The following is a 56,247-nucleotide window of genomic DNA, read 5'->3' as shown; positions in this document are numbered from 1 at the left end:
CGTTGTAGGCGGCCATCCCCGGCGCGGCGCCGAAGGCCGCCGCCGATGCGACGTTGATGATGCCGCCGTATCCCGCCTCGCGCAGCATCGGTGTGAACACGTGGCAGCCGTGGATCGGGCCCCACAGGTTGATGCCCAACACCCACGACCAGTCCTCCAACGGAATCTCGCCGATCGGTTGGCCGCCCGCGCCGACGCCTGCGTTGTTGATCACCAACGACGGCGGACCGTCGAACCACGTTTGCGCTTGCTTTGCAAGCGATTCCACGTCATCGATACGGGAGACATCGCAGTGCACCGCGATCGCGTCGCCACCGTTGGCGGCTATCTCGGCGGCCGTGCGCTGCGCGGCAGCATCATCGATGTCGCTGCAGACCACGCGTCCGCCGCGGCGGGCGAGCTCAACGGCGAACGCCGAGCCGATCCCGCTGCCCGCTCCGGTGACCACCGCCGCCGCCAGGTGGCTGCGCTTGTTGGACGTCCCAAAAATGCCCGGCACTCATCGAGTACAACAGCGAATGATGACATTTGTCAATGACAACATTTCGTGATGTCAACGCTCTTACCGCGGCGGATCGCCCCGCCAGCGAAAACTGTTGACGTACTTGCCCATGTCCAGCGCGAGCTGAAGGTTCGCGCCCGACGGCTTGCCGGAGCCGAAGTCGGGTCCGAACTCGCGGTAGGGGCCCGCCGCGGCGGCGATCAGCGCACGGTCGTTCTTCACCGCGACCATCACCACCAGCCGCATTCGGGTATAGCTGCCGGTGGCCGCTTGCGGCCAGGTGTCAGCCACCATCCCGAATCCCGGTTGATAGCCCACCATCGCATTGGGAATCTCGTAGACAGTCTGGGCGTCGGGATAGGTTTCATCGACCAGCTGCCGGGCGATGTCTTCCGGCGGCCGTCCATTCGCGGGCTGACTGAACAACTGCATGGTGCCGCCGTCGCCGCCGACAAACTCCGCCGTCACCCCGTCGGCGTCGGTGGTGATCTCATATGCCGTCCCCGGTGCCGGATACGAGACCGAGAAGGTGCCGTCGGGGGCGGTGAACGAGGGGTTGGTCGCCACCGGCTCACCCATCGGTGGACGGCCGCAGTCCGGCGGGCACACGTACCGTGCGGGTGGGTCACTCATTTCTGCCGACACCGCGACCAGCACCCCGGCCACCACCAAAACGCCGACAGCCCAGATCAATACCAGCCGGGCTGGCGACGTACGCCGCACCGGCGGCGCCGTGTATGTCCCCGGCGGAACCGCGTAGCCCGGCCACGTCGACGGCGCGGTCATGTGCCGTCGACTCTGCGCTGCGGCCGCGTCTGGCGACGAGCAGCACGTGATGACCGCGACGATGCGCGGGTGGCCACCCCACACGCCGGGCAGAACGCCATATCGGGCACGACGTGCCCGCAGTGCGGACACAGCAACGGCTCGTCGGCGTGTATCTCGTCATGCTCCTCGTGCAGGAGCGCCAGGTGCAATCCGACCCTCAGCATGAGCAAGGCGAACAGCGCGACGGCGAGATGTATTGCCAGCTGCAGCATCTGCGGCACCCGTGCCACGTCGACCAATCCGAGCCCGGCGTAGATCGCCAGCACCGCGAGCCCGAACAACGCCAGCGCGATGCGGACGTAGCCGGGGTGCTGGTGCGCCTTGCTCGGCGGCCGGCTGAACCACAGCGCCGCACCGATGAGGCCACCTGCTGCCGCTGCGGTCAATGGCACTGCGACGCCGCGGATTCCGGCTTCGACCATGATCCCGGCCATGGGGCGGGCGCGGTCCACCATCCCGGCACTGAGCTGCGGTGCCAGTCGGGCCAGCGTGGCGGCTGCGGTAAAGGTGAGCGCACCGAGTGCGCCGATGACAAAGCCGTCCAACGTTTCTCGATCCGGCGAGCGGAGCAGTCGCACCACCAAGGTGGGTACGAGCATGAGAATCAACCCGCCGATCGGCACGCCGAGCCCGTGCTGGAATAGGTGGACCTCGCTGATCTGGTCACCCAGCGGGATGTCGTAGGAGTCGGCGAAGTCGGTGCCGGTCAACAACACCCACCCGACGCCGAGCCCGACGCCCAGCGCTGCGGTGAGCGCCAACACCCGCCTCGGGAAGTCGCGGAACGCGTCGGACTCCTGCAGATAGATGAGAAACAACAGCGGCAGTCCGAGCGCGGCGGTGGCGATCAGCGCGGCGGGCAGTCGCAGCAGCGTGAAGACGCCCAGCGTCGCCAACAGCACGAGCAATCCGACCAGGAAGGTCGATCGGGAGCGCTGCGGCAGCTGCGGGAACAGCGAGCTGGTCACCGACAGCCGCAGCAGGTGCTCACCGGGAGCGGCGCCAAAGGCCCTGATCCGCAACCAGTCTGGGCCGTTTCCGCGTTGCGGCGTCAGGAACGCACCGCAGAGTCCACAGAACGTGCCCGCCGGGACATCGGTCTGGCACACCCTGCACTCCATGGTGGGCACGCCGTCGTTGCCGGTGCTCATTGCGCCGCCTTCTGCAGGACGAGCAGATTCCGGACGAGATTGTCGACGTTCGGTGTGCCCAGTCCGGTCACCGCGTCGTAGCCGGGCCCGGCGTTGCCAACCGCGTTCCCGCCGAGCGTCACATCGCGAAATCCCGGCAGCGGCGCGCCGGCGGCCATCCGGTACAGCAACGGGTTGATCGCCCCGAGGGGGCGTCCGCCGCGCTCGACCAGATATTGATTCATCACCGCCGTCAGCCCCGCCCAGATCGGTGCCGACTGCGAGGTGCCGCCACCGACCAGAATCTTTTGTCCGAACACGATTTTGACGCCGGTGAAGGGGTCGGCGACGGCCGACACATCGGGAGTCAACCGGCGGTCCTGCGATACGTCCCGCTGCCAGTCCGGCCGGTCGAACAGCGCCGACACCCCACCGCCGGTGCCCTGAGACAGCGGCACATCGAACCACGCCTGCTCCGCCAACCATCCACCGCCGGCGTCGGTGGACAGTGTGGTGCCGCCGACGCTCGTCATCTCGGGCAGCGAGGCGACGGAATCCAAGCCGATGTCGTCGCGTCCGGGCGGGGACGACCAGTCTTGTCCGCCTTTGCATTCCAGGCCGGCGAGGTCGCCGCTGGCGTTGAAGGCCGTGGTTCCATGCGACTGCGCGGTGGCCAACGCCGAACGCACCGGGGCCAGATCGGCGGCGGTCAGAAGCTTGTCGCAACCCCAGCCGATCGAAAAACTCCACACCGCGCCGGGGAACTGCCGATCGGCCGATTCCAGTAGCTGCCCGATCTTTTCGTACGCGCCGTCACCCTCCACCGTCGGCCGGGCATTGATCACCACCTTGCGGGCATCCGGCGCAATGGCATGTGCGACTTGGAGATCCATGATGGTCTCACCATGCGGTTCACCGGGCTGGCCGCCGACCAGGATCGGGGTGAAGGTGGGCAATCCGAAAGTGGTCGCGAACATGTCGAGGTCTTCCTGACGGTAGCCGTCGAACGCGAAGATCACGATCGTGGCACCCTTACCGGTGTAGCCCTCGGCCGCGAGCCGCTGCGCGTTGTAGGTCGTCAGCAAGGCATCAGGCGTCAACCCCTGGTCTGGGACGTCCAGCGGCAGGATCGACGGCCGCGCCATCCGGTGCGGCGTGTAGCCGAGGATTCGGCCGAGTTCGGTGACCTCGCTGCGCAATTGCTCGGGCACCGACGGCTGCAGCGGAGACGCGTAGAACACCTGACCGCGCCTGCCACGGTAGTCGTGGATGTCGACGTCCAACGCGTCGGCGACGGCGTCGGGCGCGCCCTCGACGATCGCCCATTCGTCGCTGGGCCGCCAGCGCACCGACATGGCGTGGTCGCGTGCCCAGTTGATCAGTCCGTCGGGTCGTGACGTGTTATGCAGGGCGACGGTGAGCTGAACCGGACCGCTGCGGGCAGGCCCGAGATCCGTTGAGGCGCCGAGCAATAACGCGTACGGACCGCCGATCACCGCCGAGGTGTGCGGCGTGACCCGAACGTCGGCGCCCAGCGCGAGGACGCCGACCGCGATGAGTGCCAGCAGCCGATGACGCGAGACGGCGCGCAAGCCGGCTCGGTGCTAGTGGTGTCCCGGAACGGCGGTGGGGGGCGGAGGCGCATGCACCGTCGGCGAGAACGGGTTGGGCCCGCCCGGATCGATGCGCGGAGCCTTCTCGGTGGGCTCGACCGGCGGTGGGGGCGGCGGCGTGGTCGTCGTCGTGGTCGTCGTCGTCGTGGTGGGCGTGGTTTCCTCGGGGGCTTGTTCGGCTTCACCGCACGCCGCGGTCAACGAAACCATCCCGATGATCGCGGCGCCGCCCGCCGTGAGGGCGAGCCGACGAGCTAAACGACTTGACGTCATGGTGCGTCCTTTACGTGTCCCCCGATGGTCAACAGGGGGAACTCTAACGTGGGGCACCCAGCGCCGCACCTCGCTTGACCGGTGTCGGTGGGCAGGTGTTTACTCAAGGCATCGAACATACATTCGAACACAGGGATGAAACCGGTGCTGCAGGAGGTGCTGTTGTGACAGCAGCGACGAACCTTGACCAGCGTCGGCTTGACCGTGCTGAACAGGTAGAACGCCTACGACGCAAGATAGCGGCAGTATCCGGAAAAGTCGGCGACGGACGCCGGGGTGCAGCGCCGTCCGTCGATCCGCTGCCCGACTCGGAATCTTTGCTGCCGCTGCCCGAATCGCTGGCCGAACTCCTTCCCGCCCCGTTGCCGCGCGGGACGGTCGCGGTGGTGTCGGGGGCCCGGTCCCTTCCGGTGAGCATGGTGGCGGCGGTGACGGCGGCGGGCGGGCACGCGGCCATCGTCGGCCAGCCCGACATGGGTCTGCTGGCGGCCGTGGAGATGGGTGCAGATCTGAGCAGGCTTGCCGTCATCCCCGATCCGGGCGCCGATCCGGTGGAGGTGGCCTCGGTGCTGATGGACGGAATGGATCTGGTGGTGCTCGGGCTGGCCGGACGTTCGGTGCCGCCGAGCCGGGCCCGCGTGGTGACGGCCCGGGCCCGGCAGAAGGGCTGCACGCTGCTGGTCACCGGCGGCGACTGGCAGGGCGCTTCGGCTCGGCTGGAGGCCAGGGTCTGCGGCTATGAGATCAGTGGTCCCGGTCGCCCTGGGCTTGGCCGCATCGGCCGGGTCCGGCTGGCCACCCGGGCGCGGGGACGCATCGTCGGTGCACACGCAGTAGGTGAGTAGGAGTGCCATCTCGACCGACGTCTCGCGTTCTGGCGATCTGGTGCATGGACTGGCCGGCGGTCGCCGCCGCGGCTGCGGCACGTCTGACGCCGACGGACCCGGTCGCGGTCACCTTGGCCAATCGGGTGATCGCCTGTTCGGCGTCGGCCCGGGCGGCCGGGGTGCGACGGGGTCTGCGCCGACGCGAGTCCCAGGCGCGCTGCCCGCAATTGCACGTGGTCACCGCCGATCCGGCCCGCGATGCTCGCCATTTCGAAGACGTGATCGCCGCGGTGGACGATCTGGTGCCGCGCGCCGAGGTCTTGCGGCCCGGCCTGCTGGCGATGCCGGTCCGCGGGGCCGCCCGCTACTTCGGATCCGAGCAGGCCGCCGCCGAACGGCTGGTCGACGCGGTGGCCGCGGCCGGGGCCGAATGCCAGGTCGGCATTGCCGATCAGCTGCCCACCGCCGTATTCGCCGCCCGCGCCGGCCGCATCGTCGAGCCCGGGGGAGATGCGCCGTTTCTGGCCGCGCTGTCCATCCGGCAATTGGCCACCGAGCCGAGTCTGGCCGCCCCTGGCCGCGAAGACTTGGCTGATCTGCTGTGGCGCATGGGAATTCGCAACATCGGCCAATTCGCCGCGCTGTCCCGTACCGACGTGGCGTCTCGCTTCGGGGCCGACGCCGTGGCGGCGCACCGGTTCGCGCGCGGGGAGCCCACCCGTGGACCGTCGGGTCGTGAGCCACCGACCGACCTCGACGCCGTGATGAACTGTGACCCGCCGATCGACCGGGTGGATGCGGCCGCGTTCGCGGGACGGTCGCTGGCCAGCACCCTGCACCGCGGGCTGGAGTCGGCCGGTATCGGATGCACGCGGCTGGCCATCCGGGCTGTCACCGCCAATGGCGAAGAGCTGGAACGGGTGTGGCGATGCGCCGAGCCGTTGACCGAGGACGCCACCGCGGACCGGGTGCGCTGGCAGCTGGACGGCTGGCTGAACCGGCGCAATCCGAACGACCGGCCCACCGCTGAAATCACTGTGCTGCGATTGCATCCGGTGGAGGTGGTCTCGGCCGGGGCGCTGCAGCTGCCGCTGTGGGGTGGGCTGGGTGACGAGGACCGGCTACGCGCCCGCCGCGCGCTGGTGCGGGTGCAGGGGCTGCTCGGGCCGGAGGCGGTGCAGGTGCCGGTGTTGTCCGGCGGACGCGGACCCGCAGAGCGCATCACCTTCACGCCGCTGGGCGACGACCCCGTGCCGCGGGCGGACCCGCGTCAACCGTGGCCGGGGCAACTGCCCGAGCCGTCGCCGACCGTCCTGCTTGACGATCCGGTCGAATTGCTTGACGCGCAGGGTAATCCGGTGCGGGTGACCAGCCGCGGCATGTTCTCCGCCGATCCCGCGCGGCTGGCCGCTCCGGGTCGCGACAAGCGACTGGCGTGGTGGACTGGTCCCTGGCCCGTCGACGAGCGGTGGTGGGATCCCGATGGGGCGAAGGGCCGCACCGCCCGCGCGCAGGTGCTGCTCGACGGCGATCCGGCGCAAGCGCTGCTGCTGTGCTATCGCCAGCGGCGGTGGTACCTCGAAGGGATCTACGAATGAGTCAGCCGGCGCGCGAACGCCCCCACCCGCACGATGAACCGGTCGAAGAACGCAGCAGGGTCGACGTCGACACCGATGAGCGCGTTGGGATTTCGTCCCCATCGACCGGACCAGTCGGCCACCGTCATACCGCGGGTGAGTGTCCCGGTCAGCTCGACGTCGACGGTCGTCGGCCGGCATTTCACCAGCTCGGGATCCAGCGCCACCGCGGCGGCCAGCGGATCATGCAGATGCGCGAGATAGCCATCGCCGCAGTCGAAGTGGAATTCGAAGTAGAACCGCATCGCGTCCTCGAGCACGCGAATCAACGGGTTGGCGGCCGCCGACCGGGTGCCCCGCTCGTCGCGCTCGCTCATCGGCGCAGTGGGGGAGCCGGCCGCCGCCGCCAGCTGACCCAGCAGCGTCGGCGTCATCGCGATGTTCTCGGTGAGGTTCAGCCCCAACACAATTGGCAGCTGCGCATTCGGTTCCGACCCCCACGCCGCGAACACTTCGGCGGCGGCTTCGGGGTCGACGCTGATGTTCCACTCGGCTACCGGTGTTGTATTGCCGCGATAGTCGAACGCGCCGCCCATGATCACCAGTCGCCGCAGCAGTCTGGGCAGTGCGGGTTCGGTGCGCAACGCCAGCGCCAGGTTGGTCAGCGGCCCGACTGCGATGCCGATCAGCTCGCCCGGATACGCATGCGCCGCCCGCACCCACGCCTCGGCGGCGTCGTACGCGGTCAGTTGCCCCTCGGTCGCGGGCAGCTGCGCGTAGCCCAGGCCCTCCGGCCCGTGCGTGTCCTCGGCGGTGCGCAGCGGCGCGGACAGCGGCGTCGCCGAACCCATCGACACCGGAACACCGGTGACCCCGCACAGCTCCAGCAGCCCCAGATTGTTACGGCAGACCTGTTGCACGCCAACATTTCCCGCCGTCGATGCGATACCCACCAGCTCGGCCTCGGGACTGGCCAGCAGGTACACCAACGCCATCGCGTCGTCGACGCCGGTATCGACGTCGGCGAAGACGGGCTCGGCGCTCACGCCGCCAACCCTACTGCTCCAGGAACCGCAGACCCACCAGGCCCACGACGATCAACGTGATGAACGTCGTGCGCCACAGCGTCAGCGCATCGTGGAACCACACCACGCCGGCGATTGCCACGCCCACCGCGCCGATACCCGCCCACACCGCGTAGGCGGTGCCGACCGGCAGATGCCGGACCACCACCGCGAGGAGCACGAAGCTGGCCACCGCGGCCACCACACAGACCAGGCTCGGCCACAGTTTGGTGAAGCCCTCCGACTGCTTGATCGCCAGCGCCCACACGATCTCCAGCAATCCGGCGAAAATCAGAAGGCCCCACCACATCCGTTGTCTCCCTCGCAGTTCAGGCGTTGTAGCCGCCGTCGATGGTGAGTGTGGTGCCAGTGACATACGCGGCCTCCTCCCCGGCGAGATAGGCCACCGCGGCCGCGATCTCGTCGGCGTGCGCGAACCGGCCGAGCGGGATGTTGGGCAAATCCGCAGCGGCGTCGGCCGAGTCGGCGGGATTCATCTCGGTGTCGGTGTTTCCCGGTTGCACGGCGTTGACGGTGATGCGTCGCGGCGCCAGGTCGCGGGCCAGCCCGCGCGTCAGCCCCGCGACCGCGGCCTTCGATGCCGAGTACAGCGTGATGCCCGGGTAGGGCGTGCGGTCGGCCAGGTTGCTGCCGATGGTGATGATGCGTCCGCCGTCGGGCAGCACGGCTGCGGCGGCCTGGCTGAACAGCAGCGGCGCGCGGACGTGCAGCGCCAGCGTCCGGTCGATGTCGTCGACACTGATCTCTTCCAGCGGTCCGTTGGGGAAGATGCCGGCGTTGTTCACCAGGATGTCCAGTCGCCCGAACTCGTCGACGACGCGCGCAACCGCCTCCCGCCCGGCGTCAGGGGCGGCGCTGTCCAGCGAAATCGCAAGGGCGCGAGCACCACTCGCCTTGATGGCGTCGACGACCTCGGCGGCTCGCGCGGCCGACGACGTGTAGGTGATTGCGACGTCTGCGCCCTCGGCGGCGAGTCGTCGCGCGATCGCGGCACCGATCCCACGGCTACCACCGGTGACGAGTGCCGCTTTTCCGGTCAACGACATGCTGCCCTCCCATCATTTTGTAACATTTACTACAAATATAGACTCGCAAGTATGCCCGAACCCCGTCAAGTGACCCCGCGCCGAGGCCGTCCACGCGCCTTCGACCGGGAAACCGCACTACAGGCGGCCATGGAGGTGTTCTGGGAGCGGGGTTTCGAGGGCACTCGCGTGAGCGATCTCACCGAGGCGATGGGTCTGAACGCGCCGAGCCTGTATGCGACCTTCGGGTCGAAGGAGGATCTGTTCCGCGAGGCAGTGGCCTACTACAACGCGCCGGACCGCTCACCGACCACGCTGGCGCTCGAGCGGCCCGGGTCGGTGCGCGACGCGGTGGACGCCATGCTGCGCGACAACGTGCGGGAATACGCCGATCCGGACACGCCGCCCGGTTGCCTCATCGTGCTGGCTGGGATCGCCTATTCGACTGAAACCCAGCCGCTGCGCGATTTGCTCAAAAAGTGCCGCGACGAAGACCGACAGCGGCTCCTCGGTCGCATCCGGGGCGCCATGAAATCCGGCGAGCTACCCGCGAACCTGGACGCGGACGCGCTTGCCGCATTCATGATGACCGTGTTGTACGGGTTGTCGATCCAGGCCCGCGACGGGGCGACACTGCAGCAGCTCGAGTCGACCGTCGACCTGGCGATGCGTACCTGGGACGACGTCGTTACCAGTGCACGCCGGGCACCAGACGCACCGCGCGCTTGACCGGTCGTGTGATCGGCCGCGTCACCGGCCGCAGCGCCCGCATCGTCTTGGCCGCCCGCGCCCGGCCGCTTGGGGCGACGCGGCGTGATGCGTTGCGGCTCGGGGGTTTCCTCGCCGCGCGCCGCCGGTGAATCGGGGAAGCCGAGATACAGCTGGTGCAGTATCCGCCGAGACAGCTTGGGCGTCATGTAATTACCGAATTCCCCCAGCGTGCCCATCGGCGTGTCGATCCGCGCGGGCTTCTCCACCAGACCGCGCACCACCATGGCCGCGGCGTGTTCGGCGCTGATCGGCGGCACGGGATTGAGCCGCCGCGACGGCACGATCATCGGCGTCTTCACCAGCGGCATATGGATATTGGTGAACGTGATGTGATCAGACAGCGTCTCGGTCGCCACCACTTCGGCGAATGCGTCCAGCGCGGCCTTGGAGGGCAGATACGAGCTGTACTTCGGGCTGCGCGCCTGCACGCCCGCGCTCGACACGTTGACCACGTGACCGAATCGTCGTTCCCGCCAATGAGGTAGCAGCGCCAGCACCATGCGCACCGCGCCGAAGTAGTTGACGGCCATCACCCGTTCGTAGTCGTGGAACCGGTCGGTCGAGTTGACCACGGAGCGGCGGATGGACCGGCCGGCGTTGTTGACCAGGTAATCGACGTGGCCGAACCGGCCGAGGATGTCCTTGACGGTGTGGTCGACGGACGCGGAATCGGTGACATCGCACGTGAATGCGTGGGCTTGGCCACCGGCGGCGCGGATCTCGGCGACGAGGTCGTCGAGCGCTTCGGCGTTGCGGGCCAACGCGAACACCGTCGCGCCGCGTTCGGCGACCGCGATCGCCGATGCCCGCCCAATGCCGCTAGAGGCCCCGGTGATGATGACGTGCCGCCCGACGAGCGGGCCGGCCGGGTCGTCGCGCCGAGCACGGTCCGGATCCAGGTGCTCCGCCCAGTATTTCCACAGCCGCGGCGCATACGACGAGAACTCCGGAACGGTTATCCCGGTGCCGCGCAACGCTTCTGCAGTGTTGTCGGCGGTGAAGGTGGGCATCAAGTCCGCGACATCGAGGATCTCGCCGGGAATGCCCAACTGCGTCGCCACCATGTTGCGCACCACCTTCGCGCGGCCTCGCGCCCGGGTGACCGGCGTCGCGACCGTCCGCGGCAGCGCACCCCGCAGCGGCGGCAGCCCGGCGGCTTGTGCAACGCCCCGGTAAATACCGCGCAGCCCAATGGTTTTCGGTGCCGTGAGGTGGAACGTCTGAAAGTCCCGGTCCTCGGTGTGCATCAGCGCCACCAGCGCATCCACGACGTAATCGACCGGCACGATGTTGGTGCGGCCGGAGTCGGGCAGCGCGATCGGCGTGAATCGGGGCAACCGCGCCATCTTCGCCAAGATCGGGAAGAAGTAGTACGGGCCGTCGGCCTTGTCCATCTCGCCGGTGCGCGAATCGCCGACCACCACCGCCGGCCGGTACACGCGGTAGCGCAGGCCCGCCGTCGTGCGCACCAGCAGTTCGGCCTCGAACTTGGTCTGGTGATACGGCGTGGGCAAATCCTGGCCGACGTCGAAATCGTCCTCGGTGTACTCACCGCGGTAGCTGCCGGCCACCGCGATCGACGACACATGATGCAACGTCGCATCCAGCCGCTTGGTCAACTCGATCACCGCCCGGGTGCCCTCGACGTTGGTGACCCGCTGCTCTTTGTCGCCGGCGGTGATGTCGTACACCGCCGCGCAGTGCACCACATGGTCGACGGCGCCCAGTTCGGCGATCGACTCATCGCTGAGGCCGAGGTCGGCCGCGGTCAGGTCGCCGACCAGCGGTTTCGCTCGGGAGCCCCAGTCCATCGCGAGGCGTTCGAACCGGGTCAGCGAGGTCCGGCGGACCAGCACCCACACTTCGGCGTCGTCGTCGCGTTCCAGAAGTTCCGATACCACTCGGCGGCCGATAAACCCGGTACCGCCGGTAACGACATAGCGCATGCGAGCCATGGTGGCCCCGCACGCCACAAAGGTCAACCGCATGTGACGTGCTCCACTGCGGAGCGGCTATGGTCCGTTTCAGACCGCTAGGAAGGAAGCGCCCATGCCGATCGACCCCAACGCCGTAGGCAAAACCACCGAGCCGCACCTTTTCGAATGGACCGACCGCGACACGCTGCTCTACGCGCTTGGCGTGGGCGCAGGCGTCGACGACCTTGCGTTCACCACCGAGAACAGCCACGGCATCGAACAACAGGTGCTGCCCACCTACGCCGTCATCGCGTGCTCGCCGTTCGCCGCGGCCGGGCTGATCGGCACGTTCAACTTCAGCATGCTTCTGCACGGATCGCAGGGTGTGCGGGTGTTGCGGCCGCTGCCGCCGGCCGGCAAGCTGCGCGTCGTCTCCGAGGTCGCCGACATCCAGGACAAGGGCCCGGGCAAGAACGCGATCGTGGTGCTCAAGGCCACCGGTAGCGATCCGGACAGCGGCGATGTCGTCGCCGAGACCTTGACGACGGCCGTCATCCGCGGCGAAGGCGGTTTCGGCGGTCAGCCCGGGCAGCGGCCCGCGGCGCCCGAAATCCCTGACCGTGAGCCCGATTTCCGTGTTGCCATGCCCACCCGCGAGGATCAGGCGCTGCTGTATCGGCTCTCCGGCGACCGCAATCCGCTGCACAGCGACCCATGGTTCGCCAAGGAACTGGCCGGTTTCCCCAAGCCGATCCTGCACGGGCTGTGCACATACGGCGTCGCGGGCCGGGCGTTGGTGCGCGAACTCGGTGGCGGCGACGCCACCAAGATCAAGGCCATCGACGCGCGGTTCACCTCGCCGGTGTTCCCGGGTGAAACGTTGACGACGTCGATCTGGCGCACCGGCGACGGGCAGGCGGTGTTCCGTACGGAGGCGTCGGCGCCCGACGGCTCGAACACGCGGCTGGTGCTCGAAGACGGAGCTGCGGAGTACACCGCGTAATTTGGCGAAGCGCCGATAAGTACGCCCGCAGGTTGACAGGATCGGCCCATGAAGTTGGTCGTTGGTTATCTGGCCACGCCCGGCGGTGCGGACGCGATGGCGCTCGCAGTGCGGTTCGCGCGCACCCTGGGCGCCGAGGTCGAGGCATGCATGGTGCTGCCGCCCGACCGAACGCTGCCGACACTGGTGTCGACCGGCGGATACGAGGAGGTCCTCGCCGAGCAGGCGAACAAATGGCTTGCCGACGTGCTGGCGTCGGTGCCCGATGATGTTGTCGCCCATGGCCATGTGAGTTTCGACGATTCGTTCGCCGAGGGACTGATCAAGGAGGCCGGCCGCCTCGAGGCCGAAGCCATTGTGGTGGGCGGATCGGGCGGCGGCATCGCGGGCCCGTTCTCGTTGGGTTCGGTGGTCAATGAGCTGCTGCACTCGGCACCGGTGCCGGTCGCGGTGGCGCCGCGGGGAACCCGCGACTCGAAGGTCGAACGCGTGCGCGAGGTGACGTGTGCGTTGGGGGAGCGCCAGGGTGCGGATCTGGTGCTGGATACCGCCGTACGGGCCAGCAAGGCGGCGGGCACACCGTTGCGGTTGGTCTCGTTGGTGGCGTTGGACCCGATGTACGGGGCGCTGCGCGGCGACGACGACGCCGTCCGCCAGCGTGCGCTGGCACATGCCCGGCAAACGCTGGAGACTGCGAAAACCGCTCTGCCGGAAGGATTTCCAGTGACGGCGACGGTCGTGGACGGGTCCACCGTCGAGGAGGCTGTCCAGAAGCTCGAGTGGCATGAGGGCGATGTGATCATGGTCGGCTCGAGCCGGCTGAGCATGCCCAAGCGGCTGTTCATCGGGTCGACGGCGGCCAAGATGCTGCGCGTGCTCGACGTGCCGATGGTCGTCGTCCCGCGGGATCAGCTGACGCCAGAAGACCTGCCGTGACGGCGATTCACTCTTCGTAGCTCCAGGCGCGGAGTTGTTCGGCGATCGCGTTCAGATCGGGCAGTGCACCGGTGGCGACGCGGATGATGAACTCGAAGCGGTCATCCTCCGGCGCGCGAATCCATTGGCCGTTGATGGCGAGGAACGTCCTGCAGGCGGTCCATGCGAGTCGCTTGTTTCCGTCCACCATCGCGTGATTTCGTGCCAGCGAGTGCATCAGCGCAGCGGCCTTGAGGTGGAGATCCTCGTACGCATCGCGGCCAAACACCGACGCCCGGGGCCGCGCCAGCGCTGATTCCAACAAACCGTAATCCGCGACCGCGGCGTCTGGGCCGACGGCCGCACGAGCGATGTCGATCAGGTCGTCGAGATCGAGATATTCGGTCAAGCGTCCTTCAACCGCCCAAGGACCGCGGCTTCCTCGCGCACGACGCGTTGCACCGCCGCGGCGACTTCCGCCTTGTGCGTCCGCCGTTCGATGTATTCATCGATCGCCGACAATGCGACGGCCTGCATCGACCGCCCCTCTGCGGCGGCCTGTCGGCGCAGCGCTTCGGTTTGTTCAGCGCTGGTGCGCAGCGTCATGCCCATGACCGCATGATACCGGATTGATACCACTATGCGCGTCGACGTGCCCGCAGAACGGCATCGTGCAGGGTGATCTGGCGGCCGTGCGGGTCTGTGGCCGACCGAGTTCTGGTCTCGGCCACGACGATGTCCCAGCTGTCGGGCTCGAGGCAGGCCGCAACATCGTCGGCGCTGAAGTACACCTCCGGCGACAGGCCGGAAATGGTGGTGTGGTCCAGCGGATGGTGGCCGACGATTAGCAACGTGCCGCCGCGTTTCACCGCGCTGGCCAGCCGGCGGAACAGGTCATCGCGAGGGCTCACGCCGTGCACGTAATGGCTTGAGACCAGGTCGAAATGCTCCTCGGGTGGCGTCCAGACGCTCAAATCCGCTTGGCGCCAGTCGATTCGGGCGGCGACGGCGTCGTCGAGCGCTTCCGCGTTCGCCTGCGCACGCCGAAGCGCGGCGTCGGCGAAATCGACCGCCGTCACCCGCCATCCGCGTGCGGCCAGCCAGAATGCGTCGGTTCCCTGGCCACATCCCGCGTCCAGCGCGTCGCCGGGCGTCAGCTCATCGACCTCGGATACCAGCTGGGGATTGGGCGGCCAGTCTTGCACCGCGCCGTGACCCTGGGCTTGGCGCCAGCGTTCCTCCCAGAACGTCTTGTCGAGTTCGATCATGGCGTCGTCTCCAGTCCATGGCGTCGGTCGCCGAGTACCAGTTCGCAGACCCGTGCTTCCGCCTGCGTCGAAAACGGGTCACGACGGGCGGCGACGGCCCGGCGGGTCTCCTCCGCGACGAGGTCGGCGTTGATGTGAGCGGCCGCGCTCGCTCCCGCGGCCGCGGCGCCACCGACTTGAGCGGCCAGATCTGTGACATTCCCCGCGACCCACACTCCCGGCGCCTCGGTACGACCTGTTGCGTCGCACGGGATGTACTGGCCGGCCGGATGTTCGGCGGGACGCAGGCCGAGCTCCGCCAGGAAGTCGGCGCGTGCCACCATTCGCGGCGAAACCGCCACTGCGGCAAGGGGTTTGACGGTCCCATCCCGCATCTGCACCCCGGTGAGGCGGTCGTCGACGATCTCCAGTGCGGCGACCTCACCGTCGATCACGGTGATGCCGCGGGCCGCCAGCTGCTCAGCGTCCTCGTCATCGGGCGGCGCCATGGTGTGGGTGAAATAGGTGACGTCGCTGCTCCACTGCCGAAACAGCAAGGCCTGGTGCACCGACAGCGGCCCGGTAGCGAGCACGCCGATCGCGCGGTCGCGGACCTCCCAGCCGTGGCAATACGGGCAATGAAGGACGTCGACTCCCCAGCGGGCCCGTAGGCCGGGGATGTCCGGCAGTTCGTCGACGAGGCCGGTGGTCACCAGCAGGCGACGGGCGTGCAGGGTTTGCGCGTCGCTCGTCTCGACCGCGAACCCGTCGTCCGCACGCGTCACGGTGGTGACCATGCCGGTGACGAGCCGGCCTCCGTACTCGCGGACCTCCGCCCGTCCGCGCTCCAGCAGCTCGACGGGTGTCATCCCGTCGCGCGCCAGCAGTCCGTGCACACCGGCGGCCGGGGCGTTACGTGGAGCGCCCGCATCGACCACGATCACCGACCGCCGCGCTCGTGCGAGCATTAACGCCCCGCTCAAACCCGCTGCGCCGCCGCCGATTACCGCGACGTCATAGTGGTTGTTCAGGTCTCTGGTCACGGTGTGAACCTCCTGCTTTCACCATCCGGGGTCATCGGTGGCTTGGCAAGATATATTGCTGATCTGGCAAGGAGGGGTCTTACCACAGGGGTCTGACATGTGCGGGTGTGGTGGTGGCGGTTATCCCCAGTGGCGGGTTGATCCACAGATGTGTGGTGCCCGCGGCGTGCGGGTCTTGCTTCGTACATGTGTTCGATAGCGTCGGGGTATGGCGGAGTTCCTCACCGGGCAGGCGGCGCGTGAGCGGTTTCGCGCGCTGGCCGATGTGGTGGATGGCGCCTATGCGGAGATGGCTGCGTTGTCCTCCGATGGGGTGGGCAACGATTTTCGGGTGGAGCTGGCCGAGCGGTTGGAAACCCAGGAACGGCTTAACCGGGGCTTGATGTATCGGGTGTTCGGCGAGATCGCCGATCCGCCCGATGAGACGGCGATGGTGCCCGCGCTCAAGGATCGGCTGTGGGCGCGGCTGCGGATCCCGCCCGGCGAGATCAAGCGGCGTTTCAAGACCGCCGCGCGGCTGCGTCCGCGCCGCCAGATCAGCGGCCCGCCCACCGCGCCGGAGCTGGCGTTGGTGGCCGAGGCGCTGGCGGGCGGGCGGCTCGGCGAGGATCACCTGCGGGTGATCTGCACGGCGATGGACAAGCTGCCCTCCTGTGTCTCCCCGCAGGACCGCGGCGAGGTGCAGGCCAGCCTGGTGCGCGAGGCGGTGAAAAACGATGCGCATATCGTCAGGGCCGCGGCGGGCAAGATCGACGAGATCTTCAACCCCGACGGGCATTTCGACGAAGCGGATCGGGCGCGCCGGCGCGGCCTGAACCTGGGGCCCCAGCAGCGCGACGGCATGTCGTGGCTGCAGGGCTGGATCGACCCGGAAACCCGCTGCTATGTGGAGGCGGCCAGCGCGGCGGTGCGCCCGGGCCGGCACCTGCCCGACGGCAGCACCGCCGAGGTGCCCGATGAGCGCACCCCGGCCCAGCGCTGCCACGACGGGCTCAAACTGGGTTTGAAAGCCGGCCTCGCCTCCGGAGGACTGGGGTCACATCGGGGCCATCCGGTCACCGTCATCGCGACCACCACGCTGGCCGAGCTCAACCAGGCCGCCCACGCCGTGGGCAACCCCGACCTCCCGATGCCGCCCCCGGCGCGCACCGGCGGGCATACCGCGCTGCCGATGCGCGATTTGATCCGCATGGCCACCGACGCCATCCACTACCTGGCGGTGTTCGACGAGCACAGCGGGCGCCCGCTGTATCTGGGCCGGCAAAAACGTCTGGCCACCGCCGATCAGCGCATCATCTGCTACGCGCGCGACCGCGGCTGCACCCGCCCCAACTGCACCGAACCCGGCTATCACTGCGAAGTGCACCACGACCGGGACTGGGCCGCCGGCGGCCCCACCGACGCCGATCACCTGTTCTTCGCCTGCGCACCTGACCACAAACGAGTCACCGACGGCCAACTACACACCGAAGTCACCGACAACGGCCGCCTGGGCTGGACCGACGGCACCGGCCCACCGGAAATCAACCACGCCCACCACCCCGAAGAACTCCTCCGCGGCGACCCCGACCCACCCGAGGGAGGCAAAGCGTGAGGCGGACGGGCCCCATTTCTATCGAACAATTGTTCGATAGACTGTAGGCGTGGGTTGGCACAATGGGCCGCCGAGCTGGACGGAAATGGAGCGGGTGCTCACCGGCAAGCCGCGCCGCGCCGGCTGGCCCATCGACGAACAGCAGGGCGACGGCGGCGACAGCCCGGCCTGGTCACGCAAGCGCGGGGCGTATCAGGCGATAGAGGTGCGCAAGCCCGGCTCCTCTATTCCATATGCCGAGCTGCACGCGCATTCCGCGTACAGCTTTCTCGACGGCGCGAGCACGCCGGAGGAACTCGTCGAGGAGGCGGCCCGGCTCGATCTGCGCGCCATCGCGCTGACCGACCACGACGGGCTCTACGGGGTGGTGCGCTTCGCCGAAGCGGCCAAGGAACTGGGTGTGCAGACGGTGTTCGGCGCCGAACTGTCGCTCAGTGGCGGCGATCGCACCGAAGAACCGGACCCACCCGGACCGCACCTGCTGGTGCTGGCCCGCGGGCCGGAAGGCTATCGACGGCTGTCGCGGGAGCTGGCCAAAGCGCATCTGGCCGGCGGCGAGAAGGGCAAGCTGCGCTACGACTACGACGCGCTCACCGAAGCGGCGGGCGGCCACTGGCACATCCTCACCGGATGCCGCAAAGGCCATGTGCGCCAAGCGCTCTCCGACGGCGGCCCGGCGGCGGCCGAGCGGGCGCTGGCCGATCTGGTGGACCGGTTCGGCGCCTCACGGGTCAGCGTCGAACTCACCCACCATGGCCAACCCTGCGACGACGAACGCAACGCCGCACTGGCCGCGCTGGCGCCCCGTTTCGGACTGAACCTCGTCGCCACCACCGGCGCGCATTTCGCCGAGCCGTCGCGCGGCCGGCTTGCCATGGCGATGGGTGCGATCCGGGCCCGGCACTCGATGGACGAGGCTGCGGGTTTCCTTGCCCCGCTGGGCGGTTCACACCTGCGATCGGGGGAAGAGATGGCGCGGCTGTTCGCCCACCGGCCCGAGGCGGTGACGGCCGCCGCCGACCTCGGCGAGCAGTGCGCCTTCGAGCTGGCGCTGATCGCCCCGCAACTGCCCCCGTTCGATGTCCCGGCGGGCCACACCGAAGACAGCTGGCTGCGCCACCTGGTGATGCTGGGCGCGCTGGACCGGTACGGCCCGCCCGAACGTGCGCCGCGCGCCTACGCGCAGATCGAACACGAGCTGAAAACCATTGAGCAGCTGAAGTTCCCGGGCTACTTCCTGGTGGTGCACGACATCACCCGGTTCTGCCGGGAGAACAACATCCTGGCCCAGGGCAGGGGATCGGCGGCCAACTCCGCGGTCTGCTACGCGCTCGGCGTCACCAACGTCGACCCGATCGCCAACGAGCTGTTGTTCGAGCGGTTCCTGTCCCCGGCGCGCGACGGGCCGCCCGACATCGACATCGACATCGAATCGGACCTGCGGGAGAAGGCGATTCAATACGTTTACGACCGCTACGGCCGCGACTACGCCGCCCAGGTCGCCAACGTCATCACCTACCGCGGCCGCAGCGCAGTGCGCGATATGGCCCGCGCGCTGGGCTTCTCGCAAGGCCAGCAGGACGCCTGGAGCAAGCAGATCAGCCGGTGGAACGGGCTCGCGGATTCGCCCGACGTCGAGGACATCCCCGAACCGGTGATCGACCTGGCCACCCAGATCCACAACCTGCCGCGCCACATGGGCATCCATTCCGGCGGCATGGTGATCTGCGACCGCCCCATCGCCGACGTGTGCCCGGTGGAGTGGGCGCGCATGGAGAACCGCAGCGTGCTGCAGTGGGACAAAGATGACTGCGCGGCAATCGGTTTGGTGAAGTTCGACCTGCTCGGCCTGGGCATGCTGTCGGCTCTGCATTACGCCATCGACCTGGTGCGCGAGCACAAAGGCATCGACGTAGACCTCGCCAAGCTCGACCTGAGTGAGCCCGCTGTGTACGAGATGCTGCAGAAAGCCGACTCGGTCGGGGTGTTCCAGGTGGAGTCGCGCGCCCAGATGGCCACCCTGCCCCGGCTGAAGCCGCGGGTGTTCTATGACCTGGTGGTCGAGGTCGCGCTGATTCGCCCCGGCCCGATCCAGGGCGGTTCGGTGCACCCCTACATTCGCCGGCGCAACGGTGACGAGCCGGTCACCTACGACCATCCGTCGATGGAGCCCGCACTACGAAAAACCCTGGGGGTGCCGCTGTTTCAGGAACAACTCATGCAGCTGGCCGTCGACTGCGCCGGCTTCTCCGCCGCCGAAGCCGACCAACTACGGCGCGCCATGGGCTCCAAGCGTTCCACCGAAAAGATGCAACGCCTCAAGGGCCGCTTCTACGACGGCATGCGCGTGCGCCACGGCATCACCGGCGCCACCGCCGACCGGATCTACGAGAAGCTGGAAGCCTTCGCCAATTTCGGCTTCCCGGAAAGCCATTCGCTGAGCTTCGCGTCGCTGGTGTTCTACTCGTCGTGGTTCAAGCTGCACCACCCCGCGGCGTTCTGCGCGGCGCTGCTGCGGGCGCAGCCGATGGGCTTCTACTCACCGCAATCGCTGGTGGCCGACGCCCGTCGGCACGGGGTCATCGTGCGCGGCCCGGATGTCAATGCCAGCCTCGCGCACGCCACATTGGAGAACCACGGCGAAGAAGTCCGGCTGGGCATCGGCAGCGTGCGCCACATCGGCGACGAGCTGGCCGAGCAGATCGTCGACGAGCGAAAGGCCAACGGGCCATTCATATCCCTGAACGATCTGACGCAACGGGTACAGCTCACCGTCCCGCAGACCGAGGCGCTGGCCACCGCCGGCGCGCTGGGCTGCTTCGGGATATCCCGTCGCGAGGCGCTGTGGGCCGCGGGCGCGGCCGCCACCGAGCGTCCGGACCGGCTGCCCGGCGTGGGGTCGTCGTCGCATGTCCCGTCGCTGCCCGGGATGAGCCAGCTGGAGTTGGCCGCCGCCGACGTCTGGGCCACCGGCATCTCACCGGACAGCTATCCCACCCAGTTCCTGCGGGAGCACCTGGACGCGATGGGCATCGTTCCGGCAAACAAGCTTCTAGACATTCGCGACGGCACGCGAATCTTGGTGGCCGGGGCGGTAACCCACCGCCAGCGCCCGGCAACCGCCCAGGGCGTGACGTTCCTCAATCTCGAGGACGAAACCGGAATGGTCAACATCCTGTGCTCACCAGGAGTGTGGTCGCGCCATCGCAAACTGGCGCAGACAGCGTCGGCCCTGTTGATCCGCGGTCAGGTGCAAAACGCAAGCGGCGCAGTCACCGTCGTCGCCGAGCGGATGGAAAAGCTGGACATGCGCGTGGCGTCGCGCAGCCGTGACTTCCGCTGACGCCAGAACTACGGCTCATCCACCACGAGCACGGGCGTGTCCTTGCGCAACGTCTCGCCGCGGAAGAACGCCGGCTGACGGGCGCGCATGAGCAGCATGAACACCACGCCGAACAGGATCAGCCCGAGGCCAAGGATCAGCACCAGGCCCACGCCGCCGATGCTCGCACCGCTGCCGTACTCGGGCGAAGCGCTGTCGCGCAGCGTGACCAGGAACACCGCCAGCAACCCCAGCCCACCCAGCAGCGGGAACAGCAGCTTGAACACGAAACTCTGTGCGTTGACGAACAATTCGTGCCGGAAGTACCAGATGCAGGCAAACGCCGTCAGCCCGTAGTAGAAGCAGATCATGATGCCCAGCGCGTAGATGGTGTCGGTGAGCACCCGCTCGGACAAGAATGTCAGCGTCGAATAGAACACCGCCGCACCGACACCCGCGGCGATCGTCGCGAACGACGGCGTCAGGAACCGCGGATGGATGGTGGCGAATCGGTCGGGGAACGCCTTGTACGTGCCCATCGCCAACATGGTCCGCGACGTGGGCAGGAACGTGGTGATCAGGCTCGCGGCGCTGGAGGCCACCACAGCCAGGAACAGGAACAGGTGCAACGGGCCGCCCAACACCGGTTCGGCGATGGCGCCGAAGACGTTGTCGGAGATCTCCTCGTTGCCTAGTCCGAGCCCCTCGCTGCCGACGCCGGCATACATCTGCGTCGCGATCGCCACCAGCAGATAGGTCAGCAGGATCGACACCACGCACAGCAGCGCCGCCCGCCCTGGGGTCTTGTCGGAGTTCTTGGACTCCTCGTTGACGGTCAGGGCGGTGTCCCAACCCCAGAACGCGAAGATCGAACCCGAGAGCCCCGCGATGAACGCCGACATCGTCAGGCCTGCGGGGCTGAACCAGTCGAAGCTGAACGGTATCCCGGTGTCCGACCCGCCCGACTTCGCCAGCGCCACAACGGCGAACACCAGAAGCACGACCATCTGGAATCCGACCAGGATGAACTGCACACGCTCGGTGGTGGTGATGCCGCGATAGGCCACCGCGGTCGCGATCGCCAAGAACGCCAGGCAGGTGAGTACGTTGATCAGCTTGTTCTCCCACAGCGTGGCGATGTTCTCGCTGCCCGTCAGGTCACCGATGAACTGGTAGAAGAACTGGACCGCGACGCCGGCCAGATTCGACAGCACGATGACGGTCGCCAGCACGGCAGCCCAGCCGCCGAGCCAGCCGATGTACGGCCCGAAAGCCTTGGTAGTCCACGTGAATGAGGTGCCGCAGTCCGGCGCTACCTTGTTGAGTTCGCGATAGGCGTAGGCGGCGAAGAACATCGGCAGGAAGCCGGCGATGATCACCACGGGCATCTTCGTGCCCGCCTCCGCGACCAGGATGCCGATCGTGGCCGTCAGCGCATAGGCCGGCGCCACCGAGGAGATACCGAGAACCGTGCCCCCGAGCAGTCCGACTGCGTTGTGGGAGAGCCCCTTATCCTTGAGGTCGACCTCAGGGCGATGATGCGGGTCGTGCGCCTCGATAGTCATCAGTCAATATTCCGCTGAGATTGCGCTCAGGGTTGTGAATCGCGCGAAACGGCTACCCGGCCGGTGGCGTCGTCCACACCTTGTCGATGCGGATCTTCAGCCGGGTGCTGTAGTCCCCGATCACCTCCGTCAACCCGAACCGCTCGGCGGCGGCCTTGTACTTGGCCCAGTACCCCTCGTCCTTGCGGCCATCCACGTCCACGGCGTCGATGCGCGCCTCTCCGCCCACGACGATGACGCCGCTACCGTTGCCAGCCGAATCCAGGTTCAGGCTGACGCGCGGCCTGGCCTTGATATGGCCGACCTTGGCCGCGGTGGGCAGGGTGTACACGCTCAGCTCGGCACCGTCGAAGTAGAACCACACCAGACGCGGGACCGGCTGGCCCGATTTCGTGACCGTCGTCAACCAGCCGTAGTGGTCGGAGGTCAGCCGATCGGAAACTTCTTGAGTGAATTCGATTGCCATGACGCGAATGTAGTCTCGCGGAGTGACACTCAACCTGACCGTCGATGAAGTTCTCACCACCACGCGTTCGGTGCGCAAGCGCCTCGACTTGGACAAGCCGGTGCCGCGGGAGGTGTTGATGGAGTGCCTCGAAATCGCCTTGCAGGCGCCGACGGGCTCCAACGCGCAGGGCTGGCAGTGGGTTTTCGTCGAGGACGCCGAGAAGAAGAAGGCGCTGGCCGACATCTATCGGGCAAACGCCACGCCCTACCTGGATCTGCCCAAACCGGAGTACGGCGACGTGCGCGACGAGCGCATGGAGTTCGTCTCCGATTCGGCGCGCTATCTCAACGAGCACTTCCACGAGGTGCCGGTGCTGATGATCCCGTGCCTCGAAGGGCGCCCGGACAACGCACCCGCGGGGATGACGGCGTCGTTCTGGGGCTCATTGCTGCCCGCGGTGTGGAGTTTCATGCTGGCGCTGCGATCGCGAGGTCTCGGTTCGGCGTGGACGACGCTGCACCTCATCGGCGACGGCGAGAAGCAAGCCGCCGAACTGCTCGGCATCCCGTTCGACAAGTACAGCCAGGGCGGGCTGTTCCCGATCGCCTACACCAAGGGCACCGACTTCAAACCCGCTAAGCGGCTGCCCGCCGAACAGCTCACCCACTGGGACACCTGGTGAACGCTCCGCGAGTGTGAAGCTGTTGCGACTATTGGGCCGATTTTTCGCAGTGGCTTCACACTCGCGGCCGGGCGGCCGGGCGGCAGCGGCTAGACGGCTCCGGAGAACCCGTGCTGGCGCCACGCCTCGTACACCGCGACGGCCGCGGCGTTGGACAGGTTCAGTGACCGTCGCCCGGCCAGCATCGGGATGCGCACCTGCGCGGTGACGTGCGGGTCGGCCAGCGTCTCGGCGTCCAGCCCGGTGGGTTCAGGCCCGAACATCAACACGTCGCCCGGCTGGTAGGCGATATCGGCGAACGAGCGCGTCGCATGCGCGGTGAATGCGTACACCCGCTGCGGCATCAACGCCTGCCACGCGGCGGGCAGATCCGGATGCACGGTGACCGACGCCAGGTCGTGGTAATCCAGGCCCGCCCGGCGCAGCTTGGGTTCGGACAGATCGAAACCGAGCGGTTCGACGAGATGCAATTCACATCCGGTCGCCGCCACCATGCGGATCGCATTGCCGGTGTTCGGTGCGATTCGCGGGCTGAAGAACAGAAGCCGAAACATTCGACGATGATGGCAGAGCCGCCCCGTCGACCATTTGCTCGAATACCACAGCGCGGCTCTGTAGCTTGGTTATGAAATCTGTCTGTTCAGTAAGAATTGTGGAAACGACCCCATAGGGCTGTCATACTCGTCCAATTGCCAGGCGTACTCGGAAGTAGAAGCGCGCCGCCCGCGCGCGGGCAAACTCAGCAGGAAGCCTTATGAAACAAGCTCTATTACTGAATTGCGGACTAGCGGCCAGTAGCGCGGCCGGGTGCCGATGAGTGCGTTCACGCAGCTAAAACAGGCCGACGGCACGCTCGTGGAATTCGACGCGAAACCGAAGGTGCCGGCCAAGCGGCCGTCGCGCTGGGCGCTGTCGAATTGGCCGGTTCGCTGGAAGGTGTTGGCGATCGTTTTGGTGCCGCTGCTGCTGGCCGGCACGTTCGGCGGGCTGCGGATCTACGGCAGCGCGACGGAGGCCGCCGATTTGCGACGAGCCGCCGACCGCGCCGAAATGGTGCCGGCGATCGAGGGCTACATGGCCTCGCTCGAGGCGGCGATGCTGGCGAGCGCCACCGGCGGCGACACCCAGTCCGCCCTGTCGAACTTCGACACCAGCCGCCAGGAACTGCAGCGCCGACTCGACGACACCGACGTCGCCCCCGACGTGCGCAAGGGCGTCACCACCATGATCGAGGGCGGTCAGGCGCTGATGGACCGGGTGACGTCCAACACCATCGCGCTGCGTGACCGGGTGACCAGCTACGCGCCGATCCTGCTGACCGCCGAGGACGCGATCGTCGGGTCCGTCCGGGTCGACGACGAGAACATCCGCACCGAAACCCTCGGCCTGAGCCGTGCGATCGGCGCCCGCGGGCAGATGATGATGCAGCGGCTGCTGGTCAACCTGGGCTTCGAGGTGCCCGAACCCGAACTGCGCACGTCGATGATCACGCTGGCGGGCACCGAACCGTCGACGCTGTTCGGCATGAGCCAGGTGCTCGGCGTCGGCTCGCCGGAGGCGCAGAAACTGCAGGGCGAGATGGTCAAGCGGATGGCAATCATGTCGGATCCGGCCGCCGTGTTGGTGAACAACCCGGATCTGCTGGCGTCGCTGCAGGCCACCGACGACATCGCCGGCCAGATCATCGACCGGGCCACCGCCTCGGTGACCGGCGCGGTCGAAGAGCAGGCGGCCGCGCAGCGCACGGCGGCGATCCGCGACTCCGCGATCGTCATCGGCGCCATGCTGTTGGCCCTGCTGATCGTGATTCTGGTGGCCCGCTCGCTCGTCAAACCCCTGCGCACGCTGCGCGACAGCGCGCTCAAAGTGGCCCACCAGAACCTGGCCCAGGAGATCGAGCGGGTCCGCTCCGGCGGCGAACCCGGGCCCGTCGACCCCATCCCGGTGCACACCTCCGAGGAAGTGGGCCAGGTGGCCCACGCCGTCGACGAACTACACGAGCAGGCCGTCTTCCTGGCCGGCGAGCAGGCGCGCCTGCAGTTGCAGGTGTCCGACATGTTCGAGACGTTGTCGCGGCGCAGCCGGTCGCTGGTCGACCAGCAGCTGTCGCTCATCGACCGGCTCGAGCGCAACGAAGAGGACCCCGAGCGGCTGGAGAGCCTGTTCCGCCTCGACCATCTCGCCGCGCGGATGCGCCGCAACGGCGCCAACCTGCTGGTGCTGGCGGGCGCCAAGGTGCCACGCGAGCAGGCCGAGCCGGTGCCCGTCGCGTCGATCATCAACGCCGCGGCCTCCGAGGTCGAGGACTACACCCGCGTGGTCACCGCGGCGATTCCGGAAAGCGAGATCGTCGGCTCGGCCGCCGGCGACCTGGTGCACCTGCTGGCCGAATTGATGGACAACGCGCTGCGCTATTCGCCGCCGATCTCGCAAGTGCGGATCTCGGCCGTCCACACCGGTAAGGGCGGGCTGGTCATCGAGGTCAGCGATATCGGCATCGGCATGACCGAATCGGATCTGCGGGTGGCCAATACGCGCCTGCAGTCCGGCGGCGAGGTGAATCCGTACACCGCGCGGCACATGGGCCTGTTCGTGGTCGGCCGGCTGGCCGCCCAGCACGGCCTTGTGGTCCGGCTGCGCAGCACCATTGCGGGCGAACCGAGTTCGGGCACCACCGCCGGTGTGTACGTGCCGGCCGAGCTGATCGTGACGCCCGACGGCACGTTCGGCGAACCGCAGTACGGCACGCCGGCCGACGCCCACGCGGGCATTGCGACGGCGTTGGCGCTCGACGAGGACCACAGCGAATTCTCGGAGTTCTCTGAGTATTCGGAGGCCTCGCACGACTACGCCGAGCACGCGGACTTTGCCGAGTCGAGCGTCGACGACCGCCGTAACGGCCACTCCGACGTCCCGATCGACCTGCTGCCGCAACGCAATCCGGGTGCCAGCGGGATTTCCGACGTCCCGGCTGCGTTCACCGCCGACGCACCGGCCGAACCCGAGCCGGCGTGGCCGCAAGACTGGCCGTCGGATTCGATGCCGGTGCAGGCCGATCCGACTCCGGCGCCCGATGTCGTCGGCCGAGCGACTCCCGCACCCGATGTCGTCGGCCGAGCGACTCCGGCGCCGATCGACACATCGCCCTTCTTCGCCTCCCGCGCCCAGGTCGCCAGCAACGGTGTGCACGAGGCCCCGCCGGCCGAACCGCCGACGCACGAGCCGCCGCCCGAAGCACCGCAGCCGACGGCACAGGAGCCGGATCTCCCGGAGGGCTTGATGGCCGAGGCCGTCGAACCCACTGCCGCCGAAACGTCGGCGACGGCGGGCGACGGCGACGCGATCTATCAGAAGATGCTCTCCGAATGGCTCATCGACCCGACGGAGTTGGCCAACAGCAGCGACCTCAACTGGGAGTCGGTGTGGGATCACGGCTGGTCAGCGGCCGCCGCGGCGGAGGAAACCCCGGTGCGCGAGCACACCGAAGAGGGTTTGCCGATCCGCGAGCCCGGCGCCCGTCTGGTCCCCGGGGCCGCGGACCCGGCGGCTGTCGGGGGTGCGTTCGGCGGTGAGCAGCGCAACGGCGGAGCACACCGAAGCTCCGAGGACGACGACCAGGTAGCATCTGCGACCGAGTCTGACACCGGCGCACACTCGTTGTCGCTACGCGATCCGGACGCTGTCCGCGCGAGCATCAGCAACCATTTCGGCGGCGTGCATGCCGGACGATCGCACGCCCGAGAGACCAGAGGGAACGAGAACGAATGACGTATCCGGAGGGCAGGAGCACTGCAACTCGCGATTCGCTCGACTGGCTGGTCTCCAAGTTCGCCCGCGAGGTATCCGGCGTGTCGCACGCGGTGCTGGTGTCCGCCGACGGCCTGTTGATGGCCGCCAGTGAACACATGCCCAAGGAACGGGCCGACCAACTGGCGGCGGTGGCCTCGGGGCTCGCCAGCCTGGCGACCGGTGCCGCGCAGCTGTTCGACGGCGGCCATGTGATGCAGTCGGTCGTCGAGATGGAGGGTGGCTATCTGCTGCTGATGCGGGTCGGCGACGGGTCCAACCTCGCGACGCTGGCCACCCGGTCGTGTGACATCGGCCAGATCGGCTACGAGATGGCGATTCTGGTGGAGCGCGTGGGCGCCGTGGTCCAGTCGGCACGTCGACGCGCACCGCAACCGTCGTGAGTGGCCGATGGACATCAACCCCGAGTTCGAAACCGCGGAGCAGCCGAGCCTGGTCCGGCCGTACACGCTGACCGCCGGCCGCACCAACCCCCGCGTCCCACTCCCGCTGGAAGCGCCGGTGCAGACCATCGAGTCGGCCAAGCCGCCGCGGTGGCCCGGCAACGACGTGCGGGGCCGAATCTTGACGCTGTGCGCCGAAAGCCCTTCCGTCGCGGAGATCGCCGCGCATTTATCCTTGCCACTCGGCGTGGCGCGCGTGCTGATCGGCGACCTCGTGACGCAGGGTTATCTGCGGGTGCACCACACCCTCACCGATTCCGCGACCGTCGATGAACGTCGTGAATTGATAGGAAGGACGCTGCGTGGCCTCAGGGCACTCTGAGGGGCGGGACGCCGCCTCGACGAAGATCGTCATCTCCGGCGGGTTCGGGGCCGGTAAGACGACGTTCGTGGGCGCGGTCTCCGAGATCATGCCGCTGCGCACCGAGGCGTTGGTCACCAACGCCTCCGAAGGTCTCGACGGGCTCGAGGCCACCCCGGAGAAGCGGACCACCACGGTCGCAATGGACTTCGGCCGGATCACGCTCGACGAGGATCTGGTGCTGTATTTGTTCGGCACGCCCGGCCAGCGTCGGTTCTGGTTCATGTGGGACGACCTCGTCCGCGGCGCCATCGGCGCCATCATCCTGGTCGACGTGCGCCGTCTGCAGGACAGCTTCGCTGCCGTCGACTTCTTTGAGGCTCGCAATCTGCCCTTTCTCATCGCGATCAACGAATTCGACGATGCGCCAAGGCATCCGACGCAGGCGGTGCGAAAGGCGTTGGCGCTGCCCGAACATATTCCGGTGATCACCGTCGACGCGCGTGATCGTCATTCCGCCAAGGCCGCGCTGATCGCCGTCACCGAGTACGCGCTGGACAGCCTCACTCCGCTGCGCGGCTGACCCGGTGACCGATTGGGTTGACCGGGAATTCGTCGAACACGACTTTCGTGACGAGGATCTCAGCCGCCTGCGCACCGAACGGGTCGTCTTCACCGAGTGTGATTTCAGCGGCGTCGACCTTTCCCAGTCTGAGCACTCCGGCTCCGCGTTTCGCAACTGCAAGTTCAATCGAGCATCGTTGTGGCACAGCACTTTTGCGCAGTGCAGCTTGCTCGGGTCGACGTTCACCGAGTGTCGGATGCGGCCGCTGAAACTGGTGGAAGTGGACCTGACGCTCGCGGTGCTGGGCGGTTGCGATCTGCGTGGCGTCGACCTGTCGGACTGCCGGTTGCGCGAGGCCGGCCTCGTCGGCGCCGACCTGCGCAAGGCGGTTCTGCGTCGCGCCGATCTGCGCGGCGCGCGCACCCAGGGCACCAAACTCGACGAGGCCGATCTGCGCGGCGCGTTGGCCGACCCGACGTTGTGGACCACCGCCGCGGTGCGCGGCGCGAAGGTGGACCTCGAGCAAGCGCTGGCGTTCGCCGCGGCCCACGGCCTCGACGTGCACGGCGAGTAGACCTAATCGATGTGATGACCGAGATGTTCGGCTGAGCGCTGCACCAGCTCTAACACCTGGCGCAGCAACGGCGTCAGGCCGTGCCGCGCCCAAATCGCATGCAGCTCAACGGGACGCGCAGGATCGCTGTCGGGATGCCCGCCGCCGACGTCGGTGAGCGACTTGTAGACGACGCCGTCGACCTTCAGGGCGGTAGCGCTGGCCGGCACCAGCGCGACGCCTTCGCCCGCCGCGACCAACAGCACAGCGGTGAGGATCTGCTGCACGCGCTGCTTGATGCGCGGATGGCCGTTGAACAGGAAGCGCACGGTCAGCTCGTGGAAGTAGCGCGCCTGCACCGGGTGATAACTGATCACGGGCAATCCGTCGAAGTCCTTGGGGCCCAACGGCCCCGACGCGCCGGCGAGCGGATGGTCGGCGGGCACCACAGCGTATAGCGGCTCGCGGGCGACGATCTGTGACGACAGCGCCGAGGTGTCGAACGGCGGACGGGCCAGGCCAAGGTCGAGTTCACCGCGACGGATGCCGTCCACCTGCGCGCCGGTCACACGCTCGTGCAGCACCACCTCGATGTCGGGCAGCTCGCTGCCGAGCAGGCCGAGCAGCGGGCCGAGGATGCCGATCGCGGAGACGGCCGTGAAGCCCAGGTTCAGCGTGCCGGCCGAACCGCTCTCGACGCGCCGGGCATGTGCCGTCGCGGAATCGAGCGTGTTGAGCATGCGGTAGCAGTCCTCGAGGAACGCCACCCCGGCAGGTGTGAGCATCACCCGCCGGTTGTCGCGGTCGAGCAGCCCGGCGCCGACGGCGCGTTCGAGTTTCTGGATCTGTCGGCTCAGCGGCGGCTGGGTCATCGCGAGCCGCTCGGCGGCGCGCCCGAAATGCAGCTCCTCGGCGACGGCGATGAAGCACCGCACCTGGTCCAACGTGATCGTCATGCACTGAAGGTATCAAGCCATGCCAGATAGGCGTTGGACAGGTATCGTGACCGGTCTCTACGGTGGAGTGACGACGGCCACACCGGCCGAATTGTGACGCCCACACCACAGGAGTTTTCCGATGCTGACCTCAGCCCTTAGCCGCGCCGGTATCGCGCTCACCGCCGCTGCGGCCCTTACCCTCACCGCCTGCGGTGGCGTGGAAACCAGTACCAGGGGCGGATCCGGCGCGGATTACCCGTCGGGCACGGTCGAGATGTATGTCGGTGCTTCGCCCGGCGGCTCCAGCGACCTGATCAGTCGCGCCGTCTCCAAGGGCCTGTCCGACGAGCTGGGCGCGTCCTTCCCCGTCATCAACCGCGAAGGCGCCAACGGCGCATTGGCGGCGGCCGAGGTCGTCAAAGCCGAACCGGACGGTTCGGTGATCGCGATCCAGAACGCGTCGCTGTTCGCCATCACCCCGCTTGCGGTGAGCCCGGACGAGGTCACCAAGATCGACGACTTCGACATCGTGTACGGCGTCTCGCGCGACGACTACGTACTCGTCACCAACCCGGCCAGTGGCTACAAGACCCTGCAGGATCTGCAAAACTCCACGCGCACAGTGCGTTACGGCACCACCGGCGTCGGCACCGGCGCACAGCTGGCCGCCGCCCTGTTGTTCAAGACCACCAACGTTGAATCGCAGGCGGTGCCGTTCGACGGCGGTGCGCCGGCGCTGGCCGCAGTGCTGGGCAACCAGATCGACGTCGCCTCACTGCAGGTCGGCGAGGCCATCGAAAACATCCAGTCGGGCAAGCTCATTCCGCTGTCGGTCTTCGGTCCCGAGCGCATCGAATACCTACCCGACGTGCCGACCGCCAAAGAGCAGGGCCTGGACGTCGAGGTGACGCAGTACCGGGTCATGACCGTGCCGAAGGGCACGCCGCAGGAGATCCAGGACCGGATCGCCGAGGGTATGAAGGCGACGTTCGCCACCGAGGATTACAAGGCGTTCAACAAGCAGAACAGCCTGACGCCGATGGAGCTGCCGGGCGACGAGGTGGCCGAACAGCTGAAGAAGGATCAGACCCGCTACGCCGATCTGGTCAAGCAGTACGGCATCAACCTTCGCGACGAAGGCTGACCCGTGAACGACACCCCGGCGCACCCGCACACCCGCGACATCCTCGCCGAGATCGAGGCCGAGGTCGCCCACGAACTGGAGGAGGAGCGCCCGCCAGCGGGTGGGCCCGCCTATCAGACCGTGGGTGCCCTGGTGGGGATCGCGATCGGCGTTTCAGGTGCGGTGCTGGCCTACGGGTACGGGCTCGGGTCTCTGCGCGAGCCCGGTCCGGGTCTGTGGCCGTTCATCGTCAGCGTGGTGATCGTCGCGCTGTCGGTGATTCTGCTGGTGGCCGGTCGGGGGCTGACCGACAGTGAGGCGTTCACCCGAAGCAGCCTGCTGCCGGTGATCGGTGTGGTCAGCTTTGTCGTGTTCGGCCTGCTGATGCCGTTGATCGGTTTCGAGATCCCGGCGCTGGCGCTGTGTGTGGTGTGGCTGCGCTTCCTCGGCGGCGAGCGATGGCGCACCACCATCGTGATCAGCGTGCTGACGACGGCGGCGTTCTACTTCTTGTTCCTCTACGGGCTGCGGATTCCGCTGCCGCACCTGATCTCCATCTGACCCCCGCCGAAACCACATGGACCTCAACGCTTTTCTCGAAGGGTTCGCCCTCGTCGTCGAGCCGAAGAACCTGCTGTACTGCCTGATCGGCGTGCTGATCGGCATGATCATCGGCGTGCTGCCAGGACTGGGCCCGGCCGCCACCATCGCCATCCTGCTGCCCATCACATACGCCATCGATCCCGTGTCGGCGATCATCATGCTCGCGGGCATCTATTACGGGGCGCAGTACGGCGGCACCATCACGTCGGTGCTCTTGCGGCTGCCCGGTGAAGCGTCCTCGGTGGTCACCGTGTTCGACGGCTTCGCCCTGGCCAAACAGGGCAAAGCCGGCACCGCGCTGGGCATCGCCGCGATCGGTTCCTTTGTGGGCGCGACCATTTCGATCATCGGGCTGACGCTGCTGGCCCCCGTGGTGGCCAGCTTCGCGTTGGACTTCGGCCCACCGGAGTACGCCGCACTGGCATTGCTGGGCGTACTGCTCGTCGCGGCCATCGGCAGTGGAAACAAGCTCAAGGCGCTGATCGCCGGCACCATCGGGCTGCTACTGGCCACCGTGGGACGAGACAGCTTCAGCGGCGCGTCCCGGTTCACGTTCGACAGCCTGCACCTCGCCGACGGCATCGACTTCGTCGTCGTCGCAATGGGTTTGTTCGGCGTCGGGGAGATCCTGTACAACCTCGAACAGCGGCATGCCAGGCGGCAGATACCCACCGCAGTGGGCAATGTGTGGCCGTCGCGCAAGGACCTCAAACAGGCTTCCGGTGCCATCGGCCGCGGCTCGATCATCGGCTTCGTGCTCGGTGTGCTGCCCGGTGGCGGCGCGGTGCTGTCCTCGATCGTGGCCTACGCCACCGAGAAACGGCGCTCCAAGACGCCGGAGCGGTTCGGCCGTGGGGCGGTGGAGGGCGTGGCCGCGCCCGAGACGGCCAACAACGCCGCGGCGACGTCATCGTTCATCCCGCTACTCACCATCGGCCTGCCCGCCAACGCGTCGATGGCGATGCTGTTCGGTGCGCTGCTGATCCTCGGCGTTTCGCCCGGCCCGCAACTGGTCGATGAGCACCCCGACGTCTTCTGGGGCGTCATCAACTCGATGTACATCGGCAATCTGCTGCTGTTGATCCTGTCGATTCCGTTGGTGGGCTTGTTTGTTCGGATTCTGCGTGTCCGTCCCGCGATTCTGGCGCCGATCACCGCCTTGATCACCATCCTCGGCGTCTACACCATCAACAACTCGACATTCGACATCTTCTTGATGATCGTGTTCGGCGTGATCGGCTACCTGATGAAAAAGGGCGGCTTCGACCCCGGACCCATGGTGCTGGCGTTCGTTCTCGGCTCGATCATCGAGTCGAGCACCCGCCGCTCGCTGCTGATCTTCGGCGGCGATCCCACGGGCTTTTTCACCCGGCCGATCTCGGGGACCATCCTGGCGATCTTCGTCATCCTGCTGGTGCTCCCGGCGGTCCGGCTGGCGCTCAAGCGTCGCGGCGAGCACAAGGCCGCCGAATCCGCCGATGCTTCAAAGGAAGTCGGCGTCTAGCCGGCTCACCCCGCCGCGAGACTGTAGTTGGCGAGGTCCTTACTCGCACAACGTCTCGGTAACTACAGCTTCGCGGGTGTGCTTTACCCGCCGAAGGCGGCGGTCTCCTTGGTGAGGGCGCGCATCCGATCGCTGAGGGTGAAGCCGAGGCCCGGCCGCTCGGGCAGCCACATCCGGCCGTCGTGAATGTCGATTCGCTCGTTGAACAGCGGGTTGAGCCATTCGAAGTGCTCGACCCACGGCTCGGTGGGGTACGTCGCGGCCAGGTGCAGGTGGATCTCCATCGCGTAGTGCGGCGCCAGCGCGAGCCCGGCATGGGCGGCCATCGTCGCAAACCGCAGGAACGGCGTGATGCCGCCGATCCGCGGCGCGTCGGGTTGCACGATTCCCCGGTAGCCGGCGCCGATCAGCGCCATGTGCTCCTGCACCGAGGTGAGCAACTCGCCCGTCGCGATCGGGGTGTCGAACGTGTGGGACAGATCGGCGTGGCCGACGGCGTCCCATGCGTCCAGGGGCTCCTCGATCCACACCAGATCGAACGCCTCCAACTCGCGGCACATCCTGCGGGCGCGCGCCCGGTCCCACTGCTGATTCGCGTCGACCATGAACGGCGTGTCGCCGAGGTGCTCGCGCAACGCGGCCACCCGTTGCAGGTCGGTACGCCAATCCGGCTGTCCGACTTTGATTTTGATGCCGCCGATACCGGCCTCCAGCGACGCCGTCGCCTTCTCCTTGATCTCGTCGACCGAGGCCTGCAGGAACCCGCCCGAGGTGTTGTAGACGCGGCACGAGTCGCGGTGCGCGCCGATCAGCTTGGCCAGCGGCAAGCCGGCGCGGCGGGCCTTGAGGTCCCACAGCGCGACGTCGAGCGCCGCGATCGCCTGGGTGGCCACCCCGGAGCGCCCGACCGAGGCGCCCGCCCACAGCAGCGACTGGTAGATCCGGTCGATGTCGGAGGGATCCTGACCCAGCGCGACGTCCGCGATCTCGGCGAGGTGGGCGAACTGAGCCCGGCCGCCCGCGCGCTTGGAGTAGCTGAACCCCATGCCCTCGAGCCCGTCTTCGGTGGTCACCTCGACGAACAGCAGGACCGTCTCGGTGAGCGGTTTCTGGCGGCCCGTCAGGACTTTCGCGTCGCTGACCGGATTGTCCAGCGGCAGCACGACGTGGGACAGCGTGAGGTGACGGATGCGGTCGGACATGGATCTCCTGACGGGGTTATCGGGCAACGAGATTCTTCAACGGTTCGCCGCGCTGCAGCCGCCCGATGTTGGCGGCGATATCGTCGGCGCGGCCGGTGAAGGTGTTTTCGGTGACGCCCGACGAGTGCGGGGTCATCAGGACGTTCGTCAACTCGGCGAACGGCAACGCGCTCGGCGTGCCGCGCCCGTTGGCGTCCGGGTAGTGATACCAGACGTCGATGGCGGCGCCCGCGATGTCGCGTTCTGAAAGCGCTTCGTAGAGCGCCGATTCCACGACGAGCGCGCCGCGGCCCACATTGATCAGCACGCCCTGCGGTCCGAGTGCGCGAAGCTGCAGCGTGCCGATCATGCCGACCGTACGCTCCGTGAGCGGCGCCGAGACGACGACGACCTCCGACTCGGCCATCAGCCGGTCGAGGTGTGCGGTGTCGGCCGCCCACGCCAATCCCGCTGCGGCGGCGTCGAGGTGCCCGCTGCCCGTGACGGCGGCACCCACGGCTCCCAGCACCCGCAGCAGTTGCCAACTGCGACGCCCGATGTGCCCGAACCCGACGAACCCGACGCGGGCGCCCTGCAGGGATCGCGGCTGCGGGATCGACCCGTCATACACCGAGGTCGCCCACCGCCCGTCGCGCAAGGCACGGTCCTGCTTCAGGAAATCGCGCCGCAGCATCACGGCAGCGGCAAGCACGTACTCGGCGATGGAGTCTTCGTGATGGAAGGTGTTCGCCACCAACACGTTCGGTTTCAGTGCATCGAAGGCGATCTTGTCTGTGCCGGCGCCGGCGACATGCACCAGTCTCAGCTTGTCCGCCGCAGCGGCCATCGAGGTGGTGAAGCGGCTGCCGACGTAGACGTCGGCGTCTCTGAGGTCGTCGGGGGCCTCGTGCCACACCACCACCGAGCCGGGCGGCAGGGACCCCTCGAACCGGTTCCGGTGCGGGACCAGATTCGAATCGGCGACAACGATTTTCATCGATGCAACGCTGGACGTTTACTGTCGAAGGTCCAACCCGGGATCAGATACTGCATGGCCGCCGCGTCGTCGCGGGCGCCGAGGCCTTCTGCGAGGTAGAGGTCGTGAGCCGCGTTCACCGCGTCGAGGTCGAGCTCGATTCCGAGGCCCGGGCGCTCGGGCACGGTCAGGTGGCCGTCGGCGATCCGATAGGGCTCCTTGGTGATTCGCTGACCATCCTGCCAGATCCAGTGGGTGTCGATGGCGGTGATCGTGCCGGGCGCTGCGGCGGCGACGTGGGTGAACATCGCCAGGGACACATCGAAGTGGTTGTTCGAGTGTGAGCCCCACGTCAGCCCCCAGGCGTCGCAGAGTTGTGCGACGCGCACGGATCCGTTCATCGTCCAGAAGTGGGGATCCGCCAACGGAATATCGACCGCACCGCACCGGATGGCATGGCCAAGCTCGCGCCAGTCCGTCGCGATCATGTTGGTGGCCGTCGGCAGCCCCGTCGCGCGTTTGAACTCCGCCATCACCTCGCGGCCGGAGAAGGTGCCCTCGGGCCCGACCGGATCCTCCGCATAGGCCAGCACGTCGGTCAGGCCGCGACACGTGCGCACCGCATCCTCGAGTAGCCAGGCCCCGTTGGGGTCCAACGTGATTCGCGCATCCGGGAAACGGTCGGCGAGTGCCGTCACTGCTTTCGCCTCGTCGACCGCGGGCAGCACGCCGCCCTTGAGTTTGAAATCGCGGAATCCGTAGCGGTCCCGGGCCGCCTCGGCGAGTCGGACGACGGCCTCCGGGGAGAGCGCCTCGTCGTGGCGGATGCGCAGCCATTCATCGCCGTTGGCGTCCTCGTCGGACGGCGACCGGTAAGCGAGATCGGTTTTGGTGCGGTCGCCCACGAAGAACAGGTATCCCAGCACCGGCACCCGATCGCGCTGCTGCCCATCGCCGAGCAGTGCGGCGACGGTGACACCGAGGTGCTGGCCGAGCAGATCCAGCAGGGCGGACTCGACGGCGGTGACGGCGTGGACGGCGACTCGTAGGTCGAACGTCTGTGCTCCGCGGCCGCCGCGGTCGCGGTCGGCGAACTCGCGCCGCATCGCGGCGAGCGTGGCGTGGTAGGCGCCCAGAGTGCTGCCGACGACGAGATCGGCGGCGTCGGAGAGTGTGCGGCGAATCGGCTCGCCACCGGGCACCTCGCCGACCCCGGTGTTGCCATCGGAATCGGTGAGGATCACCAGGTTTCGGGTGAAGAACGGGCCGTGCGCGCCGCTGAGGTTCAGCAGCATGCTGTCGTGCCCCGCGACCGGGACGACCTTCATTTCTTTGACGATCGGGGTACGACTCTGCGACGACATGATGCATTCAGCGTAGTGAGCAGTGTCGATGCATGTCCAACACTATGAAGGCATGGACTAATGCCGTAGCTGCATTGATCGAACCACCCGTGACGCCTTGTCGGCGACCGCCCGCAGCGCCTCGACGAGGTCGCGTTCGCGCTCGGGTGTCAACCGCGCGATCGGCACCGATGCGCTGATCGCGTCCTGCGCGGGCTGCGCGTATCGCAGCGGCACCGCAAAACACCGCAGCCCCAACGTGTTCTCTTCATCGTCGATCGCGTAGCCGCGGATGCGCACCTCATCGAGCGCGTTGTGGAGGTCCGATCTGTCGGTGATGGTGTGTGGGGTCAGCGGCGTCAGCTGCTCCGGCAGGCACTCGTCGCGCTCGGCGCCGAATCGTTCGGCGAGTAGCGCCTTTCCCAGCGCGGTGGCGTAGGCAGGCAGCCGTCGGCCGACTCGGCTGTGGGTGCGCACGTACTGTCCGGATTCGCGGGTCGCCAGGTACACGACGTCGGTGCCGTCGAGCCGTGCCACGTGGAATGTCTCGTCCAGCTCGCGCCGCAGGTCGTCGAGAAACGGTGTGATGATCGGCAGATACGGATCGGTGTCGAGGTAGCTGGTGCCCACCAGCAGCGCGCGAATCCCGATGCCGTACAACGTTCCCGACGCGTCGCAGCGGACCCAGCCCGCAGCGACCAACGTCCGCAACAATGCGTGCAGGCTGCTGCGCGGCACGTCGAGGGCCGCTGCGATGTCACGGATGCGGGCCGGCTGGTCCTGACGTGACGCGAGGTACTCCAGCAACTCGACGGTGCGCACCGCCGACTTCACCTTGCGCACGGCGGCCTCGGATGGTTGCACGGTTGCCATGTTCACATACGGGGACATCAGAACCCGACCAGTTGCCGCACGATCAGCACGATCGCCCCGATCGCCGAGATCGTGATAGCCGTCCACCGCTGCCGCCGCGGATCCAGCAGGCGATTCACCAAGCGGGACAGCAAATAGCCGACCACCACCGCCGGTATCAGCGTGGCGAACGACGACACGGTCCCGCTGTCGACGGCCCCGGTGACCGTGAGCACCGCGATCGACATCATGGAGCCGACGAGGAAGAACCCGCTCATCGTTCCGCGCAGCGCCGCGCCGGAGGTGTTCTGCCACACCAGCGCCATCGGCGGCCCGCCGATCGATGTCGCGGTGCCGAGCACCCCGGAGGTGGCTCCGGCCAACACCAGATTGCGGGGATGCGGCGCGGGGATCCAGCCGACGCTGGTGAGTGCGACGCCGCCGAGCACCACGCCGGCGAGCACCAGCGCCAGCGCGCGTTCGGGCAGGGCGGCCAGCAGAAGCGCACCGGCGATGGTGCCCGGCACGCGCCCGATGAGCGCCCAGCCGGTGCCGGCCAGATCGATGTGCTGATGTTCCCGTATCACGACGAGCACCGTCAGCAGTGTGGCCAGCATGATCAGGGTGCCGGGAATGAGGCCCGGATCGACGATCGCGACGATCGGCGCGGCGAGCATGCCCATTCCGAAGCCGATCGACGCCTGCATGCAGGACGCCAGCACAATCGCCACGGCGACAATGGAATAGGCGGCAATGCTCACGCTGAGACGGTAACGGGGATGGCGCCCTCCGCCAGCAGCGGGTGATGGCACTCGGCGCTGTGCCCGCTGACCTGCGGATCGGGGGCGACGGGTGGTGCCTGGGTGGCGCAGATATCGGTGGCACGCCAGCAGCGGGTGCGGAACCGGCAGCCCGATGGCGGGTTCAGCGGCGACGGCACTTCACCCTTCAGCAGAATCCGGTTACCCCGTTGGGCCGCTTCGAGTTTCGGCGCCGCCGACATCAGCGCGGCGGTGTAGGGGTGGTTGGGGCGGTCGAAAACGGCTTCGGTGGGCCCGTTTTCGATGATCCGGCCCAGGTACATCACCGCCACCCGGTCGGCGACGTGGCGTACCACCGACAGGTCGTGTGAGATGAAGATATAGCTGATGCCGAGCTGCTGCTGCAGGTCGTTGAGCAGGTTGAGCACCTGCGCCTGCACGGACAGGTCCAGCGCGGAGACGGGTTCGTCGCAGACGATGACGTCGGGGTTCAGCGCGAGGGCGCGCGCGATGCCGATGCGCTGGCGCTGCCCGCCGGAGAACTCCTGAGGGTACCGGTCGGCATCGCGGGCCCTCAGACCGACGAGATCCAGCAGCCCGCGCACCCGCATCTCACGGTCGCGGCGACTCTTGTAGAGCGTCTTGTGCGTGCGCCACGGCTCGGCGATGATGTCGCCCGCCGACATGCGGGAGTTCAACGACGCGTACGGGTCCTGGAACACCATCTGCACCCGCCTACGAAAGGCCAGTAAGTCCTTGTTACGCAGGCTGAACGGGTCGATGCCGTCGAAGGTGACGGTTCCGGAGTCGGGGCGCTCGAGCATCAGCAATGTCCTCGCCAGGGTCGACTTCCCGCAGCCGGATTCGCCGACGAGGCCCAGCGTCTCACCGCGTGCCAGGTCCAGACTGATGCCGTCGAGCGCACGCAGCGTGTTCTTACCGGCCACCGGGAAGGTCTTGGTCACGTCGCGGACCTCGAGCAGTCGATCAGACATTGGGTACCTCTTCGGGGAAGTGGCAGGCGGCTTTTCGGCCATCGGACACCGACCGCAGGGTGGGCCGGGTCGTCGTGCAGATCTCCCGCGCCAACGGGCAGCGCGCCTGGTAGACGCAGCCGGGCGGTATCGAATGAAGGTCCGGCGGCGCGCCGCCGATGGATTTGAGTTCCTCGCCGCGTACGGCGTTGACCGGAACGGAGTTCAGCAGACCCTTGGTGTAGGGATGCCGAGGATCAGCGAAAACGTCTGACACCGAACCGGTTTCGACGATGTTGCCGGCATACATCACCGCGACCCGGTCGGCCTCCTCGGCGACCAGGGCCAAGTCATGGGTGATCAGGATGACGGCCATGTTGAACTCCGTGCGCAGATCCCGCAAGAGCGCCATGATCTGCGCCTGCACCGTGACGTCCAGTGCGGTGGTCGGCTCGTCGGCGATCAGCACGCTCGGGTTCAACGCGACGGCCATCGCGATCAGCAGGCGCTGCCGCATGCCGCCGGAGAACTGGTGCGGATAGGCGTTCAGTCGGGATTCGGGCTGCGGAATTCCCACCCGGGCCATCAGATCGACGGCTTTGCGCTTGGCCTCTTTCGCCGACATGCCGTGGTGAATCCGGAACGGTTCTGCCAGCTGAGTTCCCACGGTGTAGAGGGGGTTGAGTGCGGTCAGCGCGTCCTGGAACACGATCGCCAGTTCGGTGCCGGCCAGTTTGCGCCGGGTGTTCTTGTCTGCCGCCAGCAGATCGACGTCGTCGAGACGGGCGGAGCCGGCGACCACCTCGGCGACGGGTTCGAGCAACCCGACCAGCGCCGTGGCCGTCATCGACTTGCCGCAGCCGGATTCGCCCAGCAGCGCCAGTGTTTCGCCGCGGTGGGCGGCGAACGACACGTCGTTGACCGCCCGCACGGTCCCGGCGATGGTGCGGATGTCGACGGTCAGCCCGTCGACCTGCAATGCCGGGCTGGCATTGACGGCGGTGGTGGGCACGTGATCGGCGAGCGCGGTCATGAGAGGGCCTTCGCGGTCTTGGTGAAGCGGGACAGGCGTTTTTGCGGAACGGTGAGCCGCCAGCGCTGGCCGGGATCGGTCGCGATCCTGGCCCACGCGGCGAGGATGGTGGCCGAGACCGTGGTGATGACGATCGCGAGGCCGGGGAAGAACGACAGCCACCAGGCGGTGTGCAGATAGGTGCGGCCCTGCGACACCATCAGGCCCCAGCTGACGTCGGGCGGCTGGATGCCGATGCCCAGGAAGCTCAAGGAGCTCTCGGCCAGCATGACGTAGCAGAAGTCCAGTGTCGCAACGGTCAGCAGGGTTGGCAGCACGATCGGCAGCACGTGGCGCCAGATGATCGCGTGCGCGCTGGCCCCGAACGTGCGTGCAGCGTCGACGAACAGCCTGCTCTGCAGCTCGGCAGACTCGGCCCGCGCGGTGCGCAGGTAGACCGGGATGCGCGTGATTGCCAGCACCAGAACGATATTCGCCGCGCTCGGCGAGAACACGTACAGCACGACCACCGCCAGCAGCAGCGAGGGGAAGCTCATGATCACGTCGGCCACCCGCATCGCAAGGGTCTCGCGCCAGCCGCGGTGGTAGCCGGCCCACATTCCGATCGCCGAGCCGACGACCGCGGAGAGCACCACAGCGGGCACGGCCACCGACAAGGTGGTGCGGCTCGCGACGACGAGCCGGGCCAACATGCTGCGGCCCAACGGATCCGTGCCGAGAATGTTGGCCCAGCCGTGCGCAAGGGTGAACGGCGGCTGATTCGAGTTGTCCAGGTCGATGCGGGTGGCCAGCGACCAAAAGCCGGTACCAGGACGAGCGCCCGCGTTTGGGCGAGGCCTCGGTGTCCGGTTCGCCGACGATCGCCGTCGTGGGTTTCGCCGGCACGAATTCGATTTGTGTGCTCACGTGGAACTCCCTTTAGACCCGTGCCGGCTCGCGGACACGCGCGTCGAGCAGCGCGTAACAGGCGTCGATGATGATGTTCAGGACGAAAATGGCGACGGCGGTGAGCAGCACCGCGGCCTGCAGCACCGCGAAGTCACGCTGCAGGATCGCGTCGATCATCAGCTTGCCGATGCCGGGCCAGCCGAAGATGGCCTCGACCACCACAGCGCCGTTGATCAGCCCGACCGCGAGATCGCCCGCGACCGTCAGTGCCGGCGCGGCGGCATTACGCAGCGCGTGATGGGTGACCACCCGCAGATCGCTCGCACCCTTGCTGCGCGCCAGCCGCACATATGGCGCCGACAGCGCGGAAACCATTGCGCCGCGGACGACTTGGGTGAGCACGCCGAGCGGTCGGATCATCAACGTGGCGATCGGCAGGATCCAGGACAGCCCGCTGTCGACGCCCGAGGTCGGCAGCACGCCGAGCAGGACGGCGAACAGCCACACGCCGGTGATGGCGAACCAGAAGTCGGGAATGCTGGCCGCGGTCATGGACAACAGGCTCGACAGCCGGTCGGCAAGCGAATTGGGCCGGTAGGCCGCCCAGCAGCCGATCACGACTGCGCCGACGATCGCAAGCAGCATGGTGGTGATGGCCAGCTGCAGCGTCGCAGGGAAGGCCCGCAGCGCCATCTCCGACGCGGATTCGCCTGTGCGAAGGGACGTTCCGAAGTCCAGGTGGATGACGCCCTTGAAGTAATCGATGAGCTGGGTCAGCAGCGGCTGGTCGAAGCCGTTCTTGGCGGCGAAGGCCTCGCGCTGTTCCTGGGTGGCGGACTCGGGCAGGTAGAGGCTGGTCGGGTCGCCGGTGAGGCGAGCCAGCAGAAACACGCCGAGCAGCACCACGATCAACGGCAGCGCGCTGGTGTACATCCGGCGCCGGACGAAGGCAAGCATGAGTCCCGCTTCCTATTGCGTGTCGGTCCGGTCGTCGGCGGCGAATTTCATGTCCGAAAGTCGCATCTCGTCGCCGGTCGCGGAGTTGGGCTGATAGTCGACGCGGGCCGACTTGGCGAGCACACCGTTCATGTGTGCGATGTAGGCGAATTGGGCGATCTCATTCGGCTCCTCGGCGAACAGCCGCGCGTAGGCCTGCTGGCGTTGCTTGCCGGTGAGTTCGCCCGCCGCATCGATCTTCGTGTCGAAAGCCGCAGTGCCGAAGGCATTCTGGGCACCGTCGCTGCGCATGTACTGGTCGACGCTGAACGCGGCGTCACCGGCCTGGTTGCCGTGCATGATCATGGCCACGAACGGTCCGGCGTTCTCCGGGAAGGGCTGCAGCTGGTACTGCAGCTGCCCGGCCGTGTCCATCATCTCGATGTTGACGGTGAGCCCGGCCTCGGTGAGCTCGCTCTGGATGACCTCCATGGTCTCGGTGATCTTCGGGAACTGCGCGGTGCGTCCGATCAGCCTGATCGGCGTCTCGACCGGCACCCCGTCGGCCTTCGCCTCGGCGACGAGCTGGCGGGCCTTTTCCGGATCATGCGGCCACAGCGGCAGATCCGGGTTGTGCCCGACGACGCCATCGGGAATGAGTTGTGCGGCCGGCTCACCCAACCCACGGAACAGCGCCTTGACGATGCCGGTGCGGTTGACGGAGTAGTTGATGGCCTGGCGGATGCGGATGTCGTTGAGCGGCGCTTCGGTACCCGTGATGCGCAACGCGGTGGTTTCGTTGTTGGGGAACGCCACACCGAGATCGCCCGCACCGTCTTCCGGTCCGATCGACGTGCCGATGTCGGCCTCGTCGTTGACCACCATGGCCGCGCGCACGCTTCCCTCACTGCGCCACTGGTATTCGGCCCGCGCGAAGTCCGGCTTGGCGCCCCAGTAGGTGTCGTTGCGCTTGAGGACGAGCTTCTGGCCGTACTCCCAGCGCTCGATGGCGTAGGGGCCGGTGCCGATCGGTTCGCGCACCTTCTCGGCGGTGCTGGTCGACCGCGGCACGATCTCCACGAAGGAAATCCGCAGCGGCAGAATCGGATCGGGCTTGTTGGTGCCGACGACGACGGTGGTGTCGTCGGGTGCCGAGACGGCCAGCTCGTCATTGCCGAAGACGTATCCGTCGACGTTGCACTGCAGATCCGAGTTGACGGCACGGTCGATGGAGAACGCGGCGTCGGCTGCGGTGAAGGGTGTGCCGTCGGAGAAGGTGACCCCTCGGCGGATATCGAAGGTCCACTCCGTGGGGGAGGTCTGGCGCCAGCCGGTCGCCAGCAGCGGCCCGAGATCGCCGGTGGTGGGGTCGCGTTCGACGAGCGGTTCGGTGATGTTGGAGCGCACGACGACGCCCGTCGACGTCAGCGAGCTCTCGCACGGTTCGAGGGTGGGCGGCTCTTCGGGCAGCACGATCCGCAACGTGTTGAGGTCATACCCGCCGTGGCCCGAGTTGGCGACGGTGCAGCCCGCCGCGGCAAGGCAGGCCCCGGCCAGGACGGCAGCGACGCGTCTCATGGGTCCTCCGGATTGTGATGTCCACGTATGTGAATAGAGTGTGTGACCGCAGGCACACGCTATGGCCGTGCGCAAGAAACCGTCAACCCACCGAAATCGCCGGAAACGCCGGGTTCCGATGTCCTCGACCAGCCCTTCGAAGACGTGCAAAGTGCCTTATGAACTGCAGTTTTAGCCGAGTGCACGCGCCGTCGGCCGCGTCGCAGCACGCTATGATGCCGACTCATGCGCCTTGCGCACTAATCCATGCTATTTCCGTGTTGGACGGGTATCCGCCGGGCGGCATACCGTAGCGGCAGACCTCGAAGGAGAGCCCGTGTCCTCTGTGCTCCAAGTCGGCCCACTGAAGCCGTCACTTGCCGAAACTCTGCGCAGCGCGTATGCCGCGCATGTGCTGTCCGATGACGTGGCCGAGCGCGAGGCGTTCCTCGCCGTCCACGCCGACGAGATCACCGTCGCCGTGACGTCGGGCCGCACCGGCGTCGACGCCGCACTCATGTCTGCGCTACCGCGCCTCGGTGCGGTCATCAACTTCGGAGTCGGCTATGACACCACCGACGTGGAGGAGGCGGCGCGGCGCGGGATCGCCGTCAGCAATACCCCCGACGTGCTCACCGATTGTGTGGCCGACACCGCTGTCGGGTTGATGATCGATGTGCTGCGCCAGTTCTCGGCGGCCGACCGCTATCTGCGGGCGGGCCGGTGGGTTGCCGACGGCAACTATCCGCTCACCCGCCAGGTCAGCAACACCCGCGTCGGGATCCTCGGCCTGGGCCGCATCGGCCGCGCTATCGCGCAGCGGTTGACCGCATTCGGCTGTTCGATCAGCTACCACAACCGCCGCGAAATCGTTGACACCCCTTATGTTTACGCGGCCTCACCGGTCGAGCTTGCGGGCGAGGTCGACGTACTGATCGTCGCCGCGGCAGGTGGTGCAGGGACCCGTCATCTGATCGGCGGCGCCGTGCTCGACGCACTGGGGCCCGACGGGTATCTGATCAACGTCGCCCGCGGCAGCGTCGTCGACGAGGAGGCACTGGTGGACGCTCTGCGCGCGGGCCGGCTCGCGGGTGCGGGGCTCGACGTATTCGCCGACGAGCCACACGTTCCCGCTGCGTTGTTGGACATGGACAACGTCGTGCTGCTGCCACACGTCGCGAGCGGCACTGTTCAAACCCGCGCTGCGATGGAGAAACTCACGCTGCGCAACCTCGACCAGTTCCTGGCCACCGGCGAGCTCGTTACGCCGGTGCCGGTGCCGGCCTCGGCCTAACGCAGTTCGTCGTCGACGAGATCATCTGTGGTCCATTCGCGTTGCGGGAGCACGTCGCGCAACAACCGGTGCAGCGCGGGATTGGTGCTGTCGCTTCGCCATGCCGCGTCGAGCTCGACCGGTCGTTCCCGGAACGCGCCGATCGACCGGTAGACCACCCCGACCGGGTGCAGTGTGGCGGCCGACGCGGGCACCAGCGCCAAACCGATGCCGGAGCGCACCAGCACCAGCATGGTGTGCACCTGCGTGACGTACTGGACGTAGCGGGGGGTGGCCCCGGCGATGGTGAAGGCCGATATCAGCAGTTCGTGGAAGTACCGTGCCTCCACCGGCGAGTACATGACCAGGTCTTGTCCGTCGAGGTCGTTCAGCGTCAGTTGGCGGGTGATGTCGAGCAGCGGGTGCGCGACGGGCAGCGCGACGATGAGTTGTTCGTGCAGCAGTGGACGTGACACGATGCCCGGACGTTTCAGCGGTGGCCGGGCCATGCCGAGATCGAGCTCTCCGGTCATCAACCCCTCGAGCTGGGCGGCCGAAACCATCTCGCGCAGTTCAAGTTTCACATCGGGAAGTTGTTCGCGCGCCTGGTCGAGCAGCCGGGGGAGTACCGCGTGCGCCGACGCCGCGGTAAAGCCGATCACGACGGTGCCGAGGTCGCCCGCGGGCACCCGCTTGACGTTGAGCGCGGCCCCCTCGGCCAGTTGAAGGATGCGACGGGCGTCGGGCAGGAACGCCACCCCGGCCGGGGTGAGGGTGACCGATCGCGTGGTGCGGTCGATGAGATGCACGCCGAGCTCGTTCTCCAGCTGCTGGATCTGCCGGCTCAGCGGCGGTTGCGTCATGTGCAGGCGTTCGGCGGCGCGTCCGAAGTGCAGTTCCTCGGCGACCGCGATGAAGCAGGACAGGCGGGCGAGCGAAAACACCGATGCACCCCTCGCATCATTCAGCGCTGCCGACGCGGCAACTGTGCATCAGTCTATTCCTGCGCTGGTCACCAGCGCGGGCTCACCGCCCGAAAGTCCGGATCGATGCTGCGCATATAGGCCGTGTCGTCGCGGTCGCGGATGCCGCAGCGGACGTACTGCTCGTGCAGTGCGGCGAGTCGCTCCTCGTCGATCTCGACGCCCAGGCCGGGTGTCGTGGGCACCGCAACCGATCCGTCGACGAATTCCAGGGCGCCGGGTTTGACGACCTCCTGGGTCTGGGAGTCCTTCCACGGCCAGTGTGTGTCGCACGCGTAGGTCAGGTTGGGCGTCGCGGCGGCCAGGTGCACCATCGCCGCCAAACTGATGCCCAGGTGCGAGTTGGAGTGCATCGACAGGCCGAGCCCGAAGGTGTCGCAGATGCCGGCCAGCAGCCGCGACCGCTGCAGACCGCCCCAGTAGTGGTGGTCGGAAAGCACCACGCCGACAGCCTGTTTGGCTATCGCGGGCGCCACCTCGTCGAACGCGACGACGCACATGTTGGTGGCCAGCGGCATCGGCGCCTGCCGGGCCACCTCGGCCATCCCGTCGATGCCCGGCGTCGGATCTTCCAGGTACTCCAGCACACCGGCCAGGCCCGACGCCACCTTGACGGAGGTCTGCGGCGTCCACGCCGCGTTCGGGTCCAGTCGCAGCGGGTGGTGCGGGAACGCCGCCCGCAGCGATTCGATGGCCGCCATCTCCTCCTCGGGAGGAAACACCCCGCCCTTGAGTTTGATTGCGGTGAAGCCATATTCGTCGATCATCCGGCGGGCCTGCGCGACGATGCCGTCCGGATCCAGCGCCGCGCCCCACGAGTCGGGCTCCTGGCCGGGATGGGCATCCCACTTGTAGAAGAGGTAGGCGCTGAATGGAACCGCGTCGCGGACCTTGCCGCCCAGCAGGTCGGACACCGGTCGCCCCAGCGCGTGGCCGGCAACGTCGAGGCAGGCCACCTCGAACGGGGAGAAGACGCGGTCGACGGTGCTCGACGTGGTGATCATCCCAGTCAGGCCGGAGCCGTACTGCCCCGCTGGGCCGTCATCGCCGATCCGATCGGCGATGAGTTGCCGAATAGCGTTGAGCGCGAATACATCCTGTCCGCGGATCGCCTCTGCGGCCGCTGCCAGACGGTCCAGATGCGCGGCGTCGGCGTAGGTCTCCCCGAGGCCGACGAGTCCGGCGTCGGTGTCGAGTTCGACGATCGCGCGCAGCGCGAACGGCTGGTGTACGCCAACGGTATTCAGCAGCGGCGGGTCGACGAACGCCACGGGCGTGATACGCGCACCCGTGATGCGGATCGGGGTCATCGCTGGACGGCTTGGTCGGCGAGCGCCTCGGCGAGGGCAGCGCGACCGGATGCCAGAATCTCCCGCAGCGCGGCGACGTCCTCGTCCGACGGCATGATCAACGGCGGGCGCACCACCCCGGCGTCGATTCCCTCCAGTGTCACACCGGCTTTGATCAACGACACCGCATAGCCCGGCACCGTGTCGCGCAGCCGCACCAGCGGGTGGAAGAACTCCCGCAGCAGTGCGGCAGTCAACGGCTCGTTGCCCGTCTCGAGGGCGTTGTAGAAAGCCAGCGCCAGTTCCGGCGCGAACGCGAACGTCGCCGACGAGTACAGCGTCACCCCGATCGCTCGGTACGCCTGCTGCGACACCTCCGCCGTCGGTAGGCCGTTGAAGAACTGGAAGGGCTTGCCACTCGGTACGAGCGCGTCAGTGACGGCGCGTACGATCCGCGAGACCTGATCCAAATCGCCTGTGCCGTCCTTGAATCCGACAACATTGTCGATCTGTGCGACCTCCACGGCCGAGGCTTCGGTGTAGCGCGCGTTGTTGCGGTTGTAGACGATGACGGGCAGGTCGGTGGCGTCGGTGACCGCCCGGGTGTACGCCACCAGGCCGGCCTGCGGCATCTCCACGAGATACGGGGGCAGCAGCAGCAACCCGTCGGCGCCGGCCTCCTGTGCCACCCGGGCAAAGGTCTTGGCGTGCGCGATGGACCCGCCCGTTCCCGCGTAGACCGGGACCCGCCCGTCGACCACGTCGACGGCGGTGCGCACGATGGTGTTCAGTTCCGAGGCATCCAGAGCGTGGAATTCGCCGGTGCCGCAGGCGATGAACACACCACCGGGCCCGGCATCGACGCCCTTGGCGACGTGCTGCGCCAAGCGTTCGGTATCCACGTCACCTGATTCGGTGAACGGGGTGACGGGAAAGAACAGGACGCCGTCAAAGGCGGGGTGCATGCGGACTCCTCGCGATGTGGTGGTGAGTGGGTGGTCAGTCTTTGGTGAGGTTGCCGTCGATACGGCGCCACAGCCGCTCGGGGTTGCCGTCGGCAATCGGGCTGGGCAGCAACGGAGTCGGCACGTCTTGGTAGCAGACGGGCCGCAGGAATCGTTCGATCGCCCGCGCGCCCACGGAGGTGGACCGAGAGTCCGACGTCGCCGGGAACGGTCCGCCGTGCACCATGGCGTAGCCGACTTCGACGCCGGTGGGCCAGCCGTTGAACAGAATTCGCCCGGCCTTGAGTTCGAGGATCGGCAGCAGTTCGCGCGCCTCGTCGTGGTCGGCGTCGTCGGCGTGCACGGTGGCGGTCAACTGTCCTTCGATGTTGGCCGCGACCTTGCGCATCTCGTCACCGTCCGCACACCGGACCACCAGGCTGGCCGCGCCGAACACCTCGGCCTGCAGCTTCTCGGAGGCCAAAAGGCTTGCGGCGTCGGTGCTGAACAGCGCGGCGGGGCAGACGGTCGGCGCGTCTTTGGCGGCGCTGCGGGCGATGAGATCGGCCTCGCCCTGCAACGCTTCGACCCCGCGGCGGAAGTTCTCGGCGATGGCGGGGGTGAGCATCGCGGCGGGCTCGCTCTCGGCCAGCGCGTCGCGCGCGGCGGCGATGAACGTGTCCAGCTCGGGCCCGTCGACGGCGATCACCAGTCCCGGGTTGGTGCAGAACTGTCCGGAGCCCATCGTGAGCGACGCGACGAAAGCGCGGCCGATGTCGGCGGCGCGATTGGCCAGCGCACCGGAGAGCAGGAACACCGGGTTGATCGAGCTCATCTCGGCGTACACCGGAATCGGCTCCGGGCGGGCCGCTGCTGCGGCCACCAAAGCCATTCCGCCGGAACGGGATCCGGTGAATCCGACGGCCTTGATCCGTGGATCCGTCACGAGCGCGGTGCCCAGTTCGGGGCCGAACCCGTAGAGCAGCGAGAACGTTCCCGCGGGGAATCCGGAGCTCCGCACGGCGTCGGTCACCGCTCGGCCCACGAGTTCGGACGTGCCCGGATGCGCATCGTGCGCCTTGACGACGACCGGGCAGCCGGCGGCCAGCGCGGACGCGGTGTCGCCACCTGCGACGGAGAAGGCGAGCGGGAAGTTGCTGGCGCCGAAGACGGCCACCGGGCCCAGCGCGATGCTGCGCTGGCGGATGTCGGGACGGGGCAGTGGCGTCCGGTCGGGCATGGCGGGGTCGATGCGCGCGCCGTTCCAGCTGCCCTCGCGCAGGACCGCGGCGAACATGCGCAGCTGTCCGGTGGTGCGGCCGACCTCACCGGTGAGCCGCGCCTCGGGCAGGCCCGTCTCGGCGACGGCGCGTGCCACCACCTGATCGCGGATCGCCTCGATGTTGTCGGCGATCGTCTCGAGGAACGATGCGCGTCGCTCGCTGGGGGCGCTGCGGTACTCGGCAAACGCCTCGGCGGCGGCCGCGCACGCAGCCTCGACATGGGACGCGTCGCCGTACCGGTACGCCGGCTCCAGGACGGATCCGGTGGTGGGATCGAAGCCACGGATCTCGGCCCCCGACCCGCTCACCGGCGACCCCGCGATGAGCATCTGCCCGGACAGTTCGGCGGTCGACGACAGGCTGGAAGTCATACTCGCAGGCTATTGCGCCGATAAATACATGTCCAAGTCCAATATTGCCCGGACTCATTCACTGGATGCATCAATCGCGCGCCCAGCGCGCGGGTAGCTCAGCCGCCCTTGAGGCGGATCTTGAAGCGCACGAAGCTGACGTAGACGAGGCTGATCACGCCCAGCATCGCCATGTTGAACAGCCACGCGCTCGACGTGTGCTCCCAGTGCGAATCCTTCGGCGTCAACGGCCCGGGCACCAGTTTGATCAGGTCGACGGTCGACGCCGACGCCGCGAAACCCCAGCGTGCCGGTGTCGCCCACGACATCTGGTCGAGCACCAGCCGGTCGGTCACCGGGATCATGCCGCCGGAGAACACCAGCTGCGACATGATCGCGACCACCAGCAGCGGCATGATCTGCTCGTTGGACTTGGCCAGCGCCGAAAGCGCCAGCCCCACCATGGCCGCGGCCACACATGTCGCGGCGACAGTGACGAACAGCTCCAAACTCGGGTTTCCCAGCACCACGGCGCCCTGTGTCGGAGCGCCCTTACCCCACACCACGATTGCCGTCACGATCGCCGACTGCACCACGGCGAACACGGTGTACACGCAGATCTTCGCCAACAGATACGCCGTCGTCGACAACCCGACCGCCTGTTCGCGGCGGAAAATCGCACGCTCACCGATCAGGTCGCGGATCGTCAGCGCCGTGCCCATGAAGATGGCACCGACGTTGAGCAGCACCAGGATCTGCCCCGGCTCGTTGGGCGCGTCACCCATCGGGTTGGGGATACCGAACCCGACTTCGCCCGGCACGGCCAGCGACAGCACGCCCATGATGAACGGCAGCAGCGCCAGGAAGATGAAGTAGCCGCGGTCGGAGATGATCAGCCGCAGCTGGCGTCTGGCGATGGTGGAGAACTGCCGCAGCAGACTGGTGTGCGTCGGCTCGCCCAGATCGACGGGCTTCTCGCCCTCCGGCGGCGCGGGCGGCGGCTGCACCCGCTCCAGGAACCGCAGATGCGCCGCCTCCGGATCACCGGCGACGGTGGCGAAGATGTCCGCCCAGTTGGTGGTGCCCATCGACGGGCCGATCTGACTCGGCGGCCCGTAGAACGCCGTCTTGCCGCCGGGCGCCAACAGCAGCACCTGATCGCACACGTCCAGATACGTCAGCGAGTGTGTGACCACCAGCACCACGCGACCCGCGTCGGCGAGCTGACGCAACATGGTCATGACCTGCCGGTCCAACGCGGGATCCAGGCCCGACGTCGGCTCGTCGAGAATCAAAAGCGATGGCCCCGTGAGCAATTCAAGCGCCACCGACGCGCGCTTGCGCTGCCCGCCGGACAGCTTGTCGACGCGGGTGTCGGCGTGGCGCGTCATCTCCAGCTCTTCGAGCACCTGCGCGACGACCTGGCGCCGGTCCTCCTTGGTGGTGTCGGGCGGCAGCCGCAGCTCGGCGGCGTACATCAGCGCCTGGTTGACCGTGAGCTGGCCGTGCACCACATCGTCCTGCGGCACCATCCCGATCCGGGACCGTAGCGAGGCGTACTCGGCGTGGATGTTGTGGCCCTCGAACGACACCGTGCCCGTCGTCGGGTGGGTGTAGCCGGCCACCAACCGCGCGAACGTCGACTTGCCCGCCCCCGACGGGCCGATCACCGCGGTCAGCGTGCCGGGCCGCGCGGAGATCGAAATGTTGTCCAGCAGAGTCTTGTTGCCCTCGATGGTCCACGTGACGCCGTGCACGTCGAGGCCGCCGGTGCGGGTGGCCGCCTCGGTTTCCGTGCGGCGCACCAAAGTTCCGCCGGAGAACACCAGGTCGACGTTGCCGATGGTGACGGTGTCGCCGTCGCGCAGCAGCGCCGATTCCACTCGCGTGCCGTTGACGAAGGTGCCGTTGATGCTGCGCTCGTCGCGGATCTCGGTGCCGCCCGCGGTCGGGATCAACGTCGCATGGTGCCGCGACGCCAGCACGTCGGGGATGACGATGTCGTTGTCGGTGGCCCGGCCGATCTTGATGGCGCCCGGCGGGGCTTCTGCGGCCGCGCCCGGCCGCAGGATCTTGAGCATGCTGGTCGCGAGGTTGCCGGCGGCGCTGCGGCCCGGGGCGGGCCGAATCGTGGTGGGCGCCTGGGCCATCGGCGCGCTCGGGGCGTACTGCGGCGCGGACGGGTACGACTGGGGGCCGCTCGGGTAGCTGGGCTGCGGGCCCGACGGATACCGCGGTTGCGCACCCGACGGGTACATCGGTTGGGGCCGCGGCGTTCCCGGCGGCTGGGTGTACGGGCGCGACGGCGGCGGTGGCGGCGGCGCGCTGGGCCGAGTGGCGGGCCGGTGCGCGACGGGCACCGACGTGGTCTGCGGCGGGCGGCCGACGGCGCCGGTGTGGCGTCCGACTTCGAAACTCAGGCGCGGCCCGTCGGGATTGCCGATGTTGATGACCTGCCCGTCCGCAATGTCGACCGACGGCACCCGGCGGCCGTTGACGAACATGCCGTTGAGGCTGCCGTTGTCGATGGCCACCCAGCGGCCCTGATCGAACCGCAGCACCAGATGCGCGCGGGAGATCAGCGGATGGGCGATGCGCACGTCGGCGCGCAGGTCGCGGCCGATCACCACGTCGTTACCCGCCGCGAAGGTACGGGTCGATCCGTCGTAACGAACGGTCAGCGAGGGTGGGGCGGGTCGGGACATCGCAGCCACTCTATCGGCAGTTGACTCTGCGTTGAGGGTGCGGCGCACTCGGAGTTTTGCGCCATGGACGCAGAGCCAAAGCGGCAGGAGAGGGTCTCGGCGAGCTAACAATCCGGCCAACAATTTGACTGCGGCGTCAGTTGGGCGCGCAGTATCGCAGAGCTCATGGTGTGGTGGGGAATGCGGTCAAACACGGTCCTGCTCGCGGCGCTCATGTCATGCGCCGCAGCAATGCTGAACATGCCTCTCGCCGGCGCTGCGCCGGCCACCGACGACCGCGGCTACGTCGACTCCAGCGCTCGCTGCGCCGACACCGCGGTCGCGTACGGACACACCGCGGGCTCGCGTGTCGCGATATGCGAAGGTCCCGACGACACGCTCGAGTATCGCGGCGTGCGGCTGCGCGACGGGGCCAAACTCGTCGTCCCCGCGAAGCGGTCCGACGACGGCGCGTTCGTCGTCGAGAACGCCGGGATCACCTATTTGGTGACCGCGAAATCACTGGTCATCGCGGAGGGCGAACGGGTGATCCGTGAGGAGCCGATGGTCGACTTCCACCAGCCCGGCGCACCGAAGGCGCCGCCGCCCACGTCGACGACGCCCTTGCCGCCGCCGCTGCCGGCCGAGGCGGGCGGCTAGCTCGCGGGCACGTGATCCGGCGCGCCGGTCACCACGCAGTGGGTGTGGCTGTAGATGGTCGGCATGCACTGGTTGCAGTGTGTGCAGCGGGATCGCACCGACGCGTCGGCCTTGATCCGGTTGATCAGATCGGGCTCGGCCAGCAGCGCCCGGCCCATCGCGACGAAGTCGAAACCCTCGGCCATCGCGAGGTCCATCGTTTCTTTGTTGGTGATGCCGCCGAGCAGGATCAGCGGCATCGTCAACTCGGCCCGGAACTTCTTGGCGTCGCGCAGCAGATACGCCTCGCGATAGGGGTACTCGCGCAGGAACTTGCGGCCCATCATCCGCACCCCCCAGCGCATCGGCGGTTTGAACGCTCCCGCGAACTCCTTGACCGGCGCGTCGCCGCGGAACAAGTACATCGGGTTGACCAGCGAGCTGCCCGCGGTCAGTTCGATGGCGTCCAGACCGCCGTCCTCCTCGAGCCACTTCGCCGTCTGCAGCGACTCGTCGAGCGAGATGCCGCCGCGCACCCCGTCGGACATGTTGAGTTTCGCGGTCACCGCGATCTGGTCGTTGACCGCGCGGCGTACCGCCAGCACCATGCCGCGCGCCACTTTCGCGCGGTTCTCCAGTGATCCGCCGAACTCGTCGGTGCGCCGGTTGATCAACGGCGACAGGAACGAGCTGGCGAAATAGTTGTGGCCCAAATGGATTTCGACGGCGTCGAACCCAGCGTCGATCGCGATGCGGGCCGCGTTGGCGTGCGCTTCGATGACGTCGTCGATGTCGTCGCGGGTGGCCTTCTTCGCGAACTTCATCGCGATCGGGTTGAAGAACCGCACCGGGGCCAGGGCGGTGGCCTTGTTGGAGCGGGAGTCGGCGACGGGGCCGGCGTGGCCGATCTGCGCGCTGATCGCGGCGCCCTCGGCGTGGATCGCGTCGGTGAGCTTGCGCAGCCCGGGAACCGCTTCGGGCCGCATCCAGATCTGCTTGCCTTCGGTGCGCCCGCCAGGTGTCACGGCGCAGTAGGCGACGGTGGTCATGCCGACGCCGCCGGCCGCGGGCAGCCGGTGGTAGGTGATCAGGTCGTCGGTGACCAGCGCGTCCGGTGTGGATGCCTCGAAGGTCGCGGCCTTGATGATGCGGTTGCGCAGCGTTACCGGGCCGAGTTTGGCCCCACTGAAAACGTCAGTGAACACATTGGGCGCAGTGTTCATACGAAGAGCCTCCCACGGCCCTGTCAGAATGGGGCGCGTGGGTGCTATCACGCTGGACGGTAAGGCCACGCGCGACGAAATCTTCACCGATCTCTCCGAACGGGTCGCGGCGCTGACCGCCGCCGGGCGCACACCCGGGCTGGGCACCGTGCTGGTCGGTGACGACCCCGGGTCGCAGGCGTATGTGCGCGGCAAGCACGCCGACTGCGCGAAGGTGGGCATCACGTCGATCCGGCGGGATCTGCCTGCCGACATCAGCCAGGCCAAGCTTGACGAGACCATCGACGAGCTCAACGCCAACCCGGAGTGCACCGGCTACATCGTGCAGCTGCCGCTGCCCAAGCACCTCGACGAGAACGCGGCGCTGGAGCGCATCGACCCCGACAAGGACGCCGACGGCCTGCACCCGACCAATCTCGGTCGGCTGGTACTCAACGAGCCCGCACCGCTGCCGTGCACACCGCGCGGCATCGTGCACCTGCTGCGGCGCTACGACGTGGCGATCGCGGGAGCGCATGTGGTGGTGATCGGCCGCGGGATCACCGTCGGCCGGCCGTTGGGGCTGCTGCTCACCCGTCGCTCGGAGAACGCCACGGTGACGTTGTGCCACACCGGAACTCGCGACCTGCCGGCGTTGACCCGGCAGGCCGACATCATCGTCGCCGCAGCGGGTGTGCCGCACATGGTGACCGCGGAGATGGTGCGGCCCGGCGCGGCCGTCGTCGACGTCGGGGTGAGCAGGGTCGAGGGCAAGCTCACCGGCGACGTCCACCCCGACGTGTGGGAGGTTGCCGGCCACGTGTCGCCCAACCCCGGCGGGGTCGGGCCGCTGACGCGGGCGTTCCTGCTGACCAACGTCGTCGAGCGCGCGGAACGCACGTGAACGTTGGGGAGTTCACCCGCAAAGTGGTCACCGGCCAGTGGCCAATCCTGTTGGTGGGCTTGATCTTTATTTCGGCGTTCGGTTTGGTGATCACCGGCTACTGGCGCCGCGGCGCACTCGTGATCGGCATCGGGGTCGGGGTGGCGGCGGCGCTGCGGCTGGCGCTGGCCGACGACCGCGCCGGGCTGCTGGTGGTGCGCAGCAAGGGCATCGACTTCGCCACCACGGCGACGGTCAGCGCCGCGATGCTCTACATCGCCTGGACCATCGACCCTCTGGGTACCAGCTAGCTGCCCGACAACGTGGGCTCCCAGAACAACAGCCGCTTCACCCTGCGCTCCTTGCCACCTGGTCATTCGGTGTCACTCGGTATTCCGCGGATGGGGCCGTTGGTGAAAAACTTCGAACAGCGAGACCCACTGAACAGCCGTCAGATCCCGGGGCAGCGCGCGGGGCCGGATTCCGTTGTTGAGCAGCCACTGTCGCGGGATCCGGCGGCCGAGTATCTGCGCGATGCCATGGCCGCGTCCGGTGAACACCTGGTGCACCATCGCCTGGTAACGGCGGCGGTCGCGGTCGTCGACAAGCGGCTCGACCCGTCGGGTGATCGTCATCAGGCCGCCGTCCACGCTCGGCCGCGGCCGAAACGCGTCCGCGGAAACCTTTCGCGCCAAGGCGAATTCGAACCACGGCCACCACTGCGCGGTCATCAGGGTGGCACCACCGACCGCGGCACGACGCCGGGCGACTTCCCACTGCACCAGCAGCACGGCGTCGGTCCACCCGGGTGCGTGCAGGAGACGGCGCAGCATCGCCGTCGTCAGGTGGAACGGCAGATTGCCGACGACGACATGCGGCGCGTGCGGCAGTCGGTAGCGCAGGAAGTCCGCCTCGACCACGCGGGTCCGCCCGGCCGTGCGCCTCGCCAGCCGCGCCGCCCGTCGGCCGTCGAGCTCGATGGCCGTGATCGGCCGGCCGAGGCGCTGCATCGG

General features: G+C 67.8%; 53 protein-coding genes and 3 pseudogenes (2 of these 56 cut by a window edge). 21 read left to right on the top strand and 35 right to left on the bottom strand.

Going from position 1 to position 56,247, the window contains the following annotated elements; translation table 11 throughout:
- The 5 genes from CWS39_RS07405 to CWS39_RS07385 all read right to left on the bottom strand — a co-directional run.
- Positions 1-499 carry the 5' portion of an SDR family NAD(P)-dependent oxidoreductase gene (locus CWS39_RS07405; protein ID WP_431306093.1) on the bottom strand. Its footprint begins 338 nt before the window's first position, so the window shows 499 of its 837 coding nt (coding positions 1-499); its start codon is at positions 497-499; the stop codon falls past the left edge of the window.
- Between the two features lie 63 nt (positions 500-562).
- The gene (locus tag CWS39_RS07400; RefSeq protein ID WP_102142263.1) at positions 563-1,288 is read right to left on the bottom strand and encodes a hypothetical protein; all 726 of its coding nucleotides are present in this window, start codon (positions 1,286-1,288) and stop codon (positions 563-565) included.
- Entirely contained in the window at positions 1,285-2,481 is a 1,197-nt protein-coding gene (locus tag CWS39_RS07395; protein ID WP_102142262.1) for a zinc ribbon domain-containing protein, read from the bottom strand. The genes CWS39_RS07400 and CWS39_RS07395 overlap by 4 nt, the downstream gene beginning before the upstream one ends.
- Positions 2,478-4,052: a S53 family peptidase gene (locus CWS39_RS07390; RefSeq protein WP_102142261.1), complete on the bottom strand. Its 1,575-nt coding sequence runs from the start codon at positions 4,050-4,052 to the stop codon at positions 2,478-2,480. Before CWS39_RS07390 ends, CWS39_RS07395 begins: the two co-directional genes overlap by 4 nt.
- 12 nt (positions 4,053-4,064) lie before the next feature.
- Positions 4,065-4,346 (bottom strand): hypothetical protein, encoded by a 282-nt coding sequence (locus tag CWS39_RS07385; RefSeq protein WP_233213392.1) that lies wholly within the window; start codon positions 4,344-4,346, stop codon positions 4,065-4,067.
- Positions 4,347-4,510: 164 nt separating this feature from the next.
- On the opposite strand from CWS39_RS07385, the gene CWS39_RS07380 reads away from it, so the two are divergent.
- Together CWS39_RS07380 and CWS39_RS07375 are read left to right on the top strand one after the other, a co-directional pair.
- The gene (locus tag CWS39_RS07380; protein ID WP_102142259.1) at positions 4,511-5,191 is read left to right on the top strand and encodes a hypothetical protein; all 681 of its coding nucleotides are present in this window, start codon (positions 4,511-4,513) and stop codon (positions 5,189-5,191) included.
- A gap of 44 nt (positions 5,192-5,235) precedes the next feature.
- A complete protein-coding gene (locus CWS39_RS07375; protein ID WP_102142258.1) occupies positions 5,236-6,771 on the top strand; it encodes a DNA polymerase Y family protein in 1,536 nt (511 codons plus the stop codon).
- Here CWS39_RS07375 and CWS39_RS07370 read toward each other — a convergent pair.
- The 3 genes from CWS39_RS07370 to CWS39_RS07360 are packed head-to-tail and all read right to left on the bottom strand — an operon-like array spanning position 6,762 to position 8,881.
- The gene (locus tag CWS39_RS07370; RefSeq protein ID WP_102142257.1) at positions 6,762-7,796 is read right to left on the bottom strand and encodes a nucleoside hydrolase; all 1,035 of its coding nucleotides are present in this window, start codon (positions 7,794-7,796) and stop codon (positions 6,762-6,764) included. The two genes, CWS39_RS07375 and CWS39_RS07370, sit on opposite strands and share 10 nt — an antisense overlap.
- A 10-nt stretch (positions 7,797-7,806) precedes the next feature.
- On the bottom strand, positions 7,807-8,124 hold the full coding sequence (locus CWS39_RS07365) for a DMT family transporter (protein ID WP_102142256.1): 318 nt from the start codon (positions 8,122-8,124) through the stop codon (positions 7,807-7,809).
- A 19-nt stretch (positions 8,125-8,143) separates the two neighbouring features.
- On the bottom strand, positions 8,144-8,881 hold the full coding sequence (locus CWS39_RS07360; protein WP_102142255.1) for an SDR family NAD(P)-dependent oxidoreductase: 738 nt from the start codon (positions 8,879-8,881) through the stop codon (positions 8,144-8,146).
- 51 nt (positions 8,882-8,932) lie between these two features.
- On the opposite strand from CWS39_RS07360, the pseudogene CWS39_RS30160 reads away from it, so the two are divergent.
- A pseudogene (locus CWS39_RS30160) lies at positions 8,933-9,124 on the top strand (TetR/AcrR family transcriptional regulator); the annotation flags it as partial.
- 20 nt (positions 9,125-9,144) lie between these two features.
- Here the strand turns inward: CWS39_RS30160 and CWS39_RS30020 are convergent.
- Positions 9,145-9,279 carry a hypothetical protein gene (locus tag CWS39_RS30020; protein ID WP_255412989.1) on the bottom strand — a complete coding sequence of 45 codons (135 nt, stop codon included), beginning with the start codon at positions 9,277-9,279 and terminating at the stop codon, positions 9,145-9,147.
- Between CWS39_RS30020 and CWS39_RS30260 the strand changes: the two genes are divergently transcribed.
- Positions 9,221-9,589 carry a TetR family transcriptional regulator C-terminal domain-containing protein gene (locus CWS39_RS30260; RefSeq protein ID WP_431306094.1) on the top strand — a complete coding sequence of 123 codons (369 nt, stop codon included), beginning with the start codon at positions 9,221-9,223 and terminating at the stop codon, positions 9,587-9,589. The two genes, CWS39_RS30020 and CWS39_RS30260, sit on opposite strands and share 59 nt — an antisense overlap.
- Here the strand turns inward: CWS39_RS30260 and CWS39_RS07350 are convergent.
- Positions 9,549-11,577 (bottom strand): annotated as a pseudogene (locus CWS39_RS07350) (SDR family oxidoreductase). The gene CWS39_RS30260 and the pseudogene CWS39_RS07350 overlap by 41 nt on opposite strands.
- 103 nt (positions 11,578-11,680) lie before the next feature.
- On the opposite strand from CWS39_RS07350, the gene CWS39_RS07345 reads away from it, so the two are divergent.
- Both CWS39_RS07345 and CWS39_RS07340 read left to right on the top strand, forming a co-directional pair.
- Positions 11,681-12,550 carry a MaoC/PaaZ C-terminal domain-containing protein gene (locus tag CWS39_RS07345; RefSeq protein ID WP_102142253.1) on the top strand — a complete coding sequence of 290 codons (870 nt, stop codon included), beginning with the start codon at positions 11,681-11,683 and terminating at the stop codon, positions 12,548-12,550.
- Positions 12,551-12,598: 48 nt separating this feature from the next.
- The gene (locus CWS39_RS07340) at positions 12,599-13,486 is read left to right on the top strand and encodes a universal stress protein (RefSeq protein ID WP_102142252.1); all 888 of its coding nucleotides are present in this window, start codon (positions 12,599-12,601) and stop codon (positions 13,484-13,486) included.
- Between the two features lie 7 nt (positions 13,487-13,493).
- On the opposite strand, the gene CWS39_RS07335 is transcribed toward CWS39_RS07340, so the two are convergent.
- The 4 genes from CWS39_RS07335 to CWS39_RS07320 are packed head-to-tail and all read right to left on the bottom strand — an operon-like array spanning position 13,494 to position 15,755.
- Positions 13,494-13,874, bottom strand: a complete 381-nt coding sequence (locus tag CWS39_RS07335) for a type II toxin-antitoxin system death-on-curing family toxin (RefSeq protein WP_102142251.1) — start codon at positions 13,872-13,874, stop codon at positions 13,494-13,496.
- Complete coding sequence (locus tag CWS39_RS07330; RefSeq protein ID WP_102142250.1) at positions 13,871-14,077, bottom strand: CopG family transcriptional regulator; 207 nt, start codon at positions 14,075-14,077, stop codon at positions 13,871-13,873. Before CWS39_RS07330 ends, CWS39_RS07335 begins: the two co-directional genes overlap by 4 nt.
- A gap of 26 nt (positions 14,078-14,103) precedes the next feature.
- Positions 14,104-14,733 carry a class I SAM-dependent methyltransferase gene (locus CWS39_RS07325; RefSeq protein ID WP_102142249.1) on the bottom strand — a complete coding sequence of 210 codons (630 nt, stop codon included), beginning with the start codon at positions 14,731-14,733 and terminating at the stop codon, positions 14,104-14,106.
- A complete protein-coding gene (locus CWS39_RS07320; RefSeq protein ID WP_102142248.1) occupies positions 14,730-15,755 on the bottom strand; it encodes an NAD(P)/FAD-dependent oxidoreductase in 1,026 nt (341 codons plus the stop codon). Before CWS39_RS07320 ends, CWS39_RS07325 begins: the two co-directional genes overlap by 4 nt.
- A gap of 208 nt (positions 15,756-15,963) precedes the next feature.
- Here CWS39_RS07320 and CWS39_RS07315 point away from each other — a divergent pair, with 208 nt between their 5' ends.
- Both CWS39_RS07315 and CWS39_RS07310 read left to right on the top strand, forming a co-directional pair.
- A complete protein-coding gene (locus tag CWS39_RS07315) occupies positions 15,964-17,349 on the top strand; it encodes a 13E12 repeat family protein (protein ID WP_102142247.1) in 1,386 nt (461 codons plus the stop codon).
- A gap of 49 nt (positions 17,350-17,398) precedes the next feature.
- On the top strand, positions 17,399-20,692 hold the full coding sequence (locus CWS39_RS07310) for an error-prone DNA polymerase (protein WP_102142246.1): 3,294 nt from the start codon (positions 17,399-17,401) through the stop codon (positions 20,690-20,692).
- Between the two features lie 8 nt (positions 20,693-20,700).
- On the opposite strand, the gene CWS39_RS07305 is transcribed toward CWS39_RS07310, so the two are convergent.
- Together CWS39_RS07305 and CWS39_RS07300 are read right to left on the bottom strand one after the other, a co-directional pair.
- A complete protein-coding gene (locus CWS39_RS07305) occupies positions 20,701-22,236 on the bottom strand; it encodes an APC family permease (RefSeq protein WP_102142245.1) in 1,536 nt (511 codons plus the stop codon).
- A 52-nt stretch (positions 22,237-22,288) separates the two neighbouring features.
- Positions 22,289-22,702: a TIGR03667 family PPOX class F420-dependent oxidoreductase gene (locus tag CWS39_RS07300; protein ID WP_102142244.1), complete on the bottom strand. Its 414-nt coding sequence runs from the start codon at positions 22,700-22,702 to the stop codon at positions 22,289-22,291.
- Positions 22,703-22,724: 22 nt separating this feature from the next.
- Between CWS39_RS07300 and CWS39_RS07295 the strand changes: the two genes are divergently transcribed.
- On the top strand, positions 22,725-23,366 hold the full coding sequence (locus tag CWS39_RS07295; protein WP_102142243.1) for a nitroreductase family protein: 642 nt from the start codon (positions 22,725-22,727) through the stop codon (positions 23,364-23,366).
- 89 nt (positions 23,367-23,455) lie between these two features.
- Here the strand turns inward: CWS39_RS07295 and CWS39_RS07290 are convergent, their stop codons facing one another.
- Positions 23,456-23,920: a tRNA (cytidine(34)-2'-O)-methyltransferase gene (locus CWS39_RS07290; protein ID WP_102142242.1), complete on the bottom strand. Its 465-nt coding sequence runs from the start codon at positions 23,918-23,920 to the stop codon at positions 23,456-23,458.
- A 259-nt stretch (positions 23,921-24,179) separates the two neighbouring features.
- Between CWS39_RS07290 and CWS39_RS07285 the strand changes: the two genes are divergently transcribed.
- The 5 genes from CWS39_RS07285 to CWS39_RS07265 are packed head-to-tail and all read left to right on the top strand — an operon-like array spanning position 24,180 to position 29,056.
- A complete protein-coding gene (locus CWS39_RS07285; protein ID WP_102142241.1) occupies positions 24,180-27,134 on the top strand; it encodes an ATP-binding protein in 2,955 nt (984 codons plus the stop codon).
- Positions 27,131-27,556, top strand: coding sequence for a roadblock/LC7 domain-containing protein (locus CWS39_RS07280; RefSeq protein WP_102142240.1), 426 nt, complete (start codon positions 27,131-27,133; stop codon positions 27,554-27,556). Before CWS39_RS07285 ends, CWS39_RS07280 begins: the two co-directional genes overlap by 4 nt.
- 7 nt (positions 27,557-27,563) lie before the next feature.
- On the top strand, positions 27,564-27,938 hold the full coding sequence (locus CWS39_RS07275) for a DUF742 domain-containing protein (RefSeq protein WP_102142239.1): 375 nt from the start codon (positions 27,564-27,566) through the stop codon (positions 27,936-27,938).
- A complete protein-coding gene (locus CWS39_RS07270; RefSeq protein ID WP_102142238.1) occupies positions 27,919-28,500 on the top strand; it encodes a GTP-binding protein in 582 nt (193 codons plus the stop codon). Before CWS39_RS07275 ends, CWS39_RS07270 begins: the two co-directional genes overlap by 20 nt.
- A 4-nt stretch (positions 28,501-28,504) precedes the next feature.
- Positions 28,505-29,056, top strand: coding sequence for a pentapeptide repeat-containing protein (locus CWS39_RS07265; RefSeq protein ID WP_102142237.1), 552 nt, complete (start codon positions 28,505-28,507; stop codon positions 29,054-29,056).
- 2 nt (positions 29,057-29,058) lie between these two features.
- Here CWS39_RS07265 and CWS39_RS07260 read toward each other — a convergent pair whose 3' ends face one another.
- The gene (locus tag CWS39_RS07260; RefSeq protein WP_102142236.1) at positions 29,059-29,991 is read right to left on the bottom strand and encodes a LysR family transcriptional regulator; all 933 of its coding nucleotides are present in this window, start codon (positions 29,989-29,991) and stop codon (positions 29,059-29,061) included.
- A 121-nt stretch (positions 29,992-30,112) separates the two neighbouring features.
- Between CWS39_RS07260 and CWS39_RS07255 the strand changes: the two genes are divergently transcribed.
- The 3 genes from CWS39_RS07255 to CWS39_RS07245 are packed head-to-tail and all read left to right on the top strand — an operon-like array spanning position 30,113 to position 33,203.
- Positions 30,113-31,117, top strand: coding sequence for a tripartite tricarboxylate transporter substrate binding protein (locus CWS39_RS07255; RefSeq protein WP_102142235.1), 1,005 nt, complete (start codon positions 30,113-30,115; stop codon positions 31,115-31,117).
- Positions 31,118-31,120: 3 nt separating this feature from the next.
- Positions 31,121-31,657 (top strand): tripartite tricarboxylate transporter TctB family protein, encoded by a 537-nt coding sequence (locus CWS39_RS07250; protein ID WP_233213391.1) that lies wholly within the window; start codon positions 31,121-31,123, stop codon positions 31,655-31,657.
- Positions 31,658-31,673: 16 nt separating this feature from the next.
- Positions 31,674-33,203: a tripartite tricarboxylate transporter permease gene (locus CWS39_RS07245; protein ID WP_102142234.1), complete on the top strand. Its 1,530-nt coding sequence runs from the start codon at positions 31,674-31,676 to the stop codon at positions 33,201-33,203.
- 83 nt (positions 33,204-33,286) lie between these two features.
- On the opposite strand, the gene CWS39_RS07240 is transcribed toward CWS39_RS07245, so the two are convergent.
- The 10 genes and pseudogenes from CWS39_RS07240 to CWS39_RS07195 all read right to left on the bottom strand — a co-directional run bounded on the left by CWS39_RS07240 (position 33,287) and on the right by CWS39_RS07195 (position 43,725).
- The gene (locus CWS39_RS07240) at positions 33,287-34,405 is read right to left on the bottom strand and encodes an L-talarate/galactarate dehydratase (RefSeq protein ID WP_102142233.1); all 1,119 of its coding nucleotides are present in this window, start codon (positions 34,403-34,405) and stop codon (positions 33,287-33,289) included.
- Positions 34,406-34,421: 16 nt separating this feature from the next.
- Positions 34,422-35,381 carry a 2-hydroxyacid dehydrogenase gene (locus tag CWS39_RS07235; protein ID WP_102142232.1) on the bottom strand — a complete coding sequence of 320 codons (960 nt, stop codon included), beginning with the start codon at positions 35,379-35,381 and terminating at the stop codon, positions 34,422-34,424.
- Positions 35,378-36,724, bottom strand: a complete 1,347-nt coding sequence (gene gudD / locus CWS39_RS07230; protein ID WP_102142231.1) for a glucarate dehydratase — start codon at positions 36,722-36,724, stop codon at positions 35,378-35,380. The genes CWS39_RS07235 and gudD overlap by 4 nt, the downstream gene beginning before the upstream one ends.
- Positions 36,725-36,781: 57 nt before the next feature.
- Positions 36,782-37,567: an IclR family transcriptional regulator gene (locus CWS39_RS07225; RefSeq protein WP_233213390.1), complete on the bottom strand. Its 786-nt coding sequence runs from the start codon at positions 37,565-37,567 to the stop codon at positions 36,782-36,784.
- Positions 37,568-37,593: 26 nt separating this feature from the next.
- Positions 37,594-38,316 (bottom strand): sulfite exporter TauE/SafE family protein, encoded by a 723-nt coding sequence (locus CWS39_RS07220; protein ID WP_102142230.1) that lies wholly within the window; start codon positions 38,314-38,316, stop codon positions 37,594-37,596.
- The gene (locus CWS39_RS07215; RefSeq protein ID WP_102142229.1) at positions 38,313-39,311 is read right to left on the bottom strand and encodes an ABC transporter ATP-binding protein; all 999 of its coding nucleotides are present in this window, start codon (positions 39,309-39,311) and stop codon (positions 38,313-38,315) included. Before CWS39_RS07215 ends, CWS39_RS07220 begins: the two co-directional genes overlap by 4 nt.
- Positions 39,304-40,323: an ABC transporter ATP-binding protein gene (locus CWS39_RS07210; RefSeq protein ID WP_102142228.1), complete on the bottom strand. Its 1,020-nt coding sequence runs from the start codon at positions 40,321-40,323 to the stop codon at positions 39,304-39,306. Before CWS39_RS07210 ends, CWS39_RS07215 begins: the two co-directional genes overlap by 8 nt.
- Positions 40,320-41,229: pseudogene (locus tag CWS39_RS07205) on the bottom strand (ABC transporter permease). Before CWS39_RS07205 ends, CWS39_RS07210 begins: the two are co-directional and overlap by 4 nt.
- A gap of 12 nt (positions 41,230-41,241) precedes the next feature.
- Complete coding sequence (locus tag CWS39_RS07200) at positions 41,242-42,168, bottom strand: ABC transporter permease (protein WP_102142227.1); 927 nt, start codon at positions 42,166-42,168, stop codon at positions 41,242-41,244.
- Between the two features lie 12 nt (positions 42,169-42,180).
- The gene (locus CWS39_RS07195; RefSeq protein ID WP_102142226.1) at positions 42,181-43,725 is read right to left on the bottom strand and encodes an ABC transporter substrate-binding protein; all 1,545 of its coding nucleotides are present in this window, start codon (positions 43,723-43,725) and stop codon (positions 42,181-42,183) included.
- A 316-nt stretch (positions 43,726-44,041) separates the two neighbouring features.
- On the opposite strand from CWS39_RS07195, the gene CWS39_RS07190 reads away from it, so the two are divergent.
- Complete coding sequence (locus CWS39_RS07190; protein ID WP_102142225.1) at positions 44,042-44,998, top strand: 2-hydroxyacid dehydrogenase; 957 nt, start codon at positions 44,042-44,044, stop codon at positions 44,996-44,998.
- Here the strand turns inward: CWS39_RS07190 and CWS39_RS07185 are convergent.
- The 5 genes from CWS39_RS07185 to CWS39_RS07165 form a co-directional block, all read right to left on the bottom strand.
- Positions 44,995-45,921, bottom strand: a complete 927-nt coding sequence (locus tag CWS39_RS07185) for a LysR substrate-binding domain-containing protein (protein WP_102142224.1) — start codon at positions 45,919-45,921, stop codon at positions 44,995-44,997. The two genes, CWS39_RS07190 and CWS39_RS07185, sit on opposite strands and share 4 nt — an antisense overlap.
- Positions 45,922-45,989: 68 nt before the next feature.
- A complete protein-coding gene (locus tag CWS39_RS07180; protein ID WP_102142223.1) occupies positions 45,990-47,270 on the bottom strand; it encodes a glucarate dehydratase family protein in 1,281 nt (426 codons plus the stop codon).
- Positions 47,267-48,214: a 5-dehydro-4-deoxyglucarate dehydratase gene (locus tag CWS39_RS07175; protein WP_102142222.1), complete on the bottom strand. Its 948-nt coding sequence runs from the start codon at positions 48,212-48,214 to the stop codon at positions 47,267-47,269. Before CWS39_RS07175 ends, CWS39_RS07180 begins: the two co-directional genes overlap by 4 nt.
- A 34-nt stretch (positions 48,215-48,248) precedes the next feature.
- A complete protein-coding gene (locus CWS39_RS07170; protein WP_102142221.1) occupies positions 48,249-49,847 on the bottom strand; it encodes an aldehyde dehydrogenase (NADP(+)) in 1,599 nt (532 codons plus the stop codon).
- Positions 49,848-49,945: 98 nt separating this feature from the next.
- Positions 49,946-52,531, bottom strand: a complete 2,586-nt coding sequence (locus CWS39_RS07165; protein WP_102142220.1) for an FHA domain-containing protein — start codon at positions 52,529-52,531, stop codon at positions 49,946-49,948.
- 180 nt (positions 52,532-52,711) lie between these two features.
- Here CWS39_RS07165 and CWS39_RS07160 point away from each other — a divergent pair, with 180 nt between their 5' ends.
- Positions 52,712-53,170, top strand: a complete 459-nt coding sequence (locus CWS39_RS07160) for a hypothetical protein (RefSeq protein WP_102142219.1) — start codon at positions 52,712-52,714, stop codon at positions 53,168-53,170.
- On the opposite strand, the gene CWS39_RS07155 is transcribed toward CWS39_RS07160, so the two are convergent.
- On the bottom strand, positions 53,167-54,372 hold the full coding sequence (locus CWS39_RS07155; protein WP_102142218.1) for an NADH:flavin oxidoreductase: 1,206 nt from the start codon (positions 54,370-54,372) through the stop codon (positions 53,167-53,169). The genes CWS39_RS07160 and CWS39_RS07155 overlap by 4 nt on opposite strands.
- A 37-nt stretch (positions 54,373-54,409) precedes the next feature.
- On the opposite strand from CWS39_RS07155, the gene CWS39_RS07150 reads away from it, so the two are divergent.
- Together CWS39_RS07150 and CWS39_RS07145 are read left to right on the top strand one after the other, a co-directional pair.
- A complete protein-coding gene (locus CWS39_RS07150; protein ID WP_102142313.1) occupies positions 54,410-55,255 on the top strand; it encodes a bifunctional methylenetetrahydrofolate dehydrogenase/methenyltetrahydrofolate cyclohydrolase in 846 nt (281 codons plus the stop codon).
- On the top strand, positions 55,252-55,545 hold the full coding sequence (locus tag CWS39_RS07145; RefSeq protein WP_102142217.1) for a DUF3017 domain-containing protein: 294 nt from the start codon (positions 55,252-55,254) through the stop codon (positions 55,543-55,545). Before CWS39_RS07150 ends, CWS39_RS07145 begins: the two co-directional genes overlap by 4 nt.
- Before the next feature lie 72 nt (positions 55,546-55,617).
- Here the strand turns inward: CWS39_RS07145 and erm are convergent, their stop codons facing one another.
- Positions 55,618-56,247 carry the 3' portion of a 23S ribosomal RNA methyltransferase Erm gene (erm, locus tag CWS39_RS07140; RefSeq protein ID WP_102142216.1) on the bottom strand. The gene runs 144 nt beyond the window's last position, so 630 of the gene's 774 nt are visible here — the last part of the coding sequence; the start codon falls outside the window, past its right edge; the stop codon is at positions 55,618-55,620.

The organism is Mycobacterium hubeiense, from assembly GCF_002838065.1.
Lineage (GTDB): Bacteria > Actinomycetota > Actinomycetes > Mycobacteriales > Mycobacteriaceae > Mycobacterium > Mycobacterium hubeiense.
Note: the sequence above shows the minus strand (reverse complement) of the source record. Positions and strands in the feature narration are given on the sequence as shown.

What these genes read in the sequence shown, in the direction of transcription:
- CWS39_RS07400 (WP_102142263.1), bottom strand. Translation starts at nt 1,288, where the DNA reads ATGACCGCGCCGTCGACGTGGCCGGGCTACGCGGTTCCGCCGGGGACA.
- CWS39_RS07395 (WP_102142262.1), bottom strand. Translation starts at nt 2,481, where the DNA reads ATGAGCACCGGCAACGACGGCGTGCCCACCATGGAGTGCAGGGTGTGC.
- CWS39_RS07385 (WP_233213392.1), bottom strand. Translation starts at nt 4,346, where the DNA reads ATGACGTCAAGTCGTTTAGCTCGTCGGCTCGCCCTCACGGCGGGCGGC.
- CWS39_RS07375 (WP_102142258.1), top strand. Translation starts at nt 5,236, where the DNA reads ATGGACTGGCCGGCGGTCGCCGCCGCGGCTGCGGCACGTCTGACGCCG.
- CWS39_RS07365 (WP_102142256.1), bottom strand. Translation starts at nt 8,124, where the DNA reads ATGTGGTGGGGCCTTCTGATTTTCGCCGGATTGCTGGAGATCGTGTGG.
- CWS39_RS07360 (WP_102142255.1), bottom strand. Translation starts at nt 8,881, where the DNA reads ATGTCGTTGACCGGAAAAGCGGCACTCGTCACCGGTGGTAGCCGTGGG.
- CWS39_RS30260 (WP_431306094.1), top strand. Translation starts at nt 9,221, where the DNA reads ATGCTGCGCGACAACGTGCGGGAATACGCCGATCCGGACACGCCGCCC.
- CWS39_RS30020 (WP_255412989.1), bottom strand. Translation starts at nt 9,279, where the DNA reads ATGAGGCAACCGGGCGGCGTGTCCGGATCGGCGTATTCCCGCACGTTG.
- CWS39_RS07345 (WP_102142253.1), top strand. Translation starts at nt 11,681, where the DNA reads ATGCCGATCGACCCCAACGCCGTAGGCAAAACCACCGAGCCGCACCTT.
- CWS39_RS07340 (WP_102142252.1), top strand. Translation starts at nt 12,599, where the DNA reads ATGAAGTTGGTCGTTGGTTATCTGGCCACGCCCGGCGGTGCGGACGCG.
- CWS39_RS07330 (WP_102142250.1), bottom strand. Translation starts at nt 14,077, where the DNA reads ATGGGCATGACGCTGCGCACCAGCGCTGAACAAACCGAAGCGCTGCGC.
- CWS39_RS07325 (WP_102142249.1), bottom strand. Translation starts at nt 14,733, where the DNA reads ATGATCGAACTCGACAAGACGTTCTGGGAGGAACGCTGGCGCCAAGCC.
- CWS39_RS07315 (WP_102142247.1), top strand. Translation starts at nt 15,964, where the DNA reads ATGGCGGAGTTCCTCACCGGGCAGGCGGCGCGTGAGCGGTTTCGCGCG.
- CWS39_RS07305 (WP_102142245.1), bottom strand. Translation starts at nt 22,236, where the DNA reads ATGACTATCGAGGCGCACGACCCGCATCATCGCCCTGAGGTCGACCTC.
- CWS39_RS07300 (WP_102142244.1), bottom strand. Translation starts at nt 22,702, where the DNA reads ATGGCAATCGAATTCACTCAAGAAGTTTCCGATCGGCTGACCTCCGAC.
- CWS39_RS07290 (WP_102142242.1), bottom strand. Translation starts at nt 23,920, where the DNA reads ATGTTTCGGCTTCTGTTCTTCAGCCCGCGAATCGCACCGAACACCGGC.
- CWS39_RS07285 (WP_102142241.1), top strand. Translation starts at nt 24,180, where the DNA reads ATGAGTGCGTTCACGCAGCTAAAACAGGCCGACGGCACGCTCGTGGAA.
- CWS39_RS07280 (WP_102142240.1), top strand. Translation starts at nt 27,131, where the DNA reads ATGACGTATCCGGAGGGCAGGAGCACTGCAACTCGCGATTCGCTCGAC.
- CWS39_RS07275 (WP_102142239.1), top strand. Translation starts at nt 27,564, where the DNA reads ATGGACATCAACCCCGAGTTCGAAACCGCGGAGCAGCCGAGCCTGGTC.
- CWS39_RS07260 (WP_102142236.1), bottom strand. Translation starts at nt 29,991, where the DNA reads ATGACGATCACGTTGGACCAGGTGCGGTGCTTCATCGCCGTCGCCGAG.
- CWS39_RS07255 (WP_102142235.1), top strand. Translation starts at nt 30,113, where the DNA reads ATGCTGACCTCAGCCCTTAGCCGCGCCGGTATCGCGCTCACCGCCGCT.
- CWS39_RS07245 (WP_102142234.1), top strand. Translation starts at nt 31,674, where the DNA reads ATGGACCTCAACGCTTTTCTCGAAGGGTTCGCCCTCGTCGTCGAGCCG.
- CWS39_RS07240 (WP_102142233.1), bottom strand. Translation starts at nt 34,405, where the DNA reads ATGTCCGACCGCATCCGTCACCTCACGCTGTCCCACGTCGTGCTGCCG.
- CWS39_RS07235 (WP_102142232.1), bottom strand. Translation starts at nt 35,381, where the DNA reads ATGAAAATCGTTGTCGCCGATTCGAATCTGGTCCCGCACCGGAACCGG.
- gudD (WP_102142231.1), bottom strand. Translation starts at nt 36,724, where the DNA reads ATGTCGTCGCAGAGTCGTACCCCGATCGTCAAAGAAATGAAGGTCGTC.
- CWS39_RS07215 (WP_102142229.1), bottom strand. Translation starts at nt 39,311, where the DNA reads ATGTCTGATCGACTGCTCGAGGTCCGCGACGTGACCAAGACCTTCCCG.
- CWS39_RS07210 (WP_102142228.1), bottom strand. Translation starts at nt 40,323, where the DNA reads ATGACCGCGCTCGCCGATCACGTGCCCACCACCGCCGTCAATGCCAGC.
- CWS39_RS07200 (WP_102142227.1), bottom strand. Translation starts at nt 42,168, where the DNA reads ATGCTTGCCTTCGTCCGGCGCCGGATGTACACCAGCGCGCTGCCGTTG.
- CWS39_RS07195 (WP_102142226.1), bottom strand. Translation starts at nt 43,725, where the DNA reads ATGAGACGCGTCGCTGCCGTCCTGGCCGGGGCCTGCCTTGCCGCGGCG.
- CWS39_RS07180 (WP_102142223.1), bottom strand. Translation starts at nt 47,270, where the DNA reads ATGACCCCGATCCGCATCACGGGTGCGCGTATCACGCCCGTGGCGTTC.
- CWS39_RS07175 (WP_102142222.1), bottom strand. Translation starts at nt 48,214, where the DNA reads ATGCACCCCGCCTTTGACGGCGTCCTGTTCTTTCCCGTCACCCCGTTC.
- CWS39_RS07170 (WP_102142221.1), bottom strand. Translation starts at nt 49,847, where the DNA reads ATGACTTCCAGCCTGTCGTCGACCGCCGAACTGTCCGGGCAGATGCTC.
- CWS39_RS07165 (WP_102142220.1), bottom strand. Translation starts at nt 52,531, where the DNA reads ATGTCCCGACCCGCCCCACCCTCGCTGACCGTTCGTTACGACGGATCG.
- CWS39_RS07160 (WP_102142219.1), top strand. Translation starts at nt 52,712, where the DNA reads ATGCGGTCAAACACGGTCCTGCTCGCGGCGCTCATGTCATGCGCCGCA.
- CWS39_RS07155 (WP_102142218.1), bottom strand. Translation starts at nt 54,372, where the DNA reads ATGAACACTGCGCCCAATGTGTTCACTGACGTTTTCAGTGGGGCCAAA.